Raw genomic sequence first — 57171 nt, 5'->3', positions numbered from 1 at the left:
CCGGTGATCGGCTGGCCGCTCTCGTCGTAGCGCAGATGCTCCATCAGCGCCTGGCCGATGCCCTGGGCGACGCCGCCATGCAGCTGGCCGGCGACGATCATCGGATTGATCACCGTGCCGAAGTCGTTGATTGCGGTATACGCGACGATCTGCGCGACGCCGGTGTCCGGCTCGATCTCGACCTCGCAGACGTGGCAGCCATTGGGGAAGGTCGACTCCGTTACCGTCGAGTTGTGGTCGACGTCGAGCGAGGCCGGCAGGCCCTCGGGCATCTTGCCCTCGCGTAGGCGGCGCGCGAGCTCCATGATGTCGATGCTGCGGTCGGTGCCGGCGATGGTGAATTGGCCGTTGGCAAACTCGATGTCGGCTTCCGAGGCTTCGAGCAGATGCGCGGCGGCCTGCTTGCCCTTGGCGATCACGAGCTGCGAGGATTCGACGATGGCTTGGCCGGTCGCGGTGATCGAGCGCGAGCCGCCGGTGCCGTTGCCGAAGCGCACGAGATCAGAGTCGCTTTGCTCCAGCCGGATCTTGTCGAAGGGCACACCGAGCTGCGCCGACAGCACCTGCGCGAACGGGGTCGCGTGGCCCTGGCCGTAATCGAGCGTGCCGGTCGTCAGGGTCACTCCGCCATCGGCATCGAAGGTGATCTTGCCAAGCTCGCCCGACGGCGGCGCGGTGACCTCGAGATAGGAGCCGACGGCGATGCCGCGCAGCTTGCCGTTCTTGCGGCTCTCGCGCTTGCGCTTGGCGAAGCCGGCGTAGTCGGAGACCTGCAGCGCCTTCTCGAACACCGCGGCGAAGTCGCCGGAGTCGTAGGTGACGCCCGACGCGGCCGGGAACGGCATCTGGCTCGGCTTGATGAAGTTGCGCTTGCGGATGGTGAGACGGTCGATACCCATCTCGCGCGCGGCGGTGTCGATCAGCCGCTCCATGAAGTAGTTCGCCTCGGGACGGCCGGCGCCGCGATAGGCGCCCATCAGGGTGACGTTGGTCAGCACGGTCTTGATGTCGACGCCGAGCAGCGGCGTCTTGTAGACGCTGGCGAGGTTCTTGCCGGTGTTGAGCGACAGCGGCAGCGGCGCCACGCCCATGATGTAGGCGCCGAGATTGCCATAGCCTGACAGCCGCACGGCGAGGAACTTGCCGTCGGCATCCAGTGCCAGCTCGCCATGGATGATCTGGTCGCGGCCCTGGCTGTCCGACAGGAAGGCGGTGGTACGCTCGTCGCGCCACTTCACCGGACGTCCCAGCTGCTTGGCGGCGTGCAGGATGCAGACGTATTCGGGATAGGAGACGTTCTTCATCCCGAAGGAGCCGCCGACATTGGTGGTGAGGATGCGGACCCTGTCGGGCGCGACGTTCAGGATCTTGGCCAGCGTCGCCTTGTTGCCGGATACGCCCTGGGTCGGCACCTGCAAGGTGAAGCGCTCGGTCTTGCCGTCGAACGCGGCGAGCGCCACGCGCGGCTCCATCGACACCACGGCGACGCGGGTGTTGACGATGTCGAGCTTGGTGACGTGCGCGGCCTTGGCGAAGGCCTCTTCGATCTTGGCCGTGTCGCCATAATGATAGTCGAGCGCGACGTTGTTGGGGATATGATCATAAAGCTGCGGCGCGCCGGGCTTGGCGGCTTCCTCGGCATTGGTGACCGCGGGCAGGGGCTCGATATCGACCTCGACCGCCTCGGCGGCGTCGCGGGCCTGTGCCGCGGTCTCCGCCACCACGAACGCGACGGGGTCGCCGACGAAGCGCACCTTGTCGGTGACGAGCGCCGGCCGGTTGGTCTGCAGCAGCGGCGAGCCGTCCCGGCCCTTCAGCGGCAGGCCGCAGGTGAACGGGCCATAGTTGGCTCCGGCGAGGTCGGCGCCAGTCCACACCCCGAGCACGCCGGGCATGGCCTTGGCGGCCGCGGTGTCGATCCTCTTGATGATGCCATGGGCGTGGCTGGAGCGCACGATCCAGGCATGGGCCTGGCCGGGCAGGTTGAAATCGTCGGTATATTTGCCGTGACCGCGCACCAGCGTGTCGTCCTCCTTGCGCCGGACCGGCTGCCCGACGCCGAATTTCTGCAGCGCGATCGCGTTTTCGAGGGAGGCCGGGGAGGTGTGATCTTGCATGGAAGGGGATCCGGAGAGCTGGATTGGTCGCAAATGCGGGCTGTTCCCAGATAGTGCAGCGCCCGCGGCCGGACAACGGTTGATTAGGAATGGTGCATCACGCCTGACGGAGGGGCTGTTGCGCCGGCGCTATCCACTGATAATGTCTCATGAAAGAGAACTTCCATCTGGGCCGGTTCGGCCAGCGGAAAGACATTTGAATGATCAATGACACGCGGCTGCGGGAGAGTCCCACGCCGCGCGGGAACCTGGAGCCCGGCTTGCGTCCGGGTCTGGACGTCGCGACGCCTTCCTGCGCCAGCAATGGCAGCAGCGTCTACGCGGCCCTGGACCTCGGAACCAACAATTGCCGGCTCCTGATCGCCTGTCCTTCGGGCGACAGTTTCCGCGTGGTCGACTCCTTCTCGCGCATTGTCCGGCTGGGCGAGGGCATCTCGACCACCGGCTGCATCAGCGATGCGGCGATGGATCGGGCCATCGCCGCGCTCAGCATCTGCCGGGACAAGATCCAATCCAAGAAGGCCAGCCGCCTGCGTCTGATCGCGACCGAGGCCTGCCGGGCCGCCTCCAATGCGGAGGGGTTCCGCAGCCGGGTGGCGGCGGAGACCGGCATCGAGCTCGAGGTGATCGACCGCGAGACCGAGGCGGCGCTGGCCGTCAAGGGCTGCGCGCCGCTGCTGGATCCAGGCGGACGCGGGGCCATCCTGTTCGACATTGGCGGCGGCTCCAGCGAACTGGTGCGGATCGAGCGCGATCCGGCCGAACGCAACGCCGAACCGCGGATCAAGGCCTGGATGTCGATCCCGCTCGGCGTCGTGACGCTGGCCGAACGCTTCGGCGGCCGCGACGTGACGCCGGAGATCTATGCCGCCATGGTCGAGGCCGTGGCCGAGCATGTCGGGCCGTTCGCGGCCGAGAACGGCGGCGACCTCTCCGGCATGCACCTGCTCGGCACCTCCGGCACCGTGACGACGCTCGGCGGCATTCATCTCAACCTCGCGCGTTACGATCGGCGCCGGGTCGACGGCATCTGGATCAACGATGCCGACATCACGACGACGATCGCCAAGCTGCTGGCGATGAGCTACCAGGAGCGCGCCGAGAACAACTGCATCAGCATCGACCGCGCCGACCTCGTGCTCGCGGGCTGCGCCATTCTCGACGCGATTCGCCTGGCGTTTCCGCTGCCGCGGCTGCGCGTCGCCGATCGCGGCCTGCGCGAGGGCATGCTGGTAGAGATGATGCGCGAGGACGGCGCGCTGCGCACGGCGTAGCGACTTCACCCTCCCCTGGAGGGGGAGGGTCGTCTCACATGGAGCGCAGCGCAATGTGAGACGGGGTGGGGTGAGTTCCACGAGCAGTCTTCGTGTGGCTCACCCCACCCCGATCGCTCGCTTCGCTCCCGATCGACCCTCCCCCTCCAGGGGAGGGTGACCTTTGTAGTTCCGCCAGACCTCGAGCATGGACGGATTTTCGCCTCCCGCGTCTGGTCACGACGACCGAGAAACACATGGCAAAAGACACGACCGGCCGCATGCATGTGCAGGTCAAGACCGGAGGCAAGCGCAAGCTGTCCTCGAAACTCTGGCTGGAGCGCCAGCTCAACGATCCCTATGTCATCAAGGCCAAGCGCGACGGCTATCGCTCGCGCGCGGCCTACAAGCTGCTCGAGATCGATGACAAATACCGGCTGCTCAAGCCCGGCATGACGGTGGTCGATCTCGGCGCTGCGCCTGGCGGCTGGAGCCAGATCGCGGCGCGTCGGGTCGGGGCCGAGGCCGGGAAGGGCAAGGTGGTCGCGATCGATCTGCTGGAGATGGGCGAGATCCCCGGCGTCACCTTCACCCAGCTCGATTTCCACGCCCAGGATGCGCCGGAGAAGCTGACGGCGATGATCGGGGGCCGCGCCGACGTCGTGATGTCCGACATGGCCGCCAACACCACCGGCCACCGCAAGACCGACCAGCTCCGCATCGTCGGTCTCGTCGAACTCGCCGCGCATTTCGCCAGCGAGGTGCTCAAACCGGGCGGCAGCTTTCTCGCTAAGACGTTCCAGAGCGGCGCCGATGCCGACTTGATGGCGCAGCTCAAGCGCGATTACGCCAGCGTCCGCCACGTCAAGCCGGCGGCGAGCCGGCAGGATTCGTCGGAGCGCTACGTGCTGGCGATGGGTTTCCGCGGCGGAGAGCAGGCCGACCTGTTGTAATGTCGTCATTGCGACCGGCCAGCGCCGGCGATACAGAGCAGATGCAACAAGGTCTCGGGAATCGGCTTGGCCGACGAGACCCGTTCCGGAGGTCCCGAAATGCGTGTCCTGACCTGCAGCGCTGTCGCGGTCGCTTTGATGGTGGGCTCGGCCATATCGGGGCCGGCTCACGCCCAGGCCTACGATCCGCGCTATCCCGTGTGCATGAAGGTCTATGAGGGCGGCCGGTTTGGCGGTGGCGAGTGGATCGACTGCAGCTACACGTCGCTGCCGCAATGTCGCGCGACGGCGTCGGGCCGGTCCGCGATGTGCGACCTCAATCCCTTCTACGCCCCGCCGTCGCCTCCGCCGCGCCGCGCGCATCGGCGGCATCGCTGAAACAATTCATGACGGTACGGCCGTTGCCGTGCCGCAATCGAACTGAAGATTCGAGACCTCGTATCCATCGGGCTGCCGTGATGCCACATCGTTTCATCGTCTCGATCGTGACGCTTCTGCTGCTGGTCCCCGCGATCGCGACCGCCGCGCCGTCGCACAAGCGCAAGGCCCACCGCTGGCAGGGCTATGGCTTCCTGCCCGGCTACAAGCAGCCGCCCAACAACAGCTTGCCGCTCTATGCCGACAAGGAGGCCATGCGCAACGGGCCGCGCGGCAGCCGCCGCCATTGGTATATCGACGGCACACCGAAATACATGCTCTACAACGGCGAGTGGCATTATTTCGGCCAGCCAGGCTTCTATCGCGGCCACTACAATGGCGGCAGCTTCGGCCCGTGCTGGACGCGGACGCCAGTGGGGATGGTCTGGACTTGCGGTTAGGCCGCTCCTCCCACAACCGTCTCGTCCTCCCAGGGCTGCTGCTGCAACGCGGGCGACGGCGCGAGCAATCCCGTCTGGACAGGGGCCGCATTTCCCGCTGAAATGCCGCTCGTGAGGGGCAAGAGAAGAAACGCGAGCCGTTCGTTCGGCCGACCGTGGAGGATCGCTTTGAATTCGTTCTGTACGCGCCTGTTCGGCGCCATCGTCGCTTTGACCTTCCTTGCCGGTGCTCCGGCCTTCGCCCAGCAGCTCGAGCTGAAGGTGATGGCGCCGGCCGCGCCCGGCGGCGGCTGGGACCAGACCGCGCGGGCCATGCAGCAGGCCTTCGTCGCGTCGGGCGTGGCGCGCAGCGTCCAGGTCACCAATGTGGCGGGGGCGGGCGGCACCGTTGGCATCGCGCAGTTCGTCAACGGCGCCAAGGGCGACGGCAACCAGCTGATGGTCAACGGCTTCGTCATGGTCGGCGCGCTCGCCATGAACAAGTCGCCGGTGACCTTGGAGCAGGTGACCCCGATCGCGCGGCTGACCGAGGAGATCCAGGTCATCGTCGTGCCCGCGAACTCGCCGATCAAGACGGCGCAGGATCTCGCCGCGGCGCTGAAGGCCGACATCGCCAAGGTCACCTTCGCCGGCGGTTCGGCCGGCGGCGTCGATCACGTGATGGCGGCGCTGTTCGCCGGCGCCGTCGGCGCCGACGCCAAGAAGGTCAACTACATCCCGTTCTCGGGCGGCGGCGAGTCGCTGGCGGCGATCCTCGGCGGCAAGGTCACGGCGGGCATTTCCGGCCTGTCGGAATACGACGGGCAGATCAAGAGCGGCAAGCTGCGCGCCATCGGTGTGTCCTCGGAGAAACGCATTCCAGGGGTCGACATCCCAACCTTCAAGGAGCAGGGCATCGACCTCGTGCTCGCCAATTGGCGCTCGGTGGTCGCGGCGCCCGGCATCACGCCGGAGCAGAAGAAGACGCTCAGCGAGGCCGTCGAGAAGATGGTGAAGTCGGATGCGTGGAAGGAGATCCTGAAGCAGAAGGGCTGGGATGACGCCTATCTTCCAGGTGATGCATTCGCCGACTTCCTGAAAAAGGAGAACGTCCGCGTCACCGACGTGTTGAAGTCGGTCGGCCTCGTCAAGTCATGACGACGGAGAGCGCCGGCACCGAGACACCCGCCTCGGGAGGCGTCGACAAGGCCGGCATCGTCATTGCGGCGCTGCTGGCGGCTGTCGCGCTCGTGCTTGTCTATGACGCCAATCAGATTCCGGCGACCACGATGTACGGCATGGGCCCGCAGGTCATGCCGGTCGTGATCGCGATCGGGCTCGGCATTCTTGCACTGGCCAATCTGATCGATGCCCTCAGAGGCAACCTGCCGCCGCGCGAGAGCTCCGATCCGATGGCGGTGCTGTTGATCCTCGCAGGCCTCGCGCTCTTGATCGCGATCATCGGCTTCGGTGGCGGCTTCATCCTGGCGACCACCGCGCTGTTCGTGACGACGTCGGCCGCGTTCGGCCGGCGCGCCTTCGTCACCGACGTCATCATCGGCGCGGTGCTGACGACGCTGATCTATCTCGCATTCGACCGCCTCCTGACCCTGAGCCTTCCCGCCGGTCCGCTCGAAAGACTGCTCTGATGGACACCTTTGCCGCGCTCGCGCATGGGATGGCGATCGCCGTTCAGCCCATGAACCTGCTCTATGCGCTGGTCGGCGTGTTCCTCGGCACCGCCGTCGGCGTGCTGCCGGGCATCGGGCCGGCGCTCACCGTCGCGCTGCTGCTGCCGGTGACCTACAAGCTCGATCCCGGCGGTTCGCTGATCATGTTCGCCGGCATCTATTATGGCGGCATGTATGGTGGATCGACCACCGCGATCCTGATCAACACCCCCGGCGAGAGCGCCTCGATGGCGACCGCGCTCGAGGGCAACAAGATGGCCAAGGCCGGCCGCGGCGGCCCGGCGCTGGCGACGGCGGCGATCGGCTCGTTCGTCGCGGGCACCATCGCCACCATCGGACTCGCGTTCCTGTCGCCGTATCTCGTCGACATCGCCGTGCGCTTCGGGCCGGAGGACTACTTCGCGCTGATGTGCGTCGCCTTCGTCACGGTGTCCGCGACGTTCGGCGATTCACCGATCCGCGGCCTCACCAGCCTGTTCATCGGCCTGACGCTCGGCCTGATCGGCATCGACAAACTGACGGGACAGGCGCGGCTCGCCTTCGGCGTGCCGGAGCTGCTCGATGGCGTCGAGGTGACGACCTTGGCGGTCGGCCTGTTCGCGGTCGGCGAAGCGCTCTACGTCGCCTCGCGCCGGCACCATAGCGAGGAGAAGATCGAGGCCATCAAGGGCTCGCTGTGGATGACGCGCGAGGATTGGAAGCGGTCGTGGAAGCCGTGGCTGCGCGGCACGATGTTCGGCTTTCCGATCGGCGCGCTGCCGGCCGGTGGGGCGGAGATCCCCACCTTCCTGTCCTATTCGACCGAGCGACGGCTGACCAAATATCCCGATCAGTTCGGCAAGGGCGCGATCGAGGGCGTCGCCGGTCCTGAGGCCGCCAACAACGCCTCCGCCGCGGGCACGCTGGTGCCGCTGCTGACCCTCGGCCTGCCCACCTCGGCGACCGCCGCGATGATGCTCGCCGGCTTCCAGCAATATGGCCTCAATCCGGGCCCGCTGCTGTTCGCCGAGCGGCCCGACCTTGTCTGGGGCCTGATCGCCAGCCTGTTCATCGCCAACACGATGCTGCTGGTGCTCAACCTGCCGCTGGTCGGTCTGTGGGTCAAGCTGCTCGCGATCCCGACGCCCTGGCTCTACGCCGGCATCCTCGTGTTCGCCACGATGGGGACGATCGCCGCAAAGCCGTCCGTGGTCGAATTGTCGATGCTGGCCGGCTTCGGCGTGCTCGGCTTCCTGATGCGCCGGTTCGATTTCCCGATTGCGCCGGTCGTGGTCGGGCTGATCCTCGGGCCGATCGCCGAGAGCCAGTTGCGGCGGGCGCTCGCGATCAGCCTCGGCGATCCCATGACCCTGCTGCAGTCGCCGATCTCTGCCACTCTGCTGGTGGTCGCGCTGATTGCGCTCGTCGCGCCGTTCGTCCTCAAGGGACTCGGGCGCTTCAAGGCGAATGAGGATTGAGTGTGGCGCGCAAGCTGAACCGCGCCACCTTTGCTGCCCCGGTGGTGCGTCGCCCGGGCGAGCGCAACGACCGCGGGGACACCGGCCCCGCATGCTGCTCGCGCGACGTCAGCGCTGCGCCTCCTCGATCTTGTCGAGCACGCGCTCCTGCGCGATGTCCTTCGACGCGTCGCGCAGTTCCGGTTTGGCATTCGATGCCCATCCGCTGCGCCATCTGGTTCAGCAGCGTCACGACCTGAGTTAGCTCGGGCTCCGCCAGCAGGCTGATTTGCAGGTCGGGATCGGCGCGCTTGTGGGCTTCGGCCGCCATGCGGTTCTGCGAGATCAGCACGAAGGTCGAGAGGAAGATCGCCTCGACCGACGCGATCATGGCGAACTCGGCGAAGCTCTCGTCCCAGGCGGGCACGCCGGGGATGAGATGCAGATTGGCGACGATCCAGAAGCCGAACACCGTGAGATGCAGATAGACGAAAGTCATCGCCCTCGTGAAGCGCGTGATCGCTTCGGCCACCTTCTGCTGGGTGGTCGCCTCCGTCAGCTCGCGCTTGCGCCGGTCGACCGGCGCCTCGATGTTGCGTTCGAGGGCAGGGGTGAGCCCCCGGCTTGGGGTGGGATGCGGCGCCAGCTCTTGGGCCATGAGCTGCAAACGAGCCCTGCGTCGGCCGTTCCCCTGGGAAGGGCCGCGCGGGAGCCCGAGTCGCGTGTGCCGACCAGGCCGCAGCGGATCGGACGCGCCGCGCTTGATCGCCGGCGCCGGGTGAGGTGGCCAGCGTCTCCACCTCGTGCCTGGCTCTGGTCGCGATCCCCGGCGTAGCCGGCAGCCATCCGGCAGAGGCTTATCGGTTGGTTAAGACTAACGCGAGAATACCCCCGATGTCCTGGCAGGCGCCGACGGCGCTGCAAAGCCGGCTGCGCTATGACTTGGATGAATGCGGCGCTGACTTCGCAGGATCGCAAACCGGACGCGGGCTGCGCGACAGGGTAGGACATATCGGGCGTGGAGGCTGGAACGCAGAGGGCAACGGCTGACACCGCGCGCACGGCGTGGATCGACTTCGCGCGCGGCCTCGGCGTCATCCTGGTGGTGTACGGTCACGTGCTTGGCGGTCTGGTGCGCCCGGGGATCTTCCCGGAGGGAGCCGTCGCGCGCTGGATGGACTACACGCTCTACACGTTCCACATGCCGCTGTTCTTCTTCCTGGCCGGCTTGAACGTGCAGCACAGCTTGCGGCGCGGCGCGCGTTCCTTCCTCACGTCCAAGCTCTGGACCATCGCCTATCCCTACGTGCTGTGGTCGCTGATCCAGGGCGGGATCACGATGCTGCTGGCGCGGGATGCCAACATCCCGATCCACGCGAGCGATCTCGCCGCGATCTGGTATCGTCCGATCGCACAGTTCTGGTTCCTCTACGCGCTGATGATCTGCCACGTGATCGCGGTGCTGGTCCCGTCGCGGACGGTCTTGATCACGCTCGCGCTGGCCGGGCTTTGCGTGTTCCTCGCGCTGCCGATCCGGCCTGACCTCGCGCTCACGCTGCATCATCTGCCGTTCTACGTCGCGGGCGTCTACGGTGTCAGCGTGGTGGCGGAATGGCGGCCGTTCGGCTGGTCCTTCCTGGCCGTGATCGGGATTGCGTTTGCGGCCGCAGTGGCGCTGGGCGGCCAGCTGTCCGGCATGGACGCCAACGGGCTCGCCTCCCTGCCGGCTTGTGTGCTCGGGATCGCCGGCACGGTCGGGCTCTGCAAGCTGCTTGCCCCGGCGCGTCATCGCTGGCTTGCGGCCGCAGGCGTAGCGTCGATGACGATCTATGTCCTGCACATCCTCAGCGGGTCGGGCATGCGCATCATCATGCTCAAGCTGCACATCCCGCCATCGCCATGGGTCTATCTGTTGGCCGGGACGGCGGCCGGTGTCGTGCTTCCTCTGATCGCGCATGCCATCCTGCAGCGGCTGCATCTGCTGCCGGTCTTCGGGCTTGCACCGCTGGCCTCCCGCAAGCCGCAGACTGCGGCGATCGCGCCGCGCGTTGCAACGTCCGATCAGGCGCCGGCCTGATGCTGCTGAGCGTCGACGGTGCGCCGTGCGCCGCCGGCCATCTGGTCGAGCGGACAGGCCATGGCGACGAGCATCCAGAACAGCGCCGAGACCTCGCCGGAGGAGATGCTGGTCAGCGGCAGCTGGATCAGCAGCGCACTGATGGCGATCGCGCCGAGCACGGCACCCTCGCGCGTCGGCATCCGCCAGGCGGCGCCGGTGGCGGCGAGCCCAACCCAGACATAGGCTGCGAGGCAGATCAGTCCGACCGGAATGCCCATCGTCACCCAGCTTGCGATGATCTGCCCGTCGATCGGCATCGCGCCGGCGACGCCGACGTCGGTGATGGTGAAGCCAGATCCCAGGACCATGCTGTTCGGCGCATTCCACAGCGTGACGAACTCATCCAGCCGCTCGCTGCCGCTGCTGTCCTGCGACACGCTGCCGAGCGATTCCAGACGGGAGGTGATGACCTCCGCGAACGGCGTGAACATGACGGTGACGATCACCGCGCCGACCAGTCCGACCGTGATCGATACGGCACGACGCCGCGTCGAGGGGAACAGCATGCAGAACAGCACGCCCACCGCGAGCGTGATCCAGCTGGTGCGGTAGAGCGACAGCAACAGGCCGAGCGCCGCCGGCGCCATCGCCGCCAGTGCCGGCCATCCCGGGCGCAGGAAACCCACCAGCAGCAGGCCCGTGGCCGTGAAGGTCGCGTAGCTGGCCGGGCCGTTCATCGTGCTGAACACGCGCACCATGTAGGGCAGCGGATAGCCGGCCGAGGTGATGCTGGCGTTCACCATCCAGAACCGATCCCAGCCTTGCGGATCGACATATTGCCAGATGCCGTAGAGGCCGGTGAGCGGCAGCACCAGCAGGAACACGCGCGTGATGGCATCGAGCAGGGCGCCGTCGGATTGCGCCCGCTGCTGCAGGGCGATCGCATAGAGTACGGGCGCGGCCCATTTCATTCCGCCATTGGCGGCGTTGAACCAGTCGTTTTGGAAGATCGAAAGCGCGCCGCCATAGACGATGCAGGCGAGGATGATGAGCGGCGCCACAAGCCAGGGATTGCCCGGCCTGTCCTTGGCCGAGGGCGAGAGTGCCAGACTCGGAACTGGCGCGATGATGAACAGCAGGGGGCCGCTCAACATGATGCCGGACGAATCGAATCCTGCGGAGATGTCGACCAGGCGGCGCACGAAAGGAGCGAAGGCGAACATCAGGATCGCCGACTGAACGTGGGCTTCGGGGCTGCGACGCCACGCGAACCAGCCGGCGACCGCGCAGCCGAGCACGAAGGCCGGCCTGACAAGGCCGCCGAGTGCCGGGACGGCAAGCGCCGTCGCTGCCAGGAGAAGCGCGGACGGCCAACAGTTCATCGCCATCGCCGCGAGCGGCTGCGGGTCGATTCGGCTCTCTTTCATGAAGTCGGACTATAATGGAAAACCCGCGCTCCCGACGCATGTTCGAACGAGGCCGTGTCGCGCGCATGGCTGGGAAGTCAGGGCCCGGCGCCTGAGGCGGCCGTCAAACGAGGCGAAGGAAGTGATCCGAACATGATGCGACGCGCAATCGCGGCCACGCTTGTCGGTGCGTGGTTGGCCGTCTCGTTGACTGCCACGGCAGGAGCTGCGGAGGTGCTGCCGGCTCGCGACGTCTGCCAGCCGACAACCTCTGCCAGGTCACGCGACGGCAATTGCGTTCCCTGCGCCGTCGGACCGATCTCGACCCGCACAGGCTTCCTGGCGCTGCTGGAGCAGGTACGCACGCGGCGCGCCGCCTTTGCCGACATCGACCGTCGTATCGACGGCGCGAGCAGCGACCCGGAGGTGCAGAGCCTGCTGCAGGGACGCAACCTCGCCCTTGCGCTGTACGGTTCTGACGCGGATTTCATCGCGGGCGGCAACGCCTCGCGCTGTCTCATGGGGGACAACGAGGCTGGCCGTGCCAGGGCGACGCCAATTGCCTGCGACGCCGTTCCGCGCGAGGGGCTGGTGGTGCTTCTGACCGCGGGCCAGTCGAACATCTCCAACACCGGCGCGCCCGATCAGAGTGGCCGGCTCTATCAGCCTCACAACCGGTTCTACAATTTCGACCGCTTCGACGGCCGCTGCTACGTGGCGCGCAATCCATTGCTGGGAACGCCGGGCGAGGGCGAGAACGTCGCCACCCGGTTGGGCGATGAATTGATCGATCGCGGGCTGGCGAAGACGGTGCTGATTGCGCCGGTCGCCATCGGCGGCACCTATCTGGAGGAGTGGCGCGCCCGCGGCGGCAAGTATTTCGAGGTGCTGCTCGCAACCATCGCCGGCCTGCGCGACGCCGGTCTCGAGCCGAGCGCGGTGCTCTGGCATCAGGGCGAGTCCAACGCCTTCGCCTTCTCGACAAACGGGGCGGAGGACGGCACGCATCTGCAAGTCACCCCGAAGATGAAGGAAGCGGGCCGGCTGTCGTACTTGCGGAACTATCTGGAGATCGTCGCCGGCCTGCGGGCGGCCGACGTGACGGCGCCGATCTTCGTGGCCACGGCGACGCTTTGCGGCAGCATTCCCGACGAGATCATACGCTCGGCGCAGGCTGCGGTGCCGAACCCGGCGCTCGGCGTCCATCCTGGCCCGGATACGGATCAGATCGGGCTTACGCTGCGCCATGACGGCTGCCACATGAGCCGTGCCGCCACGGAGCTGCACGCGCGGATGTGGGCGGATCGCCTCGCCGAGTTCTGGAAGTCCGGCGCGAGGAGACCTTGACCGGAGAACGGTCGCTACCCCAGCCGCTGATCCCGCACGTCCTGCGTGGTCTCGCTCGCCGACTTCCTGGCGGCCTTCTCCGCGCCCTTCTCGGCGCCCTTGCGGCTCGCGATCGCAGCCACCTTGCGGCCTGAGATCTCGCTGCCGGCGTCATCCGGCATCTGCCAGAACAGGATCGACGACAGCGCCGACGTGATCGCGACGACAATGAAGGCGGGCGCGAAGGACGACGCGGTGAGCTGGCTCGCCCCGTGCATCCACATCGTGGTCTCCACCGAGAACGCGCCGACCGCGACGCCGGCGGAGATCGCGAGCTGCTGGTTGACACTGGTGAGCGTGGTGGCGCGGCTCATCTGCGCAGTCTCGACCTCGGCATAGGCGACGGTGTTGATCGCGGTGAACTGCAACGAGCGGAAGAAGCCGCCGACCACGAGAATGATCAGGATCAGCAGCAGCGGCGTCGCCGGCGTGAACAGCGCGCAGGCGGCGAGGAAGACGGAGCTGACGACGGCGTTGACCGTCATCAGATGGCGGAAGCCGAAGGCGCGGATGAGGCGCGCGGCCAGCGCCTTCATGCCCATCGCGCCGGCCGAGGAGCCGAAGGTGACGAGGCCGGACTGGAATGGCGACAGGCCGAAGCCGAGCTGCATCAAGAGCGGCAGCAGGAAGGGCAGTGCGCCGATGCCGAGCCGGAACATGAAGCCGCCGACGATCGAGGCGCGCAGGGTCGGCAGTCGCAGCAGCGAGAAGTCGAGCACCGGCGAGTTGGTCCGCCAGGAGTGGCGGACATAGAGCGTCATCGAGATTGCGCCGATCGCGACGAGACTGCCGACCACCGACCATGGCAGCAAATTGAGGCCGGCGACGGAGAGGCCGAAGGCGAGACCGGCGAGGCCGATGCCCGCGAGCACCATGCCGGTGAGATCGAACGGCTCGGGGTTCTCGCTCTTGATCGGATCGATGAAGCGCAGCGCCATGATGATGCCGACGATGCCGATCGGGATGTTGATCAGGAAGATCCAGTGCCAGGAGAAATAGGTGGTGATGAAGCCGCCGACCGGCGGCCCGATGACCGGGCCGATCAGCGCGGGGATGGTGACCCAGGCCATGGCGCCGACCAGCGCGCTCTTGTCGACCGAGCGCAGCAGCACGAGCCGGCCGACCGGCGTCATCATCGCGCCGCCCATGCCCTGAAGGATGCGGGCGAACACGAAGTTCTCGACCGAGTTGGCAAAGGCGCAGCCGATCGAGCCGATCATGAACACGGCGACCGCGCTGGAGAACACGCGTCGCGCGCCGAAGCGGTCGGCGGTCCAGCCGCTGGCCGGGATGAACACCGCCAGCGACAGCAGATACGAAGTGATGGCGAGCTTCAAGGTCAGCGGGCTGGTGCCGATGTCCCTGGCGATCGCCGGCAGCGAGGTCGCGATCACCGTGGAGTCCATGTTCTCCATGAACAGGGCGGTGGCGACGATCAGCGGAATGATGCGTTGCTTGTTCATCGAAGACCGGAGGCGGGGAGGAGGAGGGGCGGGCGGTGCGGCTTTATCACCCCGCGACAACCGAGGCCATTGCACCGGCCGCATGGCCCACTAGATGCAGCGCGACGCTGTCGCGTCCCGTTTTGGAGGTGTGTCGATGATCTATCTGCTCGCTGCACTGGTGCCGCCGCTGGGCCTGTTGTTCAACGGTCAGCCCTTCGCGGCGATCTTCAACCTGCTGCTGTCGGTGGTCTGCATCATCCTCGGCCTGTTCTTCCACGTGCTGCTGCTGGTGCCCTCGGCGCACGCTTTGATCGCCGTGCACATGCGGCGGGAGGACCGGCGGCACCGCGAGGTGGTCGACGCCATCAGGCGCTACGGCCCGCCGCCGGGCGCTTGGCGCTGAGGCCGGCGGGTCTGGAGGCGAGCGGAATTTCTGCTCCGGATTCAGGGTATTCACGATCTTTTATTGCGCGCGGCACGCGAATGAGGGCCGTTGTCAGCCGTTCCTCGCAATCGCGGGAGGATGGTGGATCGGCCCTTTGATTCGTCACAGGCCCATGCTATCGACCCGCGTCAACCCCACCGATGGGCACCGATTCGACGGCGAGGCATGGTCTCGACGGCGGCGTCGCTCATCCGTACCCGCATCGCGGCCGTTTTGGCCGCAGACAAGGAGTTGACGATGGCGACCGTCCAGACACTTCGCGAAGCCTTCACCTTCGACGACGTGCTCTTGAAGCCGGGCCTCTCCGATGTGCTTCCCTCCGAGGTCGACATCCGCTCGCGCGTGACGCGCGAGATCCCGCTCAACATTCCGATCATGGCCTCCGCCATGGATACCGTCACCGAAGCGCGCATGGCGATCGCCATGGCGCAGGCCGGCGGTGTCGGGGTCATCCACCGCAATTTCGATCCCGAGGGCCAGGCCGCCCAGGTGCGCCAGGTCAAGAAGTTCGAATCCGGCATGGTGGTCAACCCGCTGACCATCGCGCCCGAGGCGACGCTCGCCGACGCGCTGGCGCTGATGAAGGATTACGGCTTCTCCGGCATCCCGGTGGTCACCGGCGGCGGCAAGGGCATCCCGGGCAAGCTGGTCGGCATTCTCACCAATCGTGACGTGCGCTTCGCCACCGATCCGCGCCAGAAGATCTCCGAGCTGATGACGCACGAGAACCTCGTCACCGTGCGCGAGGGCGTCGGCCAGGACGAGGCCAAGAAGATCCTGCACAAGCACCGCATCGAGAAGCTGCTGGTCGTCGACGATCAGTACCGCTGCGTCGGCCTGATCACCGTCAAGGACATGGAGAAGGCGGTCGCGCATCCGCTCGCCTGCAAGGACGGCCAGGGCCGGCTGCGCGTGGCCGCGGCGACGACGGTCGGCGAGGGTGGCTTCGAGCGCACCGAGAAGCTGATCGAGGCCGGCGTCGACCTCATCGTGGTCGACACCGCGCATGGCCATTCCTCGCGCGTGCTCGAGGCGGTCAACCGCATCAAGCGCATCTCCAACGCCGTGCAGGTGATCGCCGGCAACATCGCCACCCGCGACGGCGCGCAGGCGCTGATCGATGCCGGCGCTGACGCCGTCAAGGTCGGCATCGGTCCGGGCTCGATCTGCACCACCCGCATCGTCGCCGGCGTCGGCGTGCCGCAGCTCACCGCGATCATGGATGCGGTCGAGGCGGCCAAGAAGGCCGATGTGCCTGTCATCGCCGACGGCGGCATCAAGTTCTCCGGCGATCTCGCCAAGGCGCTCGCCGCCGGCGCCGACGTCGCCATGGTCGGCTCGCTGCTCGCCGGCACCGACGAGACCCCCGGCGAGGTGTTCCTGTGGCAGGGCCGCTCCTACAAGGCCTATCGCGGCATGGGCTCGGTCGGCGCGATGGCGCGCGGCTCGGCCGACCGCTACTTCCAGCAGGACATCAAGGACACGCTCAAGCTCGTGCCCGAGGGCATCGAGGGCCAGGTGCCGTACAAGGGCCCGGTCGGCAACGTCATGCACCAGCTCGCCGGCGGTCTCCGTGCCGCCATGGGCTATGTCGGCGCCAAGGATCTCGGCGAGTTTCACTCCAAGTCCGAGTTCGTCCGCATCACCGGCGCGGGCCTGCGCGAAAGCCACGTGCATGACGTCACGATCACGCGCGAAAGCCCGAACTATCCGGGCGGGGCGTAAGCTCGACGGAGTTCGCGGCCGTCCTTCGAGATGCCCGCCTTCGGCGGGCTCCTCAGGACGAGGACTCTGTCCGCGGAGACGCGCTAGACCCTCATGGTGAGGAGCGCCGCCCTTGCGGCGCGTCTCGAACCATCAGGCCTCGATAGCAGCCGGCCTATAGAACCAACAAAAGAGGAAACACCATGTCCCAAGCCAAGCGCATCGTTCTCGCCGCCCGTCCCGTCGGCGAGCCCAAGCCGTCAGACTTCCGCCTCGAGGAGCACGCCGTCCCGACGCCCGGTGCTGGCGAAGTGCTGCTGCGCACGATCTGGCTGTCGCTCGATCCGTACATGCGCGGGCGCATGAGCGACGGGCCGTCCTATGCCCAGCCGGTGCCGGTCGGCGGCGTCATGGAGGCGGGCACCGTGTGCGAGGTGGTGGCCTCGAACAATCCGGGCTTCAAAGCCGGCGACATCGTGCTGGCGCGCGCCGGCTGGCAGACGCACGCGATCTCCGACGGCAAGGGCCTCGCCAAGGTCGACCCGGCGCTGGCGCCGATCTCGACCGCCGTCGGCGTGCTCGGCATGCCCGGCATGACGGCCTACACCGGCCTGCTCGACATCGGCCAGCCCAAGCCGGGCGAGACCGTCGTGGTCGCCGCGGCCTCCGGCGCGGTCGGCTCGGCGGTCGGGCAGATCGCGAAGATCAAGGGCGCCCGGGCCATCGGCATCGCCGGCGGCAAGGACAAATGCGACTACGTGAAGAACGAGTTCGGCTTCGACGACTGCCTCGACCATCGCGATCCCGATCTCGCCGCCAAGCTCAAGGAAGCCTGCCCGAAAGGCATCGACGTCTATTTCGAGAATGTCGGCGGCCCGGTGTTCGAGGCGGTGTTCCCGCTGTTCAACGCCTTCGCCCGCATGCCGGTCTGCGGCCTGATCGCCCATTACAACGACACCCAGTCGGTCGCCCCGAAATGGGCCGGCGCCCTGATGCGCAACGTGCTGACCAAGCGGCTCACCATCCGCGGCTTCATCGTTTCCGACTTCGCGTCCCGCCACGGCGACTTCCTCAAGGACATGTCGGCCTGGGTCCGCGACGGCAAGGTCAAGTACAAGGAGTTCGTCACCGAGGGCCTGGAGAACGCGCCGTCCGCGTTCATGGGCCTGCTGAAAGGTGCCAATTTCGGCAAGCAGCTGGTGCGGGTCGGGCCGGACAAGGCCTGAGCCACTCCTGATGTGAAAGTTCGGCCCAGTCGCAGAAAAACGGGAACCACGGGGGCTTGTCGGGAGTCCCTTGGGAACCGGTTCAATCATGACGGCCCGGCATCATGCCGGGCCTTCGACTTCCAGGGGGATTCTCATGTCGCTGACCATGGTGCTGCTGCCCGTCTTCGTCGAGGTCGGGCTCACTTTCGCGCTGCTGTTCTGGAACAAGACGCGGGCGCAAGCCACTGACGCCGCCGACGAATTCGGCCTGCCGACCCTGTTCTATGCCCTGATCGCCATTGCGCTGCCGCTGCGGCACGCCGATCTGGTCATCGTGCTGCTGTCCTGGGTGTTCGTGGTGACCCGCTTCGTCAATGCCGGTCTCGTCAGCGGCACCAAGGACAGAAGCGAGCTCGCCTGGACCGCCTCGGCGCTGGTGCTGCTGGCGATGTGGCTGTATTTCGCCCTCAAGATACTGCTCCTGATCTAGAACTGGACCCTGAATGACCCCCGCCGCCCGGCTGTCCGCCGCCATCGACATCATCGAAACCATCGAGGCCAACAGGGCGCCGGCGGCCAAGGCCCTGAAGGACTGGGGCACCAGCCACCGCTTCGCCGGCTCCGGCGACCGCGCCGCCATTGCCGGGCTCGTGTGGGACGTGCTCCGCCGCCGCGCCTCCAGCGCCTATGTGATGGAGGACGACACTGCGCGCGCCCGCGTGCTCGGCATGCTCAAGCTCGAGCGCGGCCTCGATGTCGCGACCATCGGTGCGATGTGCGACGGCAGCCGCTTCGCCCCGCCGCCCTTGAACGCGCAGGAGGAGCGGGCGCTGGCCTCGCGCACCACCGACGGCGCGCCGCCGCCGGTCGCCGGCGACTATCCCGACTGGCTCGACCCGTATCTCGCCGCCGTGTTCGGCGACGACCGCGTCGCCGAGGCCATGGCGATGGCCAGCCGCGCGCCGCTCGACCTGCGCGTCAATACGCTCAAGGCCAAGCGCGACAAGGTGCAGGCCTCGCTCAAGCATCTCGGCGCCGTGCCGACGCCGTGGTCGCCGATCGGCCTGCGCATCACGCTCGGTGCCGACGCCCGCAATCCCGGAATCCATGCCGAGGAGGATTTCATCAAGGGCGCCATTGAGGTCCAGGACGAGGGCTCGCAGCTCGCGGCGCTGTTCACCGCCGCCAAGCCCGGCGAGCAGGTGATCGATCTCTGCGCCGGCGCCGGCGGCAAGACGCTCGCTTTGGCGGCGATGATGGGCGGCAAGGGTCGCCTGATCGCCACCGACCACGACAAGCGCCAGCTTGCGCCCATCCACGAGCGGCTGTCGCGCGCCGGGGTCCACAATGCCGATGTGCGCAGCCCGAAGGGCGACGCCGACCCGCTCGCCGACATCAAGGCCTCGGCCGATCTCGTCGTCATCGATGCCCCCTGCACGGGCACGGGGACCTGGCGCCGCAACCCCGACGCCAAATGGCGCATGCGCCCCGGCGCGCTCGAGATCCGCCTGAAGGACCAGGCCGAGGTGCTCGACCGCGCCGCCGCCCTGGTCAAGCCCGGCGGCCGCATCGCCTACATCACCTGCTCGGTGCTGCAGCCGGAGAATGGCGACCAGGTGAGAGCGTTCGTGGAGCGGCATCCGGAGTTCGCGGTTCAGCCCCCGGAGCAAATCGCCACCGTCCTCTGGGACAAGGCCGAGGCCTTCGCCGAGGCCGCGCTGAAGACGCCGGAGGGCTGGCTGATGACCCCGCGCCGGACGGGTACGGACGGGTTCTTCGTGTCGGTGCTGAAGAAGGCATAGCCTTCTCCGCCGTCATTGCGAGCGAAGCAATCCAGAGTCCCGCCCGCCACCCTGGATTGCTTCGATTCGCTCGCAATGACGGGCAGGGCCATCGTGGCCCCGCGGCTGCGCCGTCCAACGTGATCCACGTTCGAGCCGAGCGCGTCGTCCCACGCGCGCTGCGCTCCCTCCCCCCTTGTGGGGGAGGGGTGGGGAGGGGGGTACCCAGCAAAGAGTGTCAACCGGAGACCCCCACCACCCCCAACCCCTCCCCGCCTAGCGAAGCTTCGCTTCGCGCGGGGGGAGGGGAGCAGACCGCGCCCTGCGCAACGGCGCTGCCACCCATGGGCAGGCGCATCCTCATTCGCTGGGAATCACTGCCTTTGAAGGCCGCTCCAAGGGTTGCGGGACTCGTGCTGTCGGCGTAATTCCTTGCCATGACAGCCCAGCCCAACACCCCCGCCAGCGCCGCCGCCGACACCTCCGTGGCCGCGCTCCACGACAAGATCCTGATCGTCGATTTCGGCAGCCAGGTCACGCAGCTGATCGCGCGCCGGGTGCGCGAGGACGGCGTGTATTGCGAGATCGTGCCGTTCCAGAAGGCGGAGGCCGCCTTCCGGCAGATGAACCCAAAGGCCGTGATCCTCTCCGGCGGCCCGGAATCGGTCCATGAGGAAGGCTCCCCGCGCGCCCCGCAACTGATCTTCGATAGCGGCGTGCCCGTGATGGGCATCTGCTACGGCCAGATGACGATGGCCGCCCAGCTCGGCGGCACCGTCGAGGGCGGCCACCACCGTGAGTTCGGCCGCGCCGACGTCGAGGTCAAGACCAACAGCCGCCTGTTCGACGGCGTCTGGCAGACGGGCGAGCAGCACCAGGTGTGGATGAGCCATGGCGACCGCATCACGCAGATGCCGCCGGGCTTCTCGGTCGCCGGCGTCTCGCCGAACGCGCCCTTCGCCGTGATCCAGGACGAAGCGCGCAAGTATTACGGCCTGATGTTCCACCCCGAGGTGGTGCACACGCCCGACGGCGCCAAACTGATCCGCAACTTCGTCCGCAACATCGCCGGCCTCGGCGGCGACTGGACCATGCACGCCTTCCGCGCCGAAGAGATCAAGAAGATCCGCGCGCAAGTCGGCAAGGGCAAGGTCATCTGCGGCCTCTCCGGCGGCGTCGATTCCGCCGTCGCGGCGGTGCTGATCCACGAAGCGATCGGCGACCAGCTCACCTGCGTGTTCGTCGATCACGGCCTGCTCAGGCTCAACGAGGCCGAGACCGTCGTCGACCTGTTCCGGCACCACTACAACATCCCGCTGGTGCATGTGGACGCGTCAAAGCTCTTCCTCGGCGAGCTCGCAGGGGTCACGGACCCGGAAGCGAAGCGCAAGACCATCGGACGCCTCTTCATCGACGTGTTCGAGGCCGAGGCCAAGAAGATCGGCGGTGCCGATTTCCTGGCGCAGGGCACGCTCTATCCCGACGTGATCGAGAGCGTCTCCTTCACCGGCGGCCCCTCGGTGACGATCAAGTCGCACCACAATGTCGGCGGCCTTCCGGCGCGCATGAACATGAAGCTGGTCGAGCCCCTGCGCGAGCTGTTCAAGGACGAGGTCCGCGTGCTCGGCCGCGAGCTCGGCCTGCCCGACGTCTTCGTCGGCCGCCACCCGTTCCCGGGCCCCGGGCTGGCCATCCGCTGCCCCGGCGAGATCACGGTCGACAAGCTCGACATCCTCCGCAAGGCCGACGCCATCTACATCGACGAGATCCGCAAAGCCGGCCTCTACGACACCATCTGGCAGGCCTTCGCCGTGCTGCTCCCCGTCAAGACCGTCGGCGTCATGGGCGACGGCCGCACCTACGACTACGTCGTCGGCCTGCGCGCCGTCACCTCCACCGACGGCATGACGGCGGACTTCTATCCGTTCGATATGAAGTTTTTGGGCGCGGTTGCCACGCGCATCATCAACGAGGTGAAGGGCGTGAACCGGGTGGTGTATGACGTAACGAGCAAGCCGCCGGGGACGATTGAGTGGGAGTAGGGCCCCTGCAATGATAAGAAAGGTTGCGCTGTTTGCCATGATAGATGATATCCTGACGGCGCAACCGTGGAGTTCATGTAGCATCCGCTAAAGGGGCCCCCTATTTGTCAATCGAGCATATTGGGATCGGTACGAAAGCGCTCGGCCTGACTAAGGCGGTGAACAATTCTAATTTTAGTATGAAGACGGTCCTGACGCTGGATCCGTTCAACTACGTTGACCTTTGGCTGCGCCGTGAACGCAAGGAAGAGGCCCTTCACTATTGGCGGCAGTCAAGAGACTTTCATCGAGCTGCACAGGGCCTTCCGATCGAATCGGCGCCGCTCGTTCTTTACTATTGCTTCATGAATGCGGCGAAAGCTTTGCTGTCGGCCAAGGGTATAACTTTCGATCCACGTCATGGTGTCGGCCCACACCGAATGCGAGGGCCCAACAGCAAAGTCGTTCTCAGTAATGAAGGGATTGGGATTAGGCCAAATGGCATCGTCCCTGCGTTAGCCGGCTATTTCAATGAACCGGAGACGCGACGCAACCATAGCCTCGAAGACGTTCTGTATAATCTTATATATATTCATCGGACCTATTGTCTCAGCTACCCAAAGAGAAAAGAGAGGTTTCTTCCTCTGAAAAATCTCGCTTTCTGTCGAGATTCTATATCGGGGAATGTCAGACTTTTAGCTGAGATCGTCGAAGGTGTGGACTGGAATTCCTATAAGACAAGTTTGCCGACGGAAGTGGAGCCCGCAATGGATGGAAGTCCTAGTGTTCAGTCGGTCAGTTCGATCCAATGGACCACCGCGAGCCGGCCGACTGATGCGGAATTGGAATCTTTGCAAAGGTTAAACTCTGAGCTTAGACGGGTTTTTCATTACATAAATGGCTCACATACTCTTTGGTATCTGAAGACTTCAGGTTCTTATGAGATCCGTCGTAGCCCGCTTACATTGACTCTTTCCGCGATGCATCGCCTCAGCGAAATCTGTCGATACAAGCCATCAGAACTGCGCTCTTTCCTTGACGGTCAAAAGAACTGGTTGCTGAGCGAGTTTGTGGCGATGGCAGCTCCACAATTTCTCGATGAGATTGCTTGCGAAATGACAGGACATCAAATCATGATTCCTAACGTCAGAACTCCGGTCTGAGACAAAAAATGAATGTCTACATTGCGTGCGGTCTGACCCACGTTCCCCGAGATATTTTTCCGGACTATGTCGGCTACATTCACGAAATGGCGTCTCAACTTCGCGCTACTGAAGGTATTGACTTGGTTCAATACGCTTTGGTTAATAGCGATCCACAACTCGCATCCAAACCCGAGGGCGATCGCGCTGCACTCTGTTATGCTTGGGACAGGCGAATGGTGGAGGAGGCGGATTTGGTCGTTGCCGAAGCAAGCTTCCCCTCCACAGGGCTTGGCATTGAACTCCAGATTGCGGAAGCTGCAGGCATTCCAGTGGTCATGCTGATCGGCGACCTCGGAATTAACCGGGTTGATCGTGCTCATTATGAGAACCCCGACCATAGCGAGCATGATCTCCAGATCGGCAAAGGGATTGTTTCGCTTATGGCGCTTGGCGTGCCAGCAATCCGTAAGATTGTGCCCTACCGCGTGTTCGCCGAGGCTGTCGTTGAGGTTGTCAAGGCGGTTCGCCTTTTCGCGCAAAAGTAACGAGGTTTATGGGGTGAGCGCGCCTTAATTTCTCTGCGGTGAGAATGCACAAAACTGATGAGCTTCGCCCGCTGTCCAGATGGCCCTCCCTGACACGTTCAGCGTGAGGCCAGCGACGAATAGCGGGGTATCCGCATCCTTCTTCGTGATAGAGACGACGTGGATGGCCGTGACGATGAGGAAAGAAGCGGGGCGTTCACGGACGAACGTTCGTCGTCCAACTGACCAGCTGCCCGTCGTGCCAGTTTGTCGCAAACTCATCACTTGGGAAGCGATGGGCGTGTTGCTCTGCAGCCGGATGTGACAGCCGCGCCGACGAACAGAGCGATGCGACGGCGAAATCGTGTGGTTCTCCGCTTCCCAGCAATATCACATAGCTGGCCGAGTTCTTCTTTTGAAGGCAGCTCTGAGCAGCCCGTATGTGCGCCTCCGCCTGTTTGCCGTTTCGCCTTGGCGTCTATGCCGCATCGACCTCCACCCGTGAAACGCGCAGCGCTTTTCCGATGGCGCGGCGGATGTTTTGCATCGCATCGGCAAAATTGTCTGCCGCCATGCTGAGACTTTCTGGAGATGAAGCGGCTTCAAGCGCCTTCTGATCCCATTCCTTATTGAGTTGCTTCGCCAAAGCATAGACCACGGTACGCCCGACACGGAGAACCATCGAGTCTTGAGCGTGTTGTTGCGCCAGAGAACGCATCAGTTCTGGGTCGTTAGCTCCAGCGTATTCAGCTTCCAACTGGAGACGCATTTCATTGATCGCCGGATATTTCATGTTAACGAACAACTGTCCGGCTTCCATGACGTAGCGTGCCGCGCGCCCCTTCAGACCTTTTTCGTCGATATCCTCATCCGTCAGTAGGGGGATAATCTCCGGGGCGCGTTCTAGGTTCTTAAACATCTCGGCCCGCTTTGCTCCGGCGGGCATGACCGATAGATCGGTCGGCTTGGACCGTGGCGTAGACACCGATTCTGTCGCACGGCCCCCACCTGTCGCGTCCTGCCCGCGTTCGCTTGCGGGACCGGCACCTGGGGTAACGCCTGTTTCACCTTGCGCAGCTGCTTTGGGGCTAACACGACGGACGCGTAGTTGATTCAGCAACCGCTGCAACTCGTCCCGTATTTCGTCACTGGTCCGGCTATCGGGTGCAAATGAATGGATTAGCTCAATGAGCCACTCTGGCCTGTTCTCACGCACTAGTTCTTCGAAGTCTTTCGACTGAAGTCGGAGCTGCTCCCCACCCGTGTACTGCAGAAATTGGCGATACGCTTCAGGGACCACCGGGAAGTTGTTAGGTAGCTCAATGTGAATCGAGATGTATTTCGCCCCAAAGGGGACCCCAAACACTGGAGCTTCAAACGTCCACTGCCGTCCTTTCGACAAGTCGTACAATTCGTTCTTGTAAACAACCCCGCAGGTGCTAACCGCTGACGCTATTGCGCCACTAATCGATTTGTTATGGCCGGTGCCGTTATATTGTGCGTCATACAGATAGTGAATCTTCATACCATCGGGGAGCGAAACCGTTTCATGTCGCTCAAAGTGTCTTAACCGCGCTGGAATCGGTTCAAACTGGCGGTTTCCGTCCAGCTTATTCGTGCCCTTTAGTAGGGTAACCCTGACGCCCTCCGGAAGCCCATAAAAGCGATGATACAAGTACGTTGCCAACCATTGCGCGTCCTGTTCTGGATCGCCGTTATATGGGTCCCGCACGGTATCTTGCTCGGGATCGTTGCCAAGCAGCATTACTTCAGTCCAGTCGACGCTTAGCGTGCGGCCATTCTGCTCCGCGATGTCGGTGACATCCACGACTTCAACGTATGTATCTGTCTCAGAGTCGTAGCGCCGCAGGCGCCCATATACACCGTCGCGTTTGCAAAGAATCACTTCATGCACGCGGCCGTTCTTGCATGAACGGTAACGCATTCCGCGCTGATTGGACGGCAGCGACGCGACTTTTGCGCCCATACCGAAATTTCCGGTCAGACTTTTTTCTTTGCCGAGAGACGACGCAATGTTGCAAATCTTGAGCAACTCAAGGTCATCCATACCCGGGCCTGTATTCCAAATCACCAGCTTGTCGACACCATCCATAGGCATGGCGCTGATCTCTACTACGCGACTTCCCACTGGCGCATGTTGCGCAGCTTCGAGCGCGTTCATCATCAGTTCGCGAATCATCATCGATTTGGGACAGCGCTCGATGAGGCTGGCGATGAGAAAATCTTCGTCGACAACTTGCAGTGCGGCAACAGCGCTCGTGGTCATGTCATCCTCTCAGAGCTTGAAGCCGCCGCCGGTCTTGCCGCGCGGAGATTCAAATCGGGCCTCCACGCTTGCGACGGCGTCTTTCAAAGCACGGATGACTTTGCGCACCTCAGCTTCCTCAAAATCATAGATCTGTCGGTTGGACAAATTCCCGATCCGCAGAATGGCTTCGATGGCCTTGTTTGTGCGTGCCTGGGCCAATTCCCGGAACTTCTCCCGCTTGCTGGTCGGACCGCCACGCTCCACAGCAGCATCCATGATATCTTCTCCAAATATTCGCAGAAACTACCCCAAAAAAATAGGTTTCTTGGGCCGTAAGTCAACAGGCGACGACATTTATTCCGTGAATATTCTCGAAATATGCGACCAGGCTGGACGAAAACCGTGTGGTGACCCAGCAAGTGAGCGGCTGGGGCATACACAAATAGCTGTTGTTTATCAGTAGCTTATTGATAGCAGATTCTGCCGAATCTCGTTTGTATGTCTTGCGGCCCATGGGAGCGTTAGCCCCGTATAACCACGGGATTGCGGGACAGTGCACCAAACTCTTTGGCTACTCAGCTGTGCCGATTGAGTAGGTTTGGTCGTAACGCAGCGCAGATGGCTCCAACGTTGTGCCACGTGCCGGCTACAGACGGCTGTTGATGTTCGCCCCGCTTGCAGCGGATGATGTGCCCCTGCGCAATCCGTCTCTGACACGAACCGTCGATTTCTGAAGTCGTGTGTCATCTGCCCGACGGGCAATCCCCGCACGCCGCGCATGCGCCAACTGCCCGTCGTGCCAGTTTGTCGCGCATTCATCCCTTGCCACGTCGGGCAAATCACCCTCACATTTCCGCGCATCCCGGCTCGCTGAAGAGGGACGTTTCGCGATCGTCACGAGCGTCGAGCCGGAGATGCGACGGGCGCGTTGTTCTGCAGCCGGGTGTCACAGCCCGTGCCGACGAACGGAGCGATGCGACGGCGAAGTGGTGTGGTCCTGGCATCGCGGTGCTGATGCCAAGCCGGCGGTGATGATGATCCGCGGGCGACGGGGGCAAGACAGCCGATCCCCGGGGAGAGCGCCTATAACCCGTCAAACCGTCGCGCAGGGAAGGCCGGATATTGGGCTGAACCTGTGGTTCTGCCGCGTGCTTATTTGCTGCACGCGGACCGCGGGTATCAGCCGATACCCGGTCTTCCCTGCGCCTCTTCTTCGAGAGGAGAGGTCGAACGAATGCAAAGCTCGGGCGCATGCGGCCGCGAGATCCCCGAGCCATGCCTGCTGTTTGAAACGTGGAGAAAGCTTTTGTCGTACGATGTCCCACGCCGCGTCATCTGCAAGTCCGTCTCAATCCCAGCTTCCGGATAAGCGAGCGACTATTTGCGTCGAGATGTGTCGTTCTGAAATAAACGATGCGCTGGTTTGCAATCTTTGAAGTTCCATTTCATTGACCGCATAGCGCCTCGCGCCGATATTCCCCGTCGTCATCGCTCAACCACGGAACGTCAGATGAGAACCCGAACCGCAGCCGATCGCCTGGTGCGCAAGCGCCTTGCCGGCCGCTGTTTCTCTGCGGCGACCGGGGCCTGTTGCTGATCGCCGCAGCCGACTTCAACGCCTTCACCCATCTGCAGATCAGACAGGAGTGCCGCACGCAGGCGGCGAACGATCAGCCATGTCCAAAGCCTACATCATCGAGGTCCTCAACCGCACCGCCGGCATCGTCACGGCCGACGAGCGCGGCTTCAGCTTCTTCTCATCCGAACGCGCATTCGACAGCCTGGAGGGACAGCACTTTGCCTCGGCGCGCGAGGCCGAACGCGCGGCCCGTGCGCTCGTCACGGCCGGCGGCGGACGCCTGCGCCGCGCGGTCATTTGATCTCCCACATCGCAACTTTCGAGAAAGATAAGTCATGAGCTTCTACAGGGACTTCAACGACAAGCTGGCCATCCAGGCCTGGAATGGCGCCCGGCGCGAACCGTATCGCACGATCGAGGTGCGGCAGCTCAGTCCGACGGTCGGCGCCGAGATCGGCGGCGTCGATCTCACCAAGGATCTGCTGGACGAGCAGTTCGCGGAAATCCACCGCGCGCTCGATGAGAATCTTGCGATCGTGTTCCGCGAGCAGGAGATCTCGAAAGACGACCACAAGCGCTTTGCGCGCCGCTTCGGCAAGTCGCTGCACCGGCACGAGCTGGCCGCGACCCGCTTCCGGCACGACGGGCCGTTCGATCCGGAATTCCTGTCGTGGAAGACCGATGCGAATTCGCGCTTCACCGCCGGCGACGGCTGGCATCCGGACGTGTCCTGCGATCCCAGCCCGATTGCGGTCTCGCTGCTCCGTGTGACCAAGACGCCGCCGCTCGGCGGCGACACGGCCTTCGCCAACATGTATCTCGCCTATGAATTCCTGTCGGATCCGATCAAGCAGCTGCTGGATGGCCTCACGGCCATCCATGATGGATCATTGGCCTGGACCGCGGGTTATGGCGCCAAGCCCGATCCCGGCAAGACCTATCCGCTATCCGAGCATCCGGTGGTCGTGACTCATCCGCGTACCGGCCGCAAGTTCCTGTACGTCAATGCGTCCTTTACCTCGCACATCGTGCAGCTAACCCGGCGCGAGAGCGATGCGCTGCTGCAGCTCCTGTTCCGTCACATCGAAGGCCAGCTTGCATTGCAGACGCGGGTGCAGTGGCGGCCGAACTCGCTGCTGGTTTGGGACAATTGGGCGAGCCAGCATCATGCGGTGTGGGACTACTATCCCGAAGAGCGCTGGGGCGAGCGTGTGTCGGTGGTGACCGGCGAGGTGCCGCGGGCGCGGCTTGGGCTCAGCGAGGCCGCGGAGTAGGGCGGTCGCGCTGCACAGGCGCGGGCCCGAACGGGCCTGCGCTCCCTGCGGTGTCAGTCCGGGCTGATATGAACCAACAGAAGGCGGGAGATCGCCCCGTCGGCAAGCTCGTCGGCGCGGTCGCGATAGACGGCGGCCTCGTCGTCGGTTGCCCCGCGGAGCGCAAGCCGTTCGGCCTGGGCAGGACGCCTCAGCCGGCAGAAAGCGTCGATCGCGTGGAGCAATCGCGGTGACCGCACCAGGCTCTGCGCCATGTCGTGATCATTCGCGGCGAACACGAAGGCCGGGCGCCGGCCAAGATCGATGGCGAAGACCTGCGGAGGTGCGGCTGACATGCGGTGGCGTCGGATCGTGTCTGTTCGGCGCGGGGCGCGTTGGTGCTCTGATGCTGAGTGTAGAAGGACGCCGCATGCCGTCAATAAAATGGGTCGCGCGATTTTCAGGCTGATCGAGCAAGAATTTTTCTGCGCGGGCGGCGTGACCCGAATGCAAGGGACCCGATGGCGCCGAGTCTGGCTGCGGTGATGTCATGCCAGCCATGTCCTGGCGCAGGACGCGACGCACAGAAGAAAACTTCGGTCTAGCACTGTGTTCGACGAGCAATTCCTTGCTACGCCGGGCCGCAGCGAAAGCAGGAGCGTTGCTATTTCGGGCGCCGGCTTGTTCTGACCGCCGGCGCCGATCAAGCTACATGCAATCGCATGAAACTGCCCGGAGACATCCATGAGCCTGGTCGAGAGAAAGATCGAAGCGTTGCCCTTCGTTCTCGCCGAGCTGAACTATCTGGCGCCCACCGCGGGCAAGCCGCGCACCTATGCGTTCGACCCGCCGCCGGGCGAGCCGAAATCGACCGCGCTGCCCGAGCCCCGTCAGGTGCCGGTGTTCAACGGCCGCCCGATCGCGCAATCATTCTCGCTCGACCGCGAGGGCTTTGCGCTGGTGCGACACCCCACATTCGTGCGTGATTTCACCAACGAGAAGGAAATCCGCAGCATCTATTATCCGGCGGCGGAGGCCTTCATTCGTGCGACCTTGCGCGCTGATCGCGTCGTGATCTTCGACCACACCCTGCGCAAGCGTGTGGCCGGTGCTCCCGACGTCCGTGACGGCGGGCCGCGCCAGCCGGCGACGCGCGTGCATGTGGACCAGACCGCGACGTCGGGTGCCAACCGGGTGCGTGAGCATCTCGGCGCCGAGGCGGAGGACCTGCTGCGCGGGCGGGTTCAGGTGATCAACCTGTGGCGGCCAATCATCGGGCCGTTGCGCGACACGCCGCTGGCGATGTGCGACGGGACCACGGTCGCGCCGGATGATCTGGTCGCGTCTGACCTGATCTATCCCAACCGCAACGGCGAGATCTACTCCGTCACGTACAATCCCGCTCATCGCTGGTTCTATTTCCCGGACATGACGCCCGATGAGGCGCTGCTGCTGAAGTGCTACGATTCGGCGACCGATGGGCGCACGCGGTTCGGACCGCATACCGCCTTCGTCGACCCGACGACGCCGGCCGATGCGCCACCGCGCGAGAGCATCGAATTGCGGATGCTGGTGTTCCACTTCGATTGAACGTGAGCAGGAGGATGACGTTTCACGGACGGTGACGCCGTGAGAAGCTTCGTCCAACTTGGGGGCATTTTCTGAAATTGCCTCTGGACTGATCGCAGGCGATGGTGATCGCAATTCGAGTGCGCTGCAGCATCTGAAGCCAAAGTCAGTCCAAGGTCAGTCCATGAATGCCCACCCAAGCCTGGGGATCGCCGAGCCGGTCGTGCCGACCGGTCTCTTTCCTTCGCCTCTCGTCGCCGAGCCGATGGTTCGCTTCGAGGGGCTGTCGAAGATCTATCCCGCCTATCGCGACAAGCCGGATGTCGAGGCGCTCAAGGACATCGACTTCGCGATCGCGCGGGGCTCCATCACCGGTGTGATCGGACGGTCCGGCGCCGGCAAGTCGAGCCTCGTCAGGCTGATCAACGGGCTGGAGAAGCCGACGGCGGGACGGGTGGTCGTTGATGGACGCGACATCTCGGCTCTGCGCGGCCAGGCGCTCCGGCTGGCGCAGCGTTCGATCGGCATGATCTTCCAGCACTTCAACCTGCTGTCGTCGCGCACGGCCTCCGACAACATCGCACTCCCGCTCGAGATCGCCGGCTGGTCGAAGGCCGACATCAGGACGCGGGTCGCCGAGCTGCTGGAGCTGGTCGACATCGCCGACAAGCATGATCGCTACCCGGCGGAGCTGTCCGGCGGGCAGAAGCAGCGCATCGGCATTGCGCGCGCGCTCGCGACGCGGCCGAACGTGCTGCTGTCGGATGAGGCGACGTCGGCGCTCGATCCGCAGACCACGCGCGCGATCCTCGACCTGCTCGCCAACATCAATCGCGAGCTCGGCGTCACCATCATCCTGATCACCCACGAGATGTCCGTGGTCCGTCAGCTCGCGAAGGAGGTCGTCGTGATCGATGGCGGCCGTGTCGTCGAGCGCGGCCATGTCGCCGACATCTTCACCCATCCGAAGCATCCGATCACGCAGACGTTCCTGGCCGAGGTGCTCGGCGATGCCGTGCCGGTGTCGCTGGCGAGCCGGCTCGTGCAGGAGCCTGTGCCGATCGGACAGACGGTGCTCCGCGTCCAGGTGCGCGGCTCGGATGCCGGCGACACGCTGGTGGCGCGGCTGGCACGCGAGCTGTCGATCGATGTCGCGCTGCTGTCGGCGCGCATCGATGAGATCGGCGGCCAGCATGTCGGCTCGCTGATCCTGGGCATTCCCGGCGGCGAGGCGGCGGCGCGGCAGACGCTGGCCTATTTCTCACAGCATCGCTTCGCAGCGGAGCGTCTCGGCTATGTCTCCTGAGCTCATCAACCTGATCGTCCAGGCCACCGGCGAGAGCCTGTTCATGGTCTCGACCGCGGCGTTGGTCGCGACCTCGCTCGGGTTGCCGCTCGGCGTCTTCCTGGCGACGAGCCGCGCGGGGGAGTTGTTCGCAGCGCCCGCGGCCAACGCGATCCTTGGCGTCGTCGTCAACGCCACGCGCTCGACGCCCTTCATCATCCTGGTCGTCGCCATCATCCCGTTCACGCGCCTCGTCGCCGGCACGTCGATCGGCTCGGGGGCTGCGATCGTGCCGCTGACGGTGGCGGCGACGCCGTTCATCGCGCGGCTGGTCGAGGCGGCGATCCGCGAGGTCGATGGCGGCCTGATCGAGACCGCGTCCTCGTTCGGCGCGACGCCGCTGCAGATCGTGTTCAAGGTGCTGATCCCGGAAGCCTTGCCGGGCCTCGTGCTGGCGTTGACGCTCGCGGTGGTCAGCCTGCTCGGCTACTCCGCGATGGTCGGCGCCGTCGGCGGCGGCGGCCTCGGCGATCTCGGCATCCGCTACGGCTACCAGCGCTTCATGCCGGAGATGATGCTGGCGGTAGTGGTCGTCCTGATCGCGCTGGTGCAGACGGTGCAGACCGTCGGTGATCATCTCGCGCGCCGGCTCAATCGGCGGCTGCGGCAGCGCTGAGCAGAGATTGCGCTGTGACGGCGCGGCGGAGATGTTTTCGGTTTACGTGGGAAACGAGGGCTCGCCGGCATTTCCGGTGAGCCTCGATCTTTGAAAAGATCGTCTCGCGCGGTTCGTTCTACCATCAGCCTAACGAGTTGACCGCGCGACGGACGCGCGCGCTCGAGGCAAGAGGTCAACGGACATGAATACGCTCGTCGAAAAACCCAGGAAGTTTGCGCTCGTCGAGCGCGAGCCCGCCGCCACGTTCGCGGAGGAGCGGCTTCATCGCAAGCAGCGCCTTGCGGCGACCTTCCGCCTCTTTGCCCGCTATGGTTTCGATCAGGGCCTGGCGGGCCACGTGACCGTGCGTGATCCCGAGTTTCCGGACCGGTTTTGGATCAATCCACTGTCTGCGCATTTCAGCCAGATCAAGGTCTCCGACCTGCAGCTCGTCGATCACGATGGCAACATCCTGATCGGCGACAGGCCGATCAACCAGGCCGGCTTCGTCATCCACTCCGCGATCCATGCGGCGCATCCGCATGTGATCGCCGCCGCGCATACGCATTCGACCTATGGCAAGGCGTGGTCCGCGCTCGGCCGGCTGCTCGATCCACTGACGCAGGATTCCTGCGCGTTCTACGACGACCACGTGCTGTTCGACCCGTTCACCGGCGTCGTGCTCGATGCCGAGGAGGGCAAGAAGATCGCGCAGGTGCTGGGAACGAAGAAGGCCGCCATCCTGCAGAATCACGGGCTGCTGACCGTCGGCCCGACCATCGAGGCGACCGCGTGGTGGTACATCGCGATGGACAATGCCGCGCGTACGCAATTGCTGGCCGAGGCGGCCGGCCCGACCAAGCCGATTCCGCACGAGATCGCCAAGCTGACGGCAGGGCAGGTCGGCACCCACAAGGGCGGCTATTTCAGCTTCCAGCCGCTGTGGGACTGGATCACGGCGCAGGAGCCGGACCTGTTCAACTGAGCGAGCGTAGCCCGCATGAGCGTCAGCGACATGCGGGTTCTCCTCCACGGCCTCGTGTGACCCCGGATGTCGCTTCGCTCATCCGGGCTACAGATTGAGAGAATGAATCGATCAGAAAGGCTGAGATGAAAGAACATTTGTGCGCGATGATCACTTTCGAGAGCGCGTCCATTGCTTTGTTCGCACCTGCGATTGCGGCCCGGCTGTTGCGGCGCTAGTGAGCACCGAGACTTAGTTGTTTCGTTGGAGACTTGAATGCGCCTTCCCCTTGTTGCCATCGCCGCCCTGGTATCGTTGATTCTTCCCGCACAGGCCGAAACCATTCGCGTCGGCGTGACCGCCGGGCCGCATGCCGAAATCATCGACGTCGTGAAGAAGGTCGCCGCCGAGCGCGGGCTCGACATCAAGGTCGTCGAGTTCACCGACTATGTGATTCCGAACCAGGCGCTGGCGCTGAAGGATCTCGAGGCGAACTCGTTCCAGCACGAGCCCTATCTGAAGAACCAGATCTCCAAGACCGGATGGAAGATCGTCAAGGTCGCGACCACCATCGCCTCGCCGCAGGGCGTGTATTCGCAGAAATACAAGACGCTGGCCGAGCTTCCGGAAGGCGCCAAGGTCGCGATCGCCAATGATCCGTCGAACGGCGCGCGCGGGTTGATGATCCTGGCGCTGCACGGCGTCATCAAGCTGAAGGATCCGAGCAACGTCGCCTCGTCGGTCGCCGACATCACCGACAATCCCAAGAAGCTGAAATTCGTCGAGCTCGACGCGGCGCAGCTGCCGCGCGCGCTGGCCGACGTCGACCTCGTCTCGATCAACAACAACTACGCGGTTCAGGCCGGGCTCAATCCCGCCAAGGATGCCATCGCGCGTGAAAATGCCGAGGGGCCCTGGGTCAACATCCTCGCAGTGCGCGAGGAGGACAAGGACAAGCCCTGGGTCAAACAATTGATCGAGGCCTACCAGTCCGAGCCGGTCAAGGCGTTCCTGGAGACCCGGTTCAAGGGCACCTACATCGCGACCTGGTGATCGGGAGCCGCCGCCAATGCCGGCGCATCGCGCGGCGGCACCACGATCGGGCGGGCCTGCAACAGCCGGTCCGCCAGATCGGCGCACTGGCTTCGGATGTCCGGGATCGCGATAATCTCCCAGAAGGCGGCGCGAGTCAGCGGGCCGATCGCGAACAGGCGCTGTGACGGCGTGCCATCGGCACCGACGATGGCGCAATCCGCCGTGACCTCGATGCCGATCCGCAGCGGATCGCAACGCGCCAGGCCCTGATCGAACAGGCTGCGGACCGCAGGATTGGCGGTGGCGCGGGGATCCTTGACGATCCCCGTGCAGTCGATCACCGCACCGACCTCGAGCGTCTCGATCTCGCTGCGGCCGCGCCGGCGATAATGCGCCCGGGCGCCTTGCGTCCCACCATCGATCTTGACGAGCTTGGCGGCGGCGACGCGAAGCTGGCCGTCCGCGATCGCCTGTGCGATGCGCTGTTCGACCTCCGGCGCCATGCGGTGCCGATGCACATCCCACCACGCCCGCGCATGCTCCAGGAAGCTGCGCTTGGACGCCAGCGGCAAGTCCTGCCACAGCCGATGGCTGAACGGCCTGACGGCGTCGATGACGCCGCGCCAGTCGCCACCCTCGGCGATGTGGGCGGCGATCCGCTGCCGGAACCAGCGCAGCAGAACGCTGCCGCGCGCACCGAACGGAACCTCATCCTCGCTGATCTTGCAGGGAGTGATACGCCGATGTCCCTTGGCCATCAGGCCGCGGCGTGAGATCGCGAGGATCGGGCCGCGATGTCCCTCGCGCAGCAGCGACAGCACGTAGTCCGCCATGGTCAGGCCGGCGCCGAGAATGAGCACCGCCGAATCGCGGCTGAAGCCGGGAATGGACGGCGAGATCCAGGGATCGGCATGCCAGGCCGAGCGCGGGATGGCCGCGTCATGCCCGGTCGCGAACACCGCGACGTCGCCAACCTGCCGCGTCCCATCCGCCAAACTCACGGTCACGGTGTGAGCGCCCTCGCTCACCGCGGTACATTCGCCACGGATAATGCTGAGACGCCGGGCGCCGTCGTCGGTCTCCAGGAACGGCGCGATCAGGCTGGCGATGTAGTCGCCATAAAGGCAGCGAGGCACGAAGCAGAACGGATCGGGACAAAGCCGCAGGCCATGCTCGTGCGTCGACAGCCAGCGCCAGAAATGGTCGGGATCATCGGGCAGCGCACTCATGTTGGCAGCGCGCACGTTGAGCAGGTGATCAGCATTGCCGGTGTGATAGGCCAGCCCGCGACCGACCTCCGAACGCTTCTCGATCAAGGTGACCTGGATATCGGACTTCGGGCGTTGCAGCAGCTGATAGGCCAGAAGGACGCCGGATGCGCCGCCGCCGACGATGATCGCGTGTCGTTCTGGAAAACGGCTCATGCAAAGATGCCTTTTCTCTCGCGCGCGGACGATGTGCTACATTTGTAGTCTAGCACGTAAAACATCGGCCGGATTCGGAAAGACGAATATTCTACTTGTTGGCGCGTTTCGACCGATGGTGTTCCAAGAACATGCAGATTGCTGTCGCAAGTGTGTCGTCATGAGCGACGCTGCGATAGAAATATTATTTGCAGCCGGCTGGCGCGCCGGGCGGCGATGAAAGCCTGGAACACTCGACCGAAATCTTCTCCGATCATGGATCGCGGCGAGAACAGAGCGTTTGAAAATCGCGCAACTCTGAAATTGCCAGCGGCGCCACACTGGATGACCATGACGGCGCGCGTGCGTCGTTTGCGCACGGCTGCGGAGTTCGGAACATGGTTGGGCAGGCCACGCCGGCAGAACGAACGGGAGCGCGCGCTTTGCGGATGACACATCCGGTGTCGCCGTGACTGCTTCAGGGCCAGATCCACTATCGCTCACCGCCGACGTGCTCGTCATCGGCGGCGGCATGGCCGGTGCCTGGGCTGCGGTCTCGGCCGCGCGCGCCGGTGCGCGGGTGATCCTCGTCGACAAGGGCTATTGCGGCACCAGCGGCGTCACGGCCGCGGCCGGCCCCGGTCACTGGTGGGTGCCGCCGCAGGCGCGCGAGCAGGCCGTCAGCCAGCGCGTCATCGCGGGTCTCGGTCTCGGCGAAGCCGCATGGATGCATGGGATCATCGCGGAGACCTGGCGGACATTGCCAACGCTCGCGAGCCACTACGCGTTCGGCATCGACGATGACGGGCAGACCAACTATCGCGCGGTTCGCGGTCCCGAATACATTCGGGCGCTGCGTGCCTTTGCGCGTGATCATGGCGTCACGATCCTTGACCATTCGCCAGTGCTGGAACTGCTGGCGCGCAGTGACGGCACGATCGGCGGTGCCCGAGGCCTTCGCCGTCAGGATGGGGCGCGGCCTTACCAGATCGCCGCAGGTGCGACTGTGCTCGCTGCCGGCGGCACCAGCTTCCTGTCGCATCTCTTGGGATCGCGCACCAATACCGGCGATGGCTATCTGCTGGCGGCGGAGGCCGGCGCCGATCTCTCTGGGATGGAATTCACCGCGGCCTACACGATCGCGCCGGCGCATTCGACGATGACGCGCAGCATGGCCTATGCGTTCGCGACTTATTACGACGCCGACGGGCGCGAGCTCGATCTGCCGTTCGGGCCGCAGCAGACGATCGGGTTGGCCAAGGCTATGCTTGCTGGACCGGTGTTCTGCTCGCTCCATCTTCTGCCCGACGACATCAAGGCCCGGTTGCACACGATCTCGCCGAACGTGCCGCTGGTGTTCGACCGCTGGGGCGTCGATCCCTGGCGCGATCGCTTCGAGGTCACGCTGCACAATGACGGCACGATCCGCGGTCTCGGCGGCGTCAGGGTCGACGATCTCGATGGGCGTACTGCGGTGCCGGGGCTGTTCGTCGCGGGCGACAACGCGTCGCGCGAGAAGGTTGCCGGTGCGATCTCCGGCGGCGGCAACATCAATTCGGCCTGGGCGCTGTCGTCGGGCGTCCGCGCCGGACAGGCGGCCGCGCGGCTGGCGCGCAGCATCGGTTCGAAGGCCTCGCCCTTGACCGCGCTCGGACAGGCCGGCCTGCGGCCGGGGCTGCGGAGCAGGGCGCTCGATCTCGACGCGATCAGGGCCGGCGTCCGCGCCGAGATGCATCCGTTCGACAAGAACCTGTTCCGCAAGGAATCGACGTTGGCCGCGTCGCAGCGCTCGCTCGACGGGCTGTGGCGGGAGATCGCCGACCATGCGGGTGGCGATCCGCTGCGCTCGCGCGAGACGGCAGCGCTGGTCGCAACGGCGCGCTGGTCGGTCGCGACCGCACTGGGGCGTACCGAGAGCAGGGGCCTGCATCGCCGGATCGATCATCCGGGCCTCGACCCGGACCTCGCAGTGCGGCTCGTGAGCCGCGGGCTCGATCGCGTCGAGATCGCAGCCGACATGCGCCGCGCGCCGGCCGCTTCGATCGCGCTGGAAGCCGCGTCATGATCGAGCTCATCGTTGCCGATCGCTGCACGGATTGCGGTGCCTGCGTCGAGGTCTGTCCGACCAACGTGCTGGAACGCGCGCCATCCGGGCCGCCGCTGCTGGCGCGGGTCGAGGATTGCCAGACCTGCTTCATGTGCGAGCTCTATTGCCGCGCGGATGCGATCTACATCGCGCCCGATTGCGACCGCCGCGTCGCGATCACGCCGGACGCGGCGGTGGCCTCGGGACGCCTCGGTCAATATCGCAAGCATTCCGGCTGGGACGAATGGGCCGGGCAATATCCCAACGAGCAATGGCTGATGGAAACGGTGTTTCGCCGGGCTGGCGATGCGGCCGTGCGCGCAGCCGAGGCAGAGGACAAGAGGACTGCATGACGATCATCACCCACCGGCCGGGAGCCCTGGTCGGCCTCGACGGCTTTCCGGGACCTGCCGACCGGCCGGACAGCCCGCTGTCGCAAGCGCTGCAACAGCCGCTGCTGCTCGGCCTGTTCCTGCCGATCCAGGCCGGCGGCTGGAGCGCTTCGACCTTGCCGCGGACGACGTCCTGGCATTTCGACTACAACCGCGACCTGGTGCTGGCGGCGGAGAATCTCGGCTTTGATCTGGTGTTCGCGCTGTCGCAATGGCTGCCCAAGGGCGGCTATGGCGGCGTGTTCACCGGCGAGGCGCTCGACTCCTTCATGACCACGGCGGCGCTGACGAGCCTGACCCGGCGCATCATCCTGATCTCTACCATCCACGTGCTCTACGGTCCCTGGCATCCGCTGCATCTGGCGAAATATGGCGCCACGCTCGACCACATATCCAACGGCCGCTGGGGCATCAACGTCGTGACCGGTCATCGCGCCGCCGAGCACGAGGCGTTCGGCTGGAGTCGCATCGATCACGATCGCCGCTACGAGCTCGCCGCCGAGTTTCTCGAAGTGCTGCAGCGGCTGTGGGGCGAGAGCGAGAACTATTCGTTCTCCGGCCAGTCGTCCTGGAAGCTCAACGGCGCCTTCGTGACGCCGAAGCCGCGCTACGGCCGGCCGGTGCTGGTCAACGCCACCGGCTCGGACGCCGGCATCGCCTTTGCCGCGCGCTATTCCGACATCGTCTTCATCACCAGCCCGGTCGGCTCGAGCTTCGAGAGCGCTATTCTGGCGCTGCCGGCGCATACGGCGAGGGTCAAGCAGGCGGCGCGCGAGATCGGCCGCGAGGTGCGCACGCTGCTCAATCCAATGGTGATCTGCCGCGAGACCGAGCGCGAGACCTGGGCCTATCACGACGCGATCGTCGCCCATGCCGACCCGGTCGGCGACTTCCACCGGCTCGACAGCGACGCCCATGCCTGGCGCGGCCGTGTCGGCGTCGATGCGCCCAAGCGGCGGGCCATCGGCGGCAACATCGAGGTGATCGGCACGCCGGAGCAGGTGGTCGAGCAGTTCGTCCAGCTCAAGAAGGCCGGCGTCGATGGCTTGCAACTGTCGTTCTACGATTTTCAGCCGGACCTCGACTTCTTCGGCCGTCGCGTGCTGCCGCTGATGGAGCAGGCGGGCTTGCGTAGACCCGTGATTGATCCCGCTGCGGCCCAGGCTGCGGAGTAGTGCCGCGGAGTAGTGGAGCGCTGCGACACCGCACGCATGATCCATTGGGGATTGCCGTCGTCCGCGCGGTCGGCTTTGCTGCCGATCGAAGCGCAAGCTGGACCAGATAGCGGCCGGTGCGAGACGCGCACGGCCTGACGCGAGGGATTGGAATGACGATCATCGAGACGAGACCATCGCCCGCGGCGGACGACGGCATCACGGCGGCGCTGCGCAAGCGCTACGGCGCGCATATCCCTGCGGTCGCCGCCGGCGCCGAGGGCATCCTCGGCCAGTTGCTGGCGCATCGCTCGATCCGCAGCTACCGGCCTGATCCGGTGCCGGCGCACACGGTGGGGACGCTGGTGGCCGCCGCGCAATCGGCAGCGTCATCCTCGAACCTGCAGACCTGGAGCGTCGTGGCGGTCGAGGATCCCGCGCGCAAGCAGCGGCTGTCGGAGTTCGCCGGCAACCAGAAGCACATCCGCGAGGCGCCGCTGTTCCTGGTGTGGCTCGCCGACCTGTCGCGGGCGGAGCGTCTGGCCAGGCGTGAAGGTCGCCCCGACGACGGCATCCATTTCCTGGAGACGCTGTTCGTTGCGGTCATCGATGCCGCGCTGGCGGCGCAGAACGCCGTGGTGGCGCTGGAGGCGCTTGGGCTCGGCTCGGTCTATATCGGCGCGATCCGCAACCGCCCGCAGGCAGTGGCCGAGGAACTCGGCCTGCCGCCGAACGTGCTTGCCGTGTTCGGCCTGTGCGTTGGCTATGCCGATCGGGCCGCCGGCGAGGACGTCAAGCCGCGGCTGCGCCAGAGCGTGATCCTGCATCGCGAGCGCTATGCGCCGACGGACGAGATCCACGGCATCGCCGCCTATGACGAGACGCTGCGCGACTTCCAGACCAGCCAGGGCATCGCTGCAGTCGGCTGGCGAGAAACCGTGCTGAACCGACTGGGTTCGGCAAAGGCACTCAACGGCCGCGACAAGCTGACCGAGGCGCTGCGCGCGCTCGGCTTCGGATTGAAGTAGAGCTGGCGTCGACCGAGATCAGCGGCGGCCCGTGACGAGCGCGGGCCGCCGCCGTTGGTCACTTCATGTAATCGGGCAGCGTGAAGCCGTCATAGAAGCGATCGGCGAAGATCGCGGCCTTGAAGCCTGGCGACTTGTAGCCCGCTACGATGTCCTTCGCCCAGGCGGTGTCGGCGTTGTCGCGCTTGACCGCGACCACGTTGATGTAGGGCGTCGTCATCTTTTCCAGCGCGAAGGCGTTGGTCAGCTTCAGGCCGCTGAAGATCGCGAAATTGCCCTGGACGGCGGCGAAGTCGACGTCGTCGAGCGCGCGCGGCGCCTGCGCGGCCTCCAGCGGGACGATCTTGATGCCGCCGGGATTCTTGATGACGTCGAGCTCGGTGACGTCGACCGGCTTGGAGTCGCGGATCTCGATCAGGCCGAGATCGCGCAGGATCCACAGCGCGCGCTGCAGGTTGACCGGATCGTTCGGCACCGCGATCTTGGCGCCGCTGGCGATCTTGGTGCCGAGCGGGTGCTTCTTGGAATAGATCCCCATCGGCGGCGTCGGCACGTGCACGATGCCGGTGAGATCGGTCTTCTGCCGCTCATTGTAGGAGTTCAGGAACACCGTGTGCTGCATGACATTGGCGTCGATCTCGCTCTTGAACACGGCATTGTTGGCCTCGAGGCCGGTCGAGAACTCGACATAGCGGATCTGATAGCCCTTCTTCGCAAGCTCGGGCGCAACGCCGATCTTGAACTCGTCGATATAGGGGCCGGGCACGAAGCCGACCTTGAGCTCCTTCTTCTCGGCCGACTGCGCCGACGCGCTGGTGACGGTGAACAGGGAGAGCGTCGAGGCGGCGAGCAGGCGGAGGACTTGCGATCGTGTCAATGCAGGCATGGGACTTCCAAAGCTTCAACAAACGAAGAGCGGCGCGGATGCCTTGCAGGGCGTTCGCGCCGCCCGAGAACGGATCTCAGGCAATCGCCTGGACCTGGTGACTGAAGGCGCTGTCCGGACGGTCGAGCCCGTAATGCTCGCGCAGGGTCTCGCCGGTGTAGTCCTCGCGGAACAGGCCGCGCTTGCGCAGGATCGGCACGACGTGCTCGGCGAACATGTCGAAGCCGCCGGGCAGCCAGGGCGGCATCACGTTGAAGCCGTCGGCGGCGCCGTTCTCGAACCAGGTCTGGATGTTGTCGGCGATCTTTTCCGGCGTGCCGGCGATCACCCAATGGCCGCGTGCGCCGGCGAGGCGCTGGATCAGCTGCCGGATCGTCGGCTTCTCGCGATCGGCGATGTCGACCACGAGCTTGAAGCGGCTGGCGACGCCGCGCGCGCCGTCGGTCTCGATCAGGTGTCGCGGGAACGGGCCGTCGAGATCGAAGCCCTGGAGGTCGAGGCCCAGGATCTGGCGCAGCTGCACCAGCGAATACTCCGGCTGGATCAGGTCGTTGAACTCTTCCTGCAGGCGGTCGGCTTCGGCCTGCGTCGAACCGATGAACGGGCTGATGCCGGGCAGGATCTTGACGTGATCGGGATTGCGATCGAGCGCGCGCGCCTGGCGCTTGATGTCGGCATAGAACTCCTGCGCGCTCTGAAGCGTCTGGTGCGCGGTGAAGATGGCTTCCGCAAAGCGCGCCGCGAAGGCGCGGCCATCCTCCGACGAGCCGGCCTGGACGTAGACCGGCCGTCCCTGCGGCGAACGCGGCACGTTCAGCGGACCGCGCACGCGAAAATACTTGCCGACATGGTTCAGCGCATGGACCTTGTCGGTGTCGGCGAAGATGCCGGAGGCGGGATCGTTGACGACCGCGTCGTCCTCCCAGCTGTCCCACAGCGCGGTCACGACATCGAGGAATTCCTTGGCGCGCTCGTAGCGCTCATGATGCGGCGGATGCTCCGGCAGGCCGAAGTTCTGCGCCGCCTGTGGCGCGCTTGTCGTGACGATGTTCCAGCCGGCGCGGCCGCCGCTGAGATGATCGAGCGAGGCGTACAGGCGCGCCAGATTGTAGGGCTCGTGGTAGGTGGTCGAAGCCGTGCCGATCAGGCCGATGCGGCTGGTCGCGGCGGCGATCGCCGACAGCCAGGTGATCGGCTCGAAGCGGAAGCGCTGCGCGTAGCGGACATTGTCGGCCAGCGCCGGACCATCCGCGAAGAAGATCGCATCGAACTTGTAGTGCTCCGCGGTCCGCGCCAACTGCTGATAATACGTGATGTCGAGCGCCCGGCTGGCCGACGATCCCTTGTAGCGCCAGGCCGCCTCGTGATGGCCGCCGGGATAGATGAAGAGGTTGAGGTTCAGTTGGCGACGCTGGCTCATGGGGCGCTCGTGTTGTGGTGTGCTGATGTGCGTGTATCGGCAACCGACCGATATCGGCTAGTGCGGATCGCGGGCGGATGCGTAGCTCAAGTCGTGAACCGATCGCAGGCGCCGGGCGATTTGATCGGCCAGCCAGTTGATGCCGGCGCGGAGGTCGAGACCTGCTTTGTGGCCCTCCACGCGGCGCTTGCCGGAATGGTCCTGGATGCCGCCGGGCGGCTCACCGGTATCGGCAAGCCCGGGCGTATTCTGCTGAAGACTGATCACGGCGAGAGGGTCGAACATCGCAGCTTCCGTTGAAACGCTGCAGCCATCGGAGCGACTGGCGCCGGCTGCGGGAGATCAAAATCTAGTGGCCCTGTCCCGATGCTGTCGATGAAATGGATTTGCATTGTTGACCGGGGCAGGAGCATGAATACGTCGTCCTCATCAGGAACGGGGGAGCGACATTTCGAGCGGCTGCCTTCCTGCGCAGCGGATCGTCGATCGACCCGTGTGCTCGGTCGCGGCGACTGTCGCCGTCACCGCAAAATGAGTCGATCATGACTTCTGCAGCGCAGGTCCACCGACCTTGTTGCGCAGGGAGGCCTGGGTCACGACGCTGTTCGCAGGCACGTCGTGGGTCAGCCAGACGTTGCCGCCGATCGTCGAGCCCCGTCCGATCGTGATGCGGCCGAGGATCGTGGCGCCGGCATAGATGACGACGTCGTCCTCGACGATCGGATGGCGGGCGTCACCCTTGATCAGCGTGCCGTCCTCCTCGGTCGGGAAGTGGCGCGCGCCGAGCGTCACGGCCTGGTAGATCCGGACGTGGTCGCCGATCACGGCGGTCTCGCCGATCACCACTCCGGTGCCGTGATCGATGAAGAAACCGGAGCCGATCTGGGCGCCCGGATGAATGTCGATGCCGGTGCTGTTATGGGCGATCTCGGCGATCAGCCGCGACACGAGGCGAGCGTCGAGGCCATAGAGCAGATGGGCGATCCGGTGATGGATGATCGCCGTCATCCCGGGATAGCCGATCAGGATCTCCGGGAAGCTCTTGGCGGCGGGGTCACCGACGAAGGCGGCGCGCAGATCGCTGATCAGGACACCGCGCAGGGGTGGCAGCCCAGCCGCGAAGCGGCGGGTCAGCTCCACAGCCTCGGGCTGGCGGAAGCCCGGGATCAGCTCATCGCCGACGAACAAAGCGGAGCGGTGGATCTGGTCCGACAGCAGATCGAGCCCGATGCTGAGCCGGTGGCCGACGAAATAGTCGATGTTCTCGCCGTCGAGATCGTACTGGCCATAGTGGCGCGGGAACAGGGCTTCGGTGAGGGCGGAGACGATCTGCGCCAGCTTTTCGCGCGATGGCGGCCGGTGGATGACGCCGTCCTTGCGGATGCTGTGCGTCTCCTCGCGTGACACGCGCAGCTCCGCAACGAGCCGGTCGAGACCCCAGCGTTCGCCTGCAGAGGTGGCGTTGTCCGGGCCCGATCCCGTGGTGGGGCGAGAGCTCATGCCGTTTTCTCCGTGCGCATGCGCGTCATCACCGGACATGGGTCAAGGGCACGCTGACCTCGGCGAGCAGGTCGAGATCCGCATTGCGGTCGACCTCGACATACTGGTCGTTCCAATACAGCAGGCTCGACAATTTGGGCGCAAGCTCGACGCTGTCGGGGCGACCGACGATGATCGCATGCGCGTAGCGCTCGATAATCTCGTCGACCTCGCACGCGATCGCGGCCTGGGCGTGCTGCAGCAGCGGGACGCCGGCCGGGCCGCGCGACCAGTCGATGCCCTCGAACTTCTGCTGTCCCGACAGATGCGGCGTGCTGAAGCGATCAGCGAGCGCGAGCTGGTCCGAGCTGAGGATGTTGATGCCGAACCAGCCGTCGCGAGCGATCAGCGGGAACGCTGACGACCGGCTGCCGAGACTGATCATGAGCCGCGGCGGCTCTGATGACAGCGAGATCAGCGAGGCGATCGTCACCCCGGTGATCTCCTCGCCGCGGCCTGCGGTCACGACGCTGACGCCGGCCGCGACACGGCGCAGGGCCGAGTGGAAGTGCCGGGGATCGAACGCGGTCTCGGATACGAGATGAAGGTCACGCTTGCTCATCCGTCGCCTCCTTCGGGCACGAGCCGTATTGGTCGTGTCCCTCGTCGCGGCAGCGCCGTCGGTCAGAAGAAGCCCTTGGCCGGAAGCGGCGTGCCGTTGATTAGATACTGCCCGATCGCCCGCTCCTTGTAGGTGACCGGGTTGTGCGACGACAGCGTGCGGGCGTTGCGCCAGTGCCGGTCGAAATTAGTGGCCTTCTTGGTCGACGAGGCGCCGCCGACGTCGAAGATGTGTCCGCCATTTTTGATGGCCGCATCATCCGCGATGATCTTGGCCTGCGCCGACAGCAGTGCAGCCCGGTGGGCCAGCTCCTCGGCATCGGCGCGTCCGGCATCGAACGCCTCCGTGGCCGCGTCGAGCGCCTCGGCCGCAACAAGGACGACCGTCTCCGCGGCGTGCGCCGCGCTCGCGATTCTGCCGATCGTCTCCTGCAGTAGCGGGTCTTCGGTCGGCTTCTCGTGCGGCGCATAATAGAACGTGCGCTTGCGCGAGCGGACCAGCGCAATTGCGTCACGCAGGGCGGCGCGGCTGATGCCGGCGACGGCGGCGGTCAGGAACAGCTGCGCGAACGTGTTCGAATAGGGCACGCCGTAGCCGATGTCCGGAGCGTCGAACACGATCTCCTGCCGCTTGACCCTGACGTTGCGGAAATGGGTGGTGCCGGTCGCCGTGAGCCGTTGCCCCATGCCGTCCCAGTCGTCGATCAGCTCGATGCCGTCGCGGTTGACCGGGATGATCGTGGCGCCGGGACGCCCGCTCGGATCGGCCGCGCGCACCAGCACGAGATCGGAATACAAGGTGCCGGTGCTGTAATATTTGGTGCCGTTCAGCAGATAGTCGTCACCATCAGGCGTGAAGGTTGTGTTCGGCGTGATGTTGCCGACCTGGGGGCTGTCGAGCTCGGTGGTGGCAAGCCCGATGATCGCGCCGCCGGCCACCGACTTCTGCCATTCGCGCGCCTGGTCGTCGCGGGGATTGCGGACCAGCCGCTCAACCACGCTGAAATGATTGCGCAGGATGTGCGCCACATTGGCATCGGCCTCGGCGAGCCGGATCACGATCTGGAACAGATCGCGGATCGAGCTTCCGGCGCCGCCTGCGGCGACAGGCAGCCGCAGCGCCCCTAGCCGCGCCTGCTTGATCAGCGCAATCTGCTGGTGCGGCAGGATGCGCTCGCGCTCGCGGTCCGACTCGCCTTCGGCGATTGCGGCGAGCAGGGTCTCGAGTGCGCCAGGAGCGAGCGGAAGGGGCGGCTCGGTGGTGAAGGATTTGGTGGGCAGCGGCTTGTTCATGACGGACCCGGACGGTAGCGAGACAAGAGGAAGCGAGCTGCTCAGCGCTGCGGCGCCGGTTCGTCGATCTGGGCGAGGTGGTCGGCGACCTTGACCGGCTCCGGCAGCACCTTGCGCTCGACCAGCCAATCGGCGGCCTTCTGCAGGTCGGCGACGAACTGCTTGTCGTTGACGGAGAAATAGCGGTATTTGCGGTTCAGCGCGATGAACTGATCGCGGATCTGATCGCTGTATTTGCCGGCCTTCTGCGCGATGTATTCGGCGTCCTTGCTGTTCTTCGAGATCCATTTGCCCTCGGCGCGAAACGCCTCGTTGACGGCGCGTACCAGGGCCGGATTCTCGGTCGCGAACTTGCGGGTGGTCAGATAGGACGTGTAGTCGATCTGGAACTCGAGATCGCGGCCTTCCAGGAAGATGTCGTGCGCCTTGTAGTCGAGGCGGGCGATATCGACGCCCGGGCTCCACATCGACCAGGCGTCGACCTTGCCCGAAGCCAGCGCCGGCGCCGCATCCGGCGGATTGAGGTAGACGAACTTGACCTTGGAGCGGTCGACCTTGTGCTTCTCCAGCGCGGCGACCAGTAGGAATTCGCCGAGGCCGGAGCGGTTGACGGCGACCGACTTGCCGACGAGATCCTCGACCTTGTTGATGCCGGAATCATCGCGGGCGATGATCGCTGTCGTGCGGGGCTCGTAGACGACGAATTGCGTAAACACCAGTGGCGAGCCGGCAATGATCGCCGCCAGCGCCGGCGTGGTCGAGCCGCCGAAGCTGAAATCCGCGGTGCCGCCGGTGACGGCCTGCAAGGTCGGGGCGTGGTTCGGGAACGGGCCGAGCCATTCGACCTTGATGCCGTCCTTGGCGAGCAGCTTCTCGAACTCGCCGCGCTCCTTGGCGATCAGGTTGAGGCCCGAGAGACCCCAGGTGAGACGCACCGTGTCCGTGACGCGGCCGGGCGCGGACCATGCGTCATCCGTCAGGGTGAAGCCGGCGAGCGCGCCGATGCCGAAGGCGGCGGTGCCGAGGAACTGGCGGCGGGAGAAGTCATCCGAAGACATGTCGATCCTTCCGAAAATCAATCGTGAGCGTGTGAACCGAACACACCGAGCTCAGCCAGCAGGTCGCCGCGGGCGACCGTGCCGCTGCGATCCGCGCGGTGCTCGAAGGCGATCCGGCCGTCGCGCATCACCAGGATGCGATCGGCGAGCGCGATCGCTTCGTCGACGTCGTGCGTGACGAGCAGCACGCCGGGACGATGATTGGCCACGAGCTCGCGTACCAGCGCATGCATGCGGATGCGGGTCAGCGCGTCGAGCGCGGCGAACGGTTCGTCGAGCAGCAGCAGCTCCGGCTGCTGCACCAGCGCGCGGGCAAGTGCGACGCGCTGCGCCTGGCCGCCGGAGAGATTGCGTGGCCAGTCGTCGAGGCGGTCGCCCAAGCCGACCTCTGCCAGCGCCGCGGCGGCGCGGGCGCGCGCGTCGGGCACATCGAGACCGAGCGCGACGTTGCGCCACAGGCTGTCCCAGGGCAACAGGCGATGTTCCTGGAACACGACGGCGGGCCGGCGCGGCGCGATGATGCGGCCAGCCTGGATCGGATCGAGCCCGGCCAGCGCGCGCAGCAAGGTCGTCTTGCCGCAGCCGCTCTCGCCGAGCAGCGCCACGAACTCACCGCGTTCGATGCGAAGATCGAGGCCTTCGATGACGGTACGCTCGCCATAGGCGCGGCGCAGACCATTGACGATCACCGCAGGCGCGGTGGCGCCCTGCAGCGGCGGCGCGAACTGGACCGTCATCGCGCCGCTCCATAGTTCGGGTGCCATGCGAGCAGCCGCCGCTCCAGCCAGCGCGCGATCAGGTCGGCGCCGACGCCGATCAGGGCGTAGATCACGATGGTCAGCACGATGACATCGGTGCGCAGGAATTCGCGGGCGTCCATCGCGAGGAAGCCGAGGCCGGACTGCGCGCCGATCGTCTCGGCGACGACCAGTGCGAGCCACGCCGTGGCGAGCGCATAGCGGACGCCCGTGAGGATCGAGGGCAGGGCGCCGGGCAGGATGATGCGGCGGATCAGCTGCAGCGTCGACAGCGCCTGGACGCGGCCGAGTTCGATCAGCTTCGGATCGACCTGGCGGATGCCGAGCGTGGTGTTGATGTAGATCGGGAAGGTCACGCCGAGCGCGACCAGAAACACCTTTTCGGCCTCGCCGACGCCGAGCCAGACGATCACCAGCGGAAGCATGGCGAGGAACGGGATCGCGCGGATCATCTGAATGCTGCGGTCGATCAGGGCTTCGGCGATCCGCGAGAAGCCGACGAGAATGCCGAGCGCAAAGCCGATGGCGCCGCCGATCGCAAAGCCGGCAGCAGCGCGCAGCAGGCTGACGCCGAGATCGTTCAGCAGGGTGCCATGCGTCGTCAGCTTGAAGGCCGTGCGTACGATCATGCTGGGCGCCGGCAGCACCTGTGGCGACACATAGCCGCCCTGCGCCGCCGCTTCCCAGATCACGATGAGGAGGGCGGGCGCGAGCCAAGACAGGGCCTGCAGCGTCGCCGGGTTCAGCGCGCGACGCCTGTCCGCGCTGGGGCGCGCGGCGTCACGATTGGTCTGCAGCAGCTCGATCGTCTCGGCAGCTTGTTCGAGATTGCTCAAGAGTGCGTCGCCTCGCGATGTCATGCCTCTGCCGATCGAGATCACTCGGCAGATCTGTAGATCGGATGCGCGCAGGCGGCCGTGTCACGCCGCCTCGTTGCGCGCCGGCAAACTGTCCCACGAAACTTGGCTGATCGAAATAGAGCCGTTTTCCAATTGTTGTCAGGCCTGGAGGTTTTCGATTTCCCGCGCGGGCCAAAAGCGGCAAGAACGTCTTTTCCAGATTTGTTAGTACGTGCTCTGGGGATCGTGCTGTGTCGGGACGACGATGCGCGACGCTGAACTCGGAAGGCTCAACATGACGCATCTGCTTCGTTTCGGCATCTGGGCCTTGGTGCATGGCCCGCGCGCGGCGCATCAGGATCCGGAAGAGCCTTATGATGCCTCCTGGGAGCGCAATCGCGATCTCGTGCTGAAGGCCGAGGCGCTGGGGTATGATTCGACGCTGGTGGCCCAGCACACGATCAATCCGCACCAGGAGGATCTCGATCAGCTCGAGGCCTGGAGCGCAGCAGCGGCGCTCGCAGCGCTCACCAGCCGGATCGAGATCATCACCGCGATCAAGCCCTATCTGTATCATCCCGTGGTGCTCGCCAAGATGGCGCTCGGCATCGAGAACATCAGCCGCGGGCGTTTCGCCATCAATCTCGTGAATGCCTGGAACAAGCCCGAATTGGAGCGCGCCGGCATCGGCTTCGCCGAGCATGACGAGCGCTACGCCTATGGACGCGAATGGATCTCGGTGGTGTCGCGGCTGCTGCAGGGCGAGCGCCTCACGCACAAGGGCCGTTATTTCGACGTGCAGGACTACGCGCTGCGGCCGAAGGATCTCTACCGGGTCCGGCCGAGGATCTATGTCGGCGGCGAATCCGAGCCGGCGCGGTCGTTGGTCGCCGATCACGGTGACGTCTGGTTCATCAACGGCCAGCCGCTCGCCGACGTCTCCGGCCTGATCCGCGACGTTGCGGCGCGGCCGAGAGGTGCGGCGCCGCCGCCTCGCTTCGGCCTATCGGCCTTCGTGATCGCACGTCCGACCGCGGCGGAGGCGGAAGCTGCGCATCAGCGGCTGCTGCTTCTCGCCGAGAAGGACGCGCCGATGAAGGCGATCCAGAAGCAGAACACCGACCCCAAGGTGGTGATGATGCAGACCATGCAAAAGAGCGCGCGCGTCGGCAGCAATGGCGGTACGGCCGCCGGGCTGGTCGGCAGCTATGAGGAGGTCGCCGACCGCATCATCGACTTCCACGCCGCCGGCATCGAGCTGTTCATGCTGCAGTTCCAGCCGTTCGAGGCTGAAATGAAGCACTTCGCGGACGAGATCATTCCGCGCGTGCGGCAGCGACAGCGCGATCTTGGTCTCGCGACGGCCGATTCCGGCCGACGTGTGGGGTGATTTCGCCTGCGAAGCGCGCGGAAGAACTGATTGCTTTGTGAAGTTCGTTGCGCGGGGAGATATTCGCTCACCGTTGCGCCACATTCGAAAATCCATTTCATTGACGATGCGGACGGGCGAACGCATCATCCATTCATCATTGGGGCGCTGACGACAGCGCACGGTCAACGAGACATCGAGGCATTCCGCGGATGGAGTGCGGGCGCCGTGCGCCTGCGCATCGGCGGAGCTTTGTCGGCAGGAGAGGGTGATGGATAACACGGAGACGACAAGCACTTTGAGCCGGCGTCGGCTGCTGCAGGCAGGCGCCGGAGCCGCGTTGGTGGCGCCGTTCGGCGGCCTTGCCGCGCAGGCTCTGTCCTTGCGAGCCGCGCCGGAGATCGACTTTCAGCAGTTTCCGATCTGCCGGACGGCGGCTGAAGTGCCGGCTCTCACCGGCGCGCCGCGCAAGCTGAAACTGTCGTGGAATGCCGGCGCGGTGTGCCTGACGCCGGTTCCGGTGGCGATCGACCAGGGCCTCTTCAAGAAGTACAATCTCGATGTCGAGCTGATCAACTACTCGGGCTCGACCGATCAGCTGCTGGAAGCCATCGCGACCGGCAAGAGCGATGCGGGCCTCGGCATGGCGCTGCGCTGGCTCAAGCCGCTGGAGCAGGGTTTCGATGTGAAGATCGCCGCCGGCACCCATGGCGGCTGCATGCGGGTGCTGGCGCGCAGCGATTCCGGCATCACCAAGCTGGCGGACCTCAAGGGCAAGGCGGTCGCCGTCGGCGATCTCGGTGGTCCCGACAAGAACTTCTTCTCGATCCAGCTCGCGCGGCTCGGCATCGATCCGGTGAAGGATGTCGATTGGCGCGTCTATCCAGGCGCGGTCGTCAACGTCGCCGCCGACAAGGGCGAGACGCAGGCGTTCCTGGCGTCCGATCCGCTCGCTTATCTCTGGCTGAAGGACCCGGCCTACAAGGAGGTCGCCTCCAATCTCGACGGCGAGTATCAGAACCGCGTCTGCTGCATCCTCGGCCTGCGTGGCAGCCTCGTGCGCGAGGAGCCGCAGGTTGGCCGCGCTATCACGCAAGCGCTGCTCGATGCCGCGATGTTCACGGCGCAGAACCCGGTCGAGGCGGCGAAGTCGTTCCAGCCTTACGCGCCGAAGCAGGCGACGCTCGCCGATCTCGAAGGCATGGTGCGCTATCACACCCATCATCATCATCCGCATGGTGCTCCGCTGAAGCAGGAGCTGAAGGCCTATGCCGACGACCTGAAGGTCGTCTCCGTCTTCAAGCCCAGCACCGACACCAGCAAATTCGCCGAGCGCATCTATGTCGACATTTTCTCTGTCTGACGTCGCCGCCGGCGAGCTCGCGCGGAGCAGCTTGCTTGCCGACAAGCTCCGCGAGGTGGTGCCCGGCATAGCCGCGGCGTTCGCCTGGGCCGCCTTCGGCGCGTCCTGCCTCATCCGCGAGGACGTCGGCGATTGGTCGCGCACGACCGATCTCGCAATCGCCGGGTTCGTCATCGCGGCGATCCTGCTGGTGGCCAGTCTGGCCGCGCACCAACTCGGACGTGTGGGCCGCGGCTTGCGCAAGCGCAGCCCCTGGTTCATCGCGCTCGGCGTGTTCCTGACGCTGTGGGAGCTTGCCACCGCGAAATACGCCTGGCTGCCGCTGCCGTTCTTTCCGCCGCCGCAGGCCATCATCGAGGTCTACACCGACGATCTGCCGAAGCTGCTCGACAGCGTCTTCGCCTCGATCAAGCTGCAGCTCGGCGGCTACGTCATTGGCGCAGCGATCGGCTTCGTCACCGGCGTCTCGATCGGCTGGTCGACGCGGATCGGGTACTGGGTGCACCCGGTGCTGCGTTTCATCGGACCGCTGCCGGCCACGGCATGGCTGCCGATTGCCTTCTTCAGCTTCCCGACCAGCTGGAGCGCGTCGACGTTCCTGATCGCGCTCGCCACTGGTTTCCCCGTAACGGTGCTGACCTGGTCCGGCGTCGCCAGCGTGCCGAGCGCGTACTACGACGTCGCGCGGACGCTCGGCGCCAAGCCGTCGTTCCTGGTGCTGAAGGTCGCGATCCCCGCGGCGCTGCCGCATGTGTTCGTCGGCCTGTTCATGGGCCTCGGGGCCTCCTTTGCGGTCCTGGTCGTCGCGGAGATGATCGGCGTCAAGGCCGGTCTCGGCTGGTACCTGCAATGGGCACAGGGCTGGGCGGCGTACGCCAACATGTATGCGGCGCTGCTGGTGATGTCGCTGCTCTGCTCTGGCGCGATCACGCTGCTGTTCAAGACCCGTGACCGCGTGCTGGTCTGGCAGAGGGGCGTCGTGAAATGGTAGCCGTTGCGGAAGCTCGACGGGCGGCGTTCCCGGGTGCCGCGATCGACATCGCCCATGTCGACCATGCCTTCGACATCGACGGTGCCGAGCTGAAGGTGCTCGACGATGTCAGCCTGATCGTCGAGCCCGGCGAGTTCGTCGCGCTGCTGGGGCCCTCGGGCTGCGGCAAGTCGACCTTGTTGCGTCTCATCGCCGGCCTCGACAAGCCGCGCAGCGGCGTGCTGCGCGAGGACGAGATCAGCATCAGGGGACCGCATCCCTCGCGCGTCGTCGTGTTCCAGGACCCGACGCTGTTTCCATGGCGCACGGTGCGGGACAACGTCGCGCTGGGACTGGAGGCGCAGGGCATCCTCAAGAAGCAGCGCCATCGTGTCGATGCGGCGCTCGACCTGGTCGGGCTGTCCGACTTCCGCAACGCCTATCCGCATCAGCTCTCCGGCGGCATGGCGCAGCGCGTCGCGCTGGCGCGGGCGCTGGTCAACGATCCCAAGGTGCTGGTGCTGGACGAGCCGCTCGGCAAGCTCGATTCGCTAACCCGCATCGCGATGCAGGCGGAGCTCGTGGCGCTGTGGCAGCGCAAGGGTTTCACGACGCTGCTGGTCACCCACGACGTCGAGGAGGCGCTGGTGCTCGCCAATCGCGTCATCGTGCTCAGCGACCGCCCCGCGCGCATCAAGGCCGACATCGTCGTGGACAGACCCTATCCGCGGCATCGCGGTGATCCGCATCTTGCCGATCTGCGCCGGCAGATCCTTGGGCTCCTCGGCTTGGAGGCAACATGGTAGCCGTCATCGAAAGCATCGCGCCGCGCCCGGTCGGTGCAGCGGACGACGAAGAGCTGATTGCACGAGCCCTGCGGCTCGTGCCCGTCTTCGCCGAGCGTGCGCCGGCGCATGACCGTGACCGCAGCTTCCCGTTCCAGAATTTTCAAGACCTGTTCGACGCGGGCCTGCTGTCGCTGACCGTGCCGACCGCGCTTGGCGGGCATGGCGCCGGCGCACGTCTCGCCGCGCGCGTGCTCGGGATCATTGCCGAAGCCGATCCGTCGACGGCGCTGGTGCTGGCGATGCATTACATCCAGCACTTGGTGATGGCGCGGCACCAGGAGTATCCGCCGCGGCTTGCGCGCAAGCTCGCGCGGGAGTCGGTCGAGCGCGGCGCGCTGATCAACACGTTCCGCGTCGAACCCGCGCTGGGCTCGCCGTCGCGCGGCGGCCTGCCGGAAACGATTGCGCGGCGCACCGACACCGGCTGGCGGCTGAGCGGCCGCAAGATCTACTCGACGGGTGCGCCGATCCTGAGCTGGTACTCGGTGTGGGCCAAGACCGACGAGGCCGAGCCCCGGCTTGGACTCTTCCTGGTCCAGGCCGGACTGCCCGGCATCAGTATTTTGGAGACCTGGGATCATCTCGGCCTGCGCGCGAGCGGCAGCCATGACGTCGTGTTCGATGACGTCGTGATCCCGCTGGACCATGAGATCGAGCTGCGCAAGCCGGAGGGCTGGCGGGTGCAGAACCCGACGCAGGCGCTGGTCCATGCCGCCTTCGTCGGCGCGATCTATGACGGCGTCGCGCGCGCCGCACGCAACTGGATCGTCGACTTCCTGAGGACGCGGACGCCGTCGAGCCTCGGCGCACCGCTCGCGACCTTGCCCCGGGCGCAGGAGGTGCTCGGCGCGATCGAGGCGCGGCTACAGGTCAATGCGCGGCTGATCGATAGCGTGGCGCGCGATTTCGACGAGGGCAGGGTCGTCAGCCCGGTCGAAGGCAACGTCATCAAGCTGACCGTCACCAACAATGCGGTGGCGGCCGTCGAGGACGCGCTGTCGCTGTCGGGCAATCACGGCCTCAGCCGCGCCAACCCGCTCGAGCGGCACTATCGCGACGTGCTGTGCGGCCGCGTGCATACCCCGCAGGACGACGCCACGCGGATCGCCGCCGGCCGTCTGGCGCTTGGACTCTGAGAACCTGAGGAGAGAGGACACATGTCCGAGATCGAATTCATCGGCTTCATTTCCAACAACAACTCGTCCGAGACCATCGTACGCAAGGGACCGGTGCTCGACCCCGTCCACATCGAGACGGTGGCGAAGGCGCATGAGAATGCCGGCTTCGACCGCGCGCTGCTTGCGTTCCACTCGACCTCGCCGGACAGCCTGCAGGTCGCGCAGCATGTGCTCGGCGTCACTGAGAGGCTCAACGTGCTGATCGCGCAGCGGCCGGGGTTCACGTCACCCACCCTGCTGGCGCGGCAGTTCGCGGTGCTCGACCAGTTCTCCAGGGGCCGCGTCGCGCTGCACGTGATCACCGGCGGCAACGCCACCGAGCTGCGCCAGGACGGCAACACACTGGATGACAAGGAAGAGCGCTATGCCCGAACCAGCGAATTCCTCGACATCGTCCGCGCCGAATGGACCAGCGAGAAGCCGTTCAGCTATGCTGGCAAGTACTACCAAGTCGAGAACGCGTTCGCGCAGGTGAAGCCGTATCGCAAGGAGGGCATCCGGATCTATTTCGGCGGCGCCTCCGATGCCGCGATCGACGTTGCGGGCCGGCATGCCGACACCTATGCGCTGTGGGGCGAGTCCTATGCGCAGGTGCGCGAGCAGGTCGCCCGCGTCAGCGCGGCGGCCGCCAGGCACGGCCGTCCGGCACCGCGGTTCTCGCTCTCGGTGCGGCCGATCCTCGCCGAGACCGAGGAGAAGGCCTGGGCCAAGGCGCAGGAGATTTTGGAGCGCGCCACCGCGCTGCAGGACCAGACCGGCTACCGCAAGCCGGCCGATGGTCATGCCACTGATGGCGCCAAGCGGCTGCTGGCGATCGCCGAGCAGGGCAAGCGCGTCGACAAGCGGCTGTGGACCGAGATCGCCAAGCTTACAGGCGCCAACAGCAACACCACCGCGCTGGTCGGCACGCCGGAGCAGGTCGCCGACGTATTCGGCGACTACTACGATCTCGGCATCAGCCATTTCCTGATCCGTGGCTTCGATCCGTTGATCGATGCCATCGAGTACGGCCGCGAGCTGATCCCCGCGACGCGCGAGCTGATCGCGCGGCGGCAGGGCGCGAAGGGAGTGGCCGCGGAATGAAGCGCGTTCTGCTTGCCGCGGGTGTTCTGCTCGCGTTCACGGCTTCCGCCTTCGCGCAGGCGACCCTGCGCGTCGGCGACCAGAAGGGTAATGCGCGCGCCGTCATGGAGGCAGCGGGCGTGCTCAAGGACGTGCCCTACACCATCGAGTGGAAGGAGTTCGTCGCGGCGGCTCCCTTGCTCGAAGCGCTCAGCGCAGGCGCGATCGAGACCGGCCTCGTCGGCGACGCGCCGTTTACCTTCGCTGCCGCCTCGGGCGTGCCGGTCAAGGCGATCGCCGCCATTCGCCAGACTCAGGAGGGTCTTGCGATGCTGGTGCCCGAAAGCTCGGCCATCAAGAGCTTCGACGACCTCAAGGGCAAGAAGATCGCGACCGGCCGCGGCTCGATCGGTCACCAACTGATCCTCGCCGCGCTGGAATCGCGTGGCTGGACCACCGGCGACATCCAGCTCGTATTCCTGCCGCCCTCCGATGCCAAGGTCGCCTATACGCAGGGCTCGGTCGATGCGTGGTCGACCTGGGAGCCGTATGTGAGCCAGGAGGAGGTGCTGTTCAAGTCGCGCCGCATCATCACCGGCGAAGGACTGACGCCCGGCCTGAGCTTCCAGGTCGCGACCCCCACCGCCATCAGGGACAAGCGCGCGGCGCTGGAGGACTTCGTCCAACGGCTTGCGGCGGCGCGTGCGTGGTCGCTCGGCAATGTCGAGAGCTATGCCGAGACCTGGGGCCGGCTGATGAACATTCCGTCCTCCGTACCACTGAACTGGCTCAAGCGTGCGAAGGTGCGCATCGTGCCGGTCGACGATGCCGTCGTCGCCGACGAGCAGAAGACGATCGACCTCTACACGCGCACCGGCCTGATCAAGGAGCGGCTCGACGCGGTGGCAATCCTCGACCGTTCGTTCACTGCGGCGATCGCGAAGGGGGCGGGGCTTTGAGCTGTCAGCGCGTCACGTGATCTCACCGAACACACGTGACTCTCGGCGGCGTCGGCCGCTGAAAACCATAGCACCCTTCAGCGGTGATCCCACCGTCAGCCTCCACGCTATCAGGCTGACCTTCCTGTAACCGTCCCGGCCCGCGCCGGTGAACTTGGTGCCACACCAGCTACACCACGTCACGCGGCACGATCGCGGCGCCTCCGCGAATCCGGGGGAAAAGGAGCCCGCTCCGATCCTCGAATGTGCTTCCGCTCTCAGCCTCTTCGCTGCGTTTGACTGGCGGGCGTCTTGCTTGCAAGTGTGCTTCAGGATCGCCGAGACGTAGTTGCGGCGCGAATCTCAGTTGCGCTGCCAACCGACCAGGACATGAGGCTGACCATCGTCTGGCGATTTTCCATCGCCGTCCTGGCGATAGCAGGCGATGGATGATGAAGGGCGCTCGGCGCGCCCGGCTTGTCTGAGCGATCAAGTGTGCCAGAGGTTGCTGTGATTGAGCGAGAAGCCGCAGCGTAGCTGATCGCTGCATTCGCCGGCGATGACGCGCGAGTGCCTATGAGTACGGCAGGTTCCTGTGAGCGAACATAATATATAAGGTCGCATCGCGATCTGAGGTATTAATACCTTCTAGTAGGTGGGTTGTGAATTGGGCGTCGTTGACCTCTCTGATTGGGCTTCATGGCTTCAGTGTGTGACGACGAGGCGCTCCAGCACCGGACGGATGACGACGCCGAACATCCAGCCGCCCGCGGTCTTCTATTCATGGCAATCGGGCCTTCCGTTGAGGGGAAATCGCGGCTTCATCGGCGATGCGCTCGAACGAGCTATTTGATCTGTCCCGCTGACCAAGGTCGATGCCTCACGGCTGCAAACCATCTCTTGGATCGTCCAGTCATTGGCCGTACGTTGGTGGGCGGTGACGGAATAATGCCCAAAGCAAACACCATGGAGAACAGTTGGTCTGATGGATGAAGACGACCCGAGCGATCAAATCTCCCGGATCGAGGCGAGGATCGAAGAGC

The 57171-nt window shown here is 65.4% G+C and carries 52 protein-coding genes and 1 pseudogene (2 of these 53 running past the window's edge); 36 read left to right on the top strand and 17 right to left on the bottom strand.

From position 1 onward, the window contains the following. Nucleotides 1-2117, bottom strand: partial view of a xanthine dehydrogenase family protein molybdopterin-binding subunit gene (locus tag QW881_RS13825; protein ID WP_315757914.1) — the 5' portion only. The gene continues 259 nt to the left of window position 1, outside the view; 2117 of the gene's 2376 nt are visible here — the first part of the coding sequence; it begins with the start codon at nt 2115-2117; the stop codon falls past the left edge of the window. 200 nt (nt 2118-2317) lie between these two features. On the opposite strand from QW881_RS13825, the gene QW881_RS13820 reads away from it, so the two are divergent. The 7 genes from QW881_RS13820 to QW881_RS13790 all read left to right on the top strand — a co-directional run bounded on the left by QW881_RS13820 (nt 2318) and on the right by QW881_RS13790 (nt 8268). Beyond that, nucleotides 2318-3391 (top strand): Ppx/GppA phosphatase family protein, encoded by a 1074-nt coding sequence (locus tag QW881_RS13820; protein WP_315757913.1) that lies wholly within the window; start codon nt 2318-2320, stop codon nt 3389-3391. 236 nt (nt 3392-3627) lie between these two features. Further along, nucleotides 3628-4323, top strand: coding sequence for an RlmE family RNA methyltransferase (locus QW881_RS13815; protein WP_315757912.1), 696 nt, complete (start codon nt 3628-3630; stop codon nt 4321-4323). Between the two features lie 99 nt (nt 4324-4422). Beyond that, nucleotides 4423-4701 carry a DUF3551 domain-containing protein gene (locus tag QW881_RS13810; RefSeq protein WP_315757911.1) on the top strand — a complete coding sequence of 93 codons (279 nt, stop codon included), beginning with the start codon at nt 4423-4425 and terminating at the stop codon, nt 4699-4701. Between the two features lie 80 nt (nt 4702-4781). Next, on the top strand, nt 4782-5141 hold the full coding sequence (locus QW881_RS13805) for a hypothetical protein (RefSeq protein WP_315757910.1): 360 nt from the start codon (nt 4782-4784) through the stop codon (nt 5139-5141). 168 nt (nt 5142-5309) lie between these two features. Then, entirely contained in the window at nt 5310-6278 is a 969-nt protein-coding gene (locus QW881_RS13800; protein ID WP_315757909.1) for a Bug family tripartite tricarboxylate transporter substrate binding protein, read from the top strand. Continuing rightward, the gene (locus QW881_RS13795; protein WP_315757908.1) at nt 6275-6769 is read left to right on the top strand and encodes a tripartite tricarboxylate transporter TctB family protein; all 495 of its coding nucleotides are present in this window, start codon (nt 6275-6277) and stop codon (nt 6767-6769) included. Before QW881_RS13800 ends, QW881_RS13795 begins: the two co-directional genes overlap by 4 nt. Then, a complete protein-coding gene (locus QW881_RS13790; protein ID WP_315757907.1) occupies nt 6769-8268 on the top strand; it encodes a tripartite tricarboxylate transporter permease in 1500 nt (499 codons plus the stop codon). The genes QW881_RS13795 and QW881_RS13790 overlap by 1 nt, the downstream gene beginning before the upstream one ends. Before the next feature lie 108 nt (nt 8269-8376). Here the strand turns inward: QW881_RS13790 and QW881_RS13785 are convergent. Beyond that, nucleotides 8377-8905, bottom strand: a pseudogene (locus tag QW881_RS13785) (DUF1003 domain-containing protein). Between the two features lie 360 nt (nt 8906-9265). Between QW881_RS13785 and QW881_RS13780 the strand changes: the two are divergent. After that, the gene (locus QW881_RS13780) at nt 9266-10324 is read left to right on the top strand and encodes an acyltransferase (RefSeq protein ID WP_315757905.1); all 1059 of its coding nucleotides are present in this window, start codon (nt 9266-9268) and stop codon (nt 10322-10324) included. Here the strand turns inward: QW881_RS13780 and QW881_RS13775 are convergent. Beyond that, nucleotides 10309-11733, bottom strand: coding sequence for an O-antigen ligase domain-containing protein (locus QW881_RS13775; protein WP_315757904.1), 1425 nt, complete (start codon nt 11731-11733; stop codon nt 10309-10311). The genes QW881_RS13780 and QW881_RS13775 overlap by 16 nt on opposite strands. A 213-nt stretch (nt 11734-11946) precedes the next feature. Here QW881_RS13775 and QW881_RS13770 point away from each other — a divergent pair, with 213 nt between their 5' ends. Further along, the gene (locus tag QW881_RS13770) at nt 11947-13059 is read left to right on the top strand and encodes a sialate O-acetylesterase (RefSeq protein WP_316158441.1); all 1113 of its coding nucleotides are present in this window, start codon (nt 11947-11949) and stop codon (nt 13057-13059) included. A 14-nt stretch (nt 13060-13073) separates the two neighbouring features. Here the strand turns inward: QW881_RS13770 and QW881_RS13765 are convergent, their stop codons facing one another. Next, the gene (locus tag QW881_RS13765; RefSeq protein ID WP_315757902.1) at nt 13074-14561 is read right to left on the bottom strand and encodes a DHA2 family efflux MFS transporter permease subunit; all 1488 of its coding nucleotides are present in this window, start codon (nt 14559-14561) and stop codon (nt 13074-13076) included. A 136-nt stretch (nt 14562-14697) separates the two neighbouring features. Between QW881_RS13765 and QW881_RS13760 the strand changes: the two genes are divergently transcribed. The 8 genes from QW881_RS13760 (at nt 14698) to QW881_RS13725 (ending at nt 23392) form a co-directional block, all read left to right on the top strand. Further along, a complete protein-coding gene (locus tag QW881_RS13760) occupies nt 14698-14946 on the top strand; it encodes a hypothetical protein (RefSeq protein ID WP_315757901.1) in 249 nt (82 codons plus the stop codon). Between the two features lie 279 nt (nt 14947-15225). Next, nucleotides 15226-16713: an IMP dehydrogenase gene (gene guaB / locus QW881_RS13755; protein ID WP_315757900.1), complete on the top strand. Its 1488-nt coding sequence runs from the start codon at nt 15226-15228 to the stop codon at nt 16711-16713. Nucleotides 16714-16895: 182 nt separating this feature from the next. Continuing rightward, entirely contained in the window at nt 16896-17918 is a 1023-nt protein-coding gene (locus QW881_RS13750; protein WP_315757899.1) for an NADP-dependent oxidoreductase, read from the top strand. Nucleotides 17919-18054: 136 nt separating this feature from the next. After that, entirely contained in the window at nt 18055-18390 is a 336-nt protein-coding gene (locus QW881_RS13745; RefSeq protein WP_316158440.1) for a hypothetical protein, read from the top strand. A gap of 13 nt (nt 18391-18403) precedes the next feature. Then, nucleotides 18404-19702, top strand: a complete 1299-nt coding sequence (locus tag QW881_RS13740; RefSeq protein WP_316158439.1) for an RsmB/NOP family class I SAM-dependent RNA methyltransferase — start codon at nt 18404-18406, stop codon at nt 19700-19702. Between the two features lie 416 nt (nt 19703-20118). Continuing rightward, on the top strand, nt 20119-21723 hold the full coding sequence (guaA, locus tag QW881_RS13735) for a glutamine-hydrolyzing GMP synthase (RefSeq protein ID WP_316158438.1): 1605 nt from the start codon (nt 20119-20121) through the stop codon (nt 21721-21723). Nucleotides 21724-21827: 104 nt separating this feature from the next. Further along, nucleotides 21828-22865 (top strand): YaaC family protein, encoded by a 1038-nt coding sequence (locus tag QW881_RS13730; protein WP_316158437.1) that lies wholly within the window; start codon nt 21828-21830, stop codon nt 22863-22865. Between the two features lie 8 nt (nt 22866-22873). Further along, on the top strand, nt 22874-23392 hold the full coding sequence (locus QW881_RS13725) for a hypothetical protein (protein ID WP_316158436.1): 519 nt from the start codon (nt 22874-22876) through the stop codon (nt 23390-23392). A 457-nt stretch (nt 23393-23849) separates the two neighbouring features. On the opposite strand, the gene QW881_RS13720 is transcribed toward QW881_RS13725, so the two are convergent. Together QW881_RS13720 and QW881_RS13715 are read right to left on the bottom strand one after the other, a co-directional pair. Then, nucleotides 23850-25658 carry an ATP-binding protein gene (locus tag QW881_RS13720; protein ID WP_316158435.1) on the bottom strand — a complete coding sequence of 603 codons (1809 nt, stop codon included), beginning with the start codon at nt 25656-25658 and terminating at the stop codon, nt 23850-23852. Between the two features lie 9 nt (nt 25659-25667). Next, on the bottom strand, nt 25668-25916 hold the full coding sequence (locus tag QW881_RS13715) for a hypothetical protein (RefSeq protein WP_316158434.1): 249 nt from the start codon (nt 25914-25916) through the stop codon (nt 25668-25670). 1400 nt (nt 25917-27316) lie between these two features. Here QW881_RS13715 and QW881_RS13710 point away from each other — a divergent pair. After that, nucleotides 27317-27520, top strand: coding sequence for a hypothetical protein (locus QW881_RS13710; RefSeq protein ID WP_316158433.1), 204 nt, complete (start codon nt 27317-27319; stop codon nt 27518-27520). 34 nt (nt 27521-27554) lie between these two features. Then, the gene (locus QW881_RS13705) at nt 27555-28493 is read left to right on the top strand and encodes a TauD/TfdA family dioxygenase (RefSeq protein WP_316158432.1); all 939 of its coding nucleotides are present in this window, start codon (nt 27555-27557) and stop codon (nt 28491-28493) included. A gap of 53 nt (nt 28494-28546) precedes the next feature. On the opposite strand, the gene QW881_RS13700 is transcribed toward QW881_RS13705, so the two are convergent. Continuing rightward, a complete protein-coding gene (locus tag QW881_RS13700; protein WP_316158431.1) occupies nt 28547-28828 on the bottom strand; it encodes a hypothetical protein in 282 nt (93 codons plus the stop codon). A gap of 388 nt (nt 28829-29216) precedes the next feature. Here QW881_RS13700 and QW881_RS13695 point away from each other — a divergent pair, with 388 nt between their 5' ends. The 5 genes from QW881_RS13695 to QW881_RS13675 all read left to right on the top strand — a co-directional run bounded on the left by QW881_RS13695 (nt 29217) and on the right by QW881_RS13675 (nt 34001). Next, nucleotides 29217-30062, top strand: coding sequence for a CmcJ/NvfI family oxidoreductase (locus tag QW881_RS13695; protein ID WP_316158430.1), 846 nt, complete (start codon nt 29217-29219; stop codon nt 30060-30062). Between the two features lie 163 nt (nt 30063-30225). After that, a complete protein-coding gene (locus QW881_RS13690) occupies nt 30226-31347 on the top strand; it encodes a methionine ABC transporter ATP-binding protein (protein WP_316158429.1) in 1122 nt (373 codons plus the stop codon). Then, on the top strand, nt 31337-32002 hold the full coding sequence (locus QW881_RS13685) for a methionine ABC transporter permease (RefSeq protein WP_316158428.1): 666 nt from the start codon (nt 31337-31339) through the stop codon (nt 32000-32002). Before QW881_RS13690 ends, QW881_RS13685 begins: the two co-directional genes overlap by 11 nt. Nucleotides 32003-32186: 184 nt before the next feature. After that, nucleotides 32187-32969, top strand: a complete 783-nt coding sequence (locus QW881_RS13680) for a class II aldolase/adducin family protein (RefSeq protein ID WP_315757887.1) — start codon at nt 32187-32189, stop codon at nt 32967-32969. A gap of 255 nt (nt 32970-33224) precedes the next feature. Continuing rightward, nucleotides 33225-34001, top strand: coding sequence for a MetQ/NlpA family ABC transporter substrate-binding protein (locus QW881_RS13675; protein WP_315757886.1), 777 nt, complete (start codon nt 33225-33227; stop codon nt 33999-34001). Here the strand turns inward: QW881_RS13675 and QW881_RS13670 are convergent. Continuing rightward, a complete protein-coding gene (locus QW881_RS13670) occupies nt 33983-35407 on the bottom strand; it encodes an FAD/NAD(P)-binding protein (RefSeq protein WP_315757885.1) in 1425 nt (474 codons plus the stop codon). The two genes, QW881_RS13675 and QW881_RS13670, sit on opposite strands and share 19 nt — an antisense overlap. Nucleotides 35408-35855: 448 nt before the next feature. On the opposite strand from QW881_RS13670, the gene QW881_RS13665 reads away from it, so the two are divergent. From QW881_RS13665 to QW881_RS13650, 4 genes are all read left to right on the top strand, one after another. Then, nucleotides 35856-37451: an FAD-binding protein gene (locus QW881_RS13665; RefSeq protein WP_315757884.1), complete on the top strand. Its 1596-nt coding sequence runs from the start codon at nt 35856-35858 to the stop codon at nt 37449-37451. Beyond that, nucleotides 37448-37825, top strand: coding sequence for a ferredoxin family protein (locus QW881_RS13660; RefSeq protein WP_315757883.1), 378 nt, complete (start codon nt 37448-37450; stop codon nt 37823-37825). Before QW881_RS13665 ends, QW881_RS13660 begins: the two co-directional genes overlap by 4 nt. After that, nucleotides 37822-39039 carry an LLM class flavin-dependent oxidoreductase gene (locus tag QW881_RS13655; protein WP_315757882.1) on the top strand — a complete coding sequence of 406 codons (1218 nt, stop codon included), beginning with the start codon at nt 37822-37824 and terminating at the stop codon, nt 39037-39039. Before QW881_RS13660 ends, QW881_RS13655 begins: the two co-directional genes overlap by 4 nt. Before the next feature lie 152 nt (nt 39040-39191). Further along, nucleotides 39192-40046: an NADPH-dependent oxidoreductase gene (locus QW881_RS13650; RefSeq protein WP_315757881.1), complete on the top strand. Its 855-nt coding sequence runs from the start codon at nt 39192-39194 to the stop codon at nt 40044-40046. Between the two features lie 58 nt (nt 40047-40104). On the opposite strand, the gene QW881_RS13645 is transcribed toward QW881_RS13650, so the two are convergent. The 9 genes from QW881_RS13645 to QW881_RS13605 form a co-directional block, all read right to left on the bottom strand. Continuing rightward, complete coding sequence (locus QW881_RS13645; RefSeq protein ID WP_315757880.1) at nt 40105-40932, bottom strand: MetQ/NlpA family ABC transporter substrate-binding protein; 828 nt, start codon at nt 40930-40932, stop codon at nt 40105-40107. 76 nt (nt 40933-41008) lie between these two features. Then, the gene (locus QW881_RS13640) at nt 41009-42352 is read right to left on the bottom strand and encodes an LLM class flavin-dependent oxidoreductase (protein WP_315757879.1); all 1344 of its coding nucleotides are present in this window, start codon (nt 42350-42352) and stop codon (nt 41009-41011) included. A gap of 57 nt (nt 42353-42409) precedes the next feature. Beyond that, the gene (locus tag QW881_RS13635; protein ID WP_315757878.1) at nt 42410-42637 is read right to left on the bottom strand and encodes a hypothetical protein; all 228 of its coding nucleotides are present in this window, start codon (nt 42635-42637) and stop codon (nt 42410-42412) included. A gap of 255 nt (nt 42638-42892) precedes the next feature. Continuing rightward, on the bottom strand, nt 42893-43852 hold the full coding sequence (gene epsC, locus QW881_RS13630) for a serine O-acetyltransferase EpsC (RefSeq protein WP_315757877.1): 960 nt from the start codon (nt 43850-43852) through the stop codon (nt 42893-42895). Nucleotides 43853-43880: 28 nt separating this feature from the next. After that, nucleotides 43881-44453, bottom strand: a complete 573-nt coding sequence (locus tag QW881_RS13625; RefSeq protein ID WP_315757876.1) for a flavin reductase family protein — start codon at nt 44451-44453, stop codon at nt 43881-43883. 62 nt (nt 44454-44515) lie between these two features. Then, nucleotides 44516-45745, bottom strand: a complete 1230-nt coding sequence (locus QW881_RS13620; protein ID WP_315757875.1) for an acyl-CoA dehydrogenase family protein — start codon at nt 45743-45745, stop codon at nt 44516-44518. Between the two features lie 41 nt (nt 45746-45786). Further along, nucleotides 45787-46803, bottom strand: coding sequence for an NrtA/SsuA/CpmA family ABC transporter substrate-binding protein (locus QW881_RS13615; RefSeq protein ID WP_315757874.1), 1017 nt, complete (start codon nt 46801-46803; stop codon nt 45787-45789). 17 nt (nt 46804-46820) lie between these two features. Continuing rightward, nucleotides 46821-47540: an ABC transporter ATP-binding protein gene (locus QW881_RS13610; RefSeq protein ID WP_315757873.1), complete on the bottom strand. Its 720-nt coding sequence runs from the start codon at nt 47538-47540 to the stop codon at nt 46821-46823. Continuing rightward, complete coding sequence (locus tag QW881_RS13605) at nt 47537-48397, bottom strand: ABC transporter permease subunit (protein ID WP_315757872.1); 861 nt, start codon at nt 48395-48397, stop codon at nt 47537-47539. Before QW881_RS13605 ends, QW881_RS13610 begins: the two co-directional genes overlap by 4 nt. Nucleotides 48398-48695: 298 nt before the next feature. On the opposite strand from QW881_RS13605, the gene QW881_RS13600 reads away from it, so the two are divergent. The 8 genes from QW881_RS13600 to QW881_RS13565 form a co-directional block, all read left to right on the top strand. Next, entirely contained in the window at nt 48696-49790 is a 1095-nt protein-coding gene (locus QW881_RS13600; protein WP_315757871.1) for an LLM class flavin-dependent oxidoreductase, read from the top strand. 250 nt (nt 49791-50040) lie between these two features. Then, nucleotides 50041-51132 (top strand): ABC transporter substrate-binding protein, encoded by a 1092-nt coding sequence (locus QW881_RS13595; protein ID WP_315757870.1) that lies wholly within the window; start codon nt 50041-50043, stop codon nt 51130-51132. Next, a complete protein-coding gene (locus QW881_RS13590; RefSeq protein ID WP_315757869.1) occupies nt 51110-52123 on the top strand; it encodes an ABC transporter permease in 1014 nt (337 codons plus the stop codon). The genes QW881_RS13595 and QW881_RS13590 overlap by 23 nt, the downstream gene beginning before the upstream one ends. Next, complete coding sequence (locus tag QW881_RS13585) at nt 52117-52908, top strand: ABC transporter ATP-binding protein (protein WP_315757868.1); 792 nt, start codon at nt 52117-52119, stop codon at nt 52906-52908. Before QW881_RS13590 ends, QW881_RS13585 begins: the two co-directional genes overlap by 7 nt. Further along, a complete protein-coding gene (locus tag QW881_RS13580) occupies nt 52902-54086 on the top strand; it encodes an acyl-CoA dehydrogenase family protein (RefSeq protein ID WP_315757867.1) in 1185 nt (394 codons plus the stop codon). Before QW881_RS13585 ends, QW881_RS13580 begins: the two co-directional genes overlap by 7 nt. Before the next feature lie 21 nt (nt 54087-54107). After that, complete coding sequence (locus QW881_RS13575; RefSeq protein ID WP_315757866.1) at nt 54108-55211, top strand: LLM class flavin-dependent oxidoreductase; 1104 nt, start codon at nt 54108-54110, stop codon at nt 55209-55211. After that, nucleotides 55208-56149, top strand: a complete 942-nt coding sequence (locus QW881_RS13570) for an ABC transporter substrate-binding protein (protein WP_315757865.1) — start codon at nt 55208-55210, stop codon at nt 56147-56149. The genes QW881_RS13575 and QW881_RS13570 overlap by 4 nt, the downstream gene beginning before the upstream one ends. A 964-nt stretch (nt 56150-57113) precedes the next feature. Beyond that, nucleotides 57114-57171: the beginning of a hypothetical protein gene (locus QW881_RS13565; RefSeq protein WP_315757864.1), read on the top strand. It continues 299 nt past the right edge of the window; only the first 58 of its 357 coding nucleotides appear in the window; the start codon lies at nt 57114-57116; its stop codon lies off the right edge, out of view.

Origin of the sequence: Bradyrhizobium sp. SZCCHNS3016 (genome assembly GCF_032484535.1) — a bacterium.
GTDB lineage: Bacteria > Pseudomonadota > Alphaproteobacteria > Rhizobiales > Xanthobacteraceae > Bradyrhizobium.
The sequence above is the reverse complement of the archived record's forward strand: the minus strand, read 5'-3'. Positions and strand labels throughout refer to the sequence as shown.

Bases quoted from the DNA above. Each gene is read 5' to 3' on its own strand.
- QW881_RS13820 (WP_315757913.1), top strand. From the start codon at position 2,318: ATGATCAATGACACGCGGCTGCGGGAGAGTCCCACGCCGCGCGGGAAC.
- QW881_RS13815 (WP_315757912.1), top strand. From the start codon at position 3,628: ATGGCAAAAGACACGACCGGCCGCATGCATGTGCAGGTCAAGACCGGA.
- QW881_RS13810 (WP_315757911.1), top strand. From the start codon at position 4,423: ATGCGTGTCCTGACCTGCAGCGCTGTCGCGGTCGCTTTGATGGTGGGC.
- QW881_RS13805 (WP_315757910.1), top strand. From the start codon at position 4,782: ATGCCACATCGTTTCATCGTCTCGATCGTGACGCTTCTGCTGCTGGTC.
- QW881_RS13795 (WP_315757908.1), top strand. From the start codon at position 6,275: ATGACGACGGAGAGCGCCGGCACCGAGACACCCGCCTCGGGAGGCGTC.
- QW881_RS13790 (WP_315757907.1), top strand. From the start codon at position 6,769: ATGGACACCTTTGCCGCGCTCGCGCATGGGATGGCGATCGCCGTTCAG.
- QW881_RS13775 (WP_315757904.1), bottom strand. From the start codon at position 11,733: ATGAAAGAGAGCCGAATCGACCCGCAGCCGCTCGCGGCGATGGCGATG.
- QW881_RS13765 (WP_315757902.1), bottom strand. From the start codon at position 14,561: ATGAACAAGCAACGCATCATTCCGCTGATCGTCGCCACCGCCCTGTTC.
- QW881_RS13760 (WP_315757901.1), top strand. From the start codon at position 14,698: ATGATCTATCTGCTCGCTGCACTGGTGCCGCCGCTGGGCCTGTTGTTC.
- guaB (WP_315757900.1), top strand. From the start codon at position 15,226: ATGGCGACCGTCCAGACACTTCGCGAAGCCTTCACCTTCGACGACGTG.
- QW881_RS13750 (WP_315757899.1), top strand. From the start codon at position 16,896: ATGTCCCAAGCCAAGCGCATCGTTCTCGCCGCCCGTCCCGTCGGCGAG.
- QW881_RS13745 (WP_316158440.1), top strand. From the start codon at position 18,055: ATGTCGCTGACCATGGTGCTGCTGCCCGTCTTCGTCGAGGTCGGGCTC.
- QW881_RS13740 (WP_316158439.1), top strand. From the start codon at position 18,404: ATGACCCCCGCCGCCCGGCTGTCCGCCGCCATCGACATCATCGAAACC.
- guaA (WP_316158438.1), top strand. From the start codon at position 20,119: ATGACAGCCCAGCCCAACACCCCCGCCAGCGCCGCCGCCGACACCTCC.
- QW881_RS13725 (WP_316158436.1), top strand. From the start codon at position 22,874: ATGAATGTCTACATTGCGTGCGGTCTGACCCACGTTCCCCGAGATATT.
- QW881_RS13720 (WP_316158435.1), bottom strand. From the start codon at position 25,658: ATGACCACGAGCGCTGTTGCCGCACTGCAAGTTGTCGACGAAGATTTT.
- QW881_RS13715 (WP_316158434.1), bottom strand. From the start codon at position 25,916: ATGGATGCTGCTGTGGAGCGTGGCGGTCCGACCAGCAAGCGGGAGAAG.
- QW881_RS13710 (WP_316158433.1), top strand. From the start codon at position 27,317: ATGTCCAAAGCCTACATCATCGAGGTCCTCAACCGCACCGCCGGCATC.
- QW881_RS13705 (WP_316158432.1), top strand. From the start codon at position 27,555: ATGAGCTTCTACAGGGACTTCAACGACAAGCTGGCCATCCAGGCCTGG.
- QW881_RS13700 (WP_316158431.1), bottom strand. From the start codon at position 28,828: ATGTCAGCCGCACCTCCGCAGGTCTTCGCCATCGATCTTGGCCGGCGC.
- QW881_RS13695 (WP_316158430.1), top strand. From the start codon at position 29,217: ATGAGCCTGGTCGAGAGAAAGATCGAAGCGTTGCCCTTCGTTCTCGCC.
- QW881_RS13690 (WP_316158429.1), top strand. From the start codon at position 30,226: ATGAATGCCCACCCAAGCCTGGGGATCGCCGAGCCGGTCGTGCCGACC.
- QW881_RS13685 (WP_316158428.1), top strand. From the start codon at position 31,337: ATGTCTCCTGAGCTCATCAACCTGATCGTCCAGGCCACCGGCGAGAGC.
- QW881_RS13680 (WP_315757887.1), top strand. From the start codon at position 32,187: ATGAATACGCTCGTCGAAAAACCCAGGAAGTTTGCGCTCGTCGAGCGC.
- QW881_RS13675 (WP_315757886.1), top strand. From the start codon at position 33,225: ATGCGCCTTCCCCTTGTTGCCATCGCCGCCCTGGTATCGTTGATTCTT.
- QW881_RS13670 (WP_315757885.1), bottom strand. From the start codon at position 35,407: ATGAGCCGTTTTCCAGAACGACACGCGATCATCGTCGGCGGCGGCGCA.
- QW881_RS13660 (WP_315757883.1), top strand. From the start codon at position 37,448: ATGATCGAGCTCATCGTTGCCGATCGCTGCACGGATTGCGGTGCCTGC.
- QW881_RS13655 (WP_315757882.1), top strand. From the start codon at position 37,822: ATGACGATCATCACCCACCGGCCGGGAGCCCTGGTCGGCCTCGACGGC.
- QW881_RS13650 (WP_315757881.1), top strand. From the start codon at position 39,192: ATGACGATCATCGAGACGAGACCATCGCCCGCGGCGGACGACGGCATC.
- QW881_RS13645 (WP_315757880.1), bottom strand. From the start codon at position 40,932: ATGCCTGCATTGACACGATCGCAAGTCCTCCGCCTGCTCGCCGCCTCG.
- QW881_RS13640 (WP_315757879.1), bottom strand. From the start codon at position 42,352: ATGAGCCAGCGTCGCCAACTGAACCTCAACCTCTTCATCTATCCCGGC.
- QW881_RS13635 (WP_315757878.1), bottom strand. From the start codon at position 42,637: ATGTTCGACCCTCTCGCCGTGATCAGTCTTCAGCAGAATACGCCCGGG.
- epsC (WP_315757877.1), bottom strand. From the start codon at position 43,852: ATGAGCTCTCGCCCCACCACGGGATCGGGCCCGGACAACGCCACCTCT.
- QW881_RS13625 (WP_315757876.1), bottom strand. From the start codon at position 44,453: ATGAGCAAGCGTGACCTTCATCTCGTATCCGAGACCGCGTTCGATCCC.
- QW881_RS13620 (WP_315757875.1), bottom strand. From the start codon at position 45,745: ATGAACAAGCCGCTGCCCACCAAATCCTTCACCACCGAGCCGCCCCTT.
- QW881_RS13615 (WP_315757874.1), bottom strand. From the start codon at position 46,803: ATGTCTTCGGATGACTTCTCCCGCCGCCAGTTCCTCGGCACCGCCGCC.
- QW881_RS13610 (WP_315757873.1), bottom strand. From the start codon at position 47,540: ATGACGGTCCAGTTCGCGCCGCCGCTGCAGGGCGCCACCGCGCCTGCG.
- QW881_RS13600 (WP_315757871.1), top strand. From the start codon at position 48,696: ATGACGCATCTGCTTCGTTTCGGCATCTGGGCCTTGGTGCATGGCCCG.
- QW881_RS13595 (WP_315757870.1), top strand. From the start codon at position 50,041: ATGGATAACACGGAGACGACAAGCACTTTGAGCCGGCGTCGGCTGCTG.
- QW881_RS13590 (WP_315757869.1), top strand. From the start codon at position 51,110: ATGTCGACATTTTCTCTGTCTGACGTCGCCGCCGGCGAGCTCGCGCGG.
- QW881_RS13585 (WP_315757868.1), top strand. From the start codon at position 52,117: ATGGTAGCCGTTGCGGAAGCTCGACGGGCGGCGTTCCCGGGTGCCGCG.
- QW881_RS13580 (WP_315757867.1), top strand. From the start codon at position 52,902: ATGGTAGCCGTCATCGAAAGCATCGCGCCGCGCCCGGTCGGTGCAGCG.
- QW881_RS13575 (WP_315757866.1), top strand. From the start codon at position 54,108: ATGTCCGAGATCGAATTCATCGGCTTCATTTCCAACAACAACTCGTCC.
- QW881_RS13570 (WP_315757865.1), top strand. From the start codon at position 55,208: ATGAAGCGCGTTCTGCTTGCCGCGGGTGTTCTGCTCGCGTTCACGGCT.